Source organism: Flavobacterium branchiarum, assembly GCF_030409845.1.
Taxonomy (GTDB): Bacteria; Bacteroidota; Bacteroidia; order Flavobacteriales; family Flavobacteriaceae; genus Flavobacterium; species Flavobacterium branchiarum.
Map to the genome: position 1 here is coordinate 805,296 of NZ_JAUFQQ010000003.1, position 57,671 is coordinate 862,966.

Here is a 57,671-nt window from a genome sequence, read left to right on the forward strand (position 1 = left end):
AGATAGTTTAGGTCGAGAAATTAAGGTAGATAATTTTAGAACGCTTCGAGCAAATATCTATGAATTCAGACAATTTAAATCTTGTCAGGTAACAGCAAAGGTTGATTATGTCGACTTAAAAACGAATCAGCTAATGCAATCGTTTCCTATAACTAGCGATTTTATTTTTGATTATGTTTATGCAACCTACAAGGGAGATAAAAGTGCTTGCGAAGATAGTTATTTGTCTTATTTTAATAAACGTGCTGTGCCATTTCCTAATAATGAACAAATGGTTTATGATACTGGTGAAGATTTAAAAGCCAAGCTTAAAGATATCATTATCCGAAATAGATTTAGATGAATTAGTAAATCTACTATAAACAAAAACGACTGTATTTAATACAGTCGTTTTTGTTTTATGCAATGAATGAATTATTTTTTAGTATCTAAAACCTCTTCAAGTACATTGGCTTCTGTTCCGTTCGGAAAAGTTATTTTTAATTTTTGAGCAATAGTTGGAGCAATTTGTGTAATTACTTTTTTATTGTATGATTCTCCTTTTTTAATATGCCATCCGTAAAAAATTGCTGGTACATGTGTGTCGTAAGAATAAGGAGTTCCATGAGAAGTTCCTGTTCCAGCAAATTCGATATAACCAGGTTTGTCTAATATAATTAAATCACCATTTTGAGTAAAATCATATCCTTTTACAATGAAATTTAGATAGTAATCATTACCAGTAGCATTTGCAATTTCTTCTTCAGTATAGACTCTTTTTACGTAATCCTGAGCCATTAAATACTCTTTGAAAGCTTGTTTTACTTTTACTAAATCTAAAGCTTTCTTTTTGATTTTTTCTTTATTCAAGAATAAGTTAAAGCTTGAGTAGTTTAAAACTAAATCATCACCAAAAGTTTTTGTTGAAAATTCTTTTAAGTTTTTGCGTATGTCCTTAGGACTAATATTGTTTACGTTGTATTTATTGTCTTTAAGGTAATTTACATTCTCTGCCCCAGCATGATCTGCAGTTAAGAACAATAAGTAATTATCTTTACCAACAGTTTTATCAAGGTAAGTTAAAAAGTCTGCAATAGTTTGATCTAAACGTAAATAAGTATCTTGTAACTCCATAGATCGTGGTCCTAATAAATGCCCAACGTAATCTGTAGAAGAAAAACTAACTGTTAAGAAGTCAGTAATATCATCTTTTCCTAATTCTTCTTTTTCGATTGCTTTTTTAGCAAAATCAGCTAATAAGTCATTTCCAAAAGGAGTAGATCGGATAACTCCAGCATCATTTTTTTCATACATATCTTTTAAGTTGTATGGAAAAATAGGAGCTGCACTGTTGTATAATTTTCCTTCGTATGGGTTGTTGTCTGGTAAACTTTTGTTGTATGTAGCAAGTGGCTTATATAAATCCCAACCTTTGTTTATGTATGGTAAATAATTTTTTTCGCTATTAAATTCGGTAACCCAATCAGGTAATTTATTTCCGTAAAACGTACTAGAAACAAAAGATCCTGTTTTGCTATACCAAAAAGCCCAGTTTGCAAAGTGTCCTGCTGGTAAAATTGCTCCACGATCTTTAAGACTTACTCCAATTACTTTTCCTTGAAAATTGGTTGACATTCTTAGTTCGTCAGTGATAGTTGTACTTAATAAGTTTTTAGGAGACATTTCGCCTTCTTCTTTAGTACCATCACCTATTGTTGCTACATCTGCATCTTCAGTACAATACATTTGTCTTCCTAATTTTCGGCTAAACCATTCGTTACCTACAATTCCATGTGTTGCTGGAGTTGTTCCTGTATAAATAGAAGCATGACCAGGAGCGGTATAAGTAGGCATGTAGTTGTAATGCATGTTTTGGAAAGTGTATCCATTATTCATAAGCCTTTTGAAACCATTTGCTGTAAAATCATCAGAAAAGCGATATAGATATTCCATCTTCATCTGATCTACAACAATACCAACTACTAGTTTTGGGCGTTCTTGAGCATTTATTTGGGTAACGAACACAAATGCTAAAAATAAAATAAGTTTTTTCATTGTTTTTAAAGTCTAATTTTACACAAAAATACTGATTCGAATTCAGAAAAAATTCAAAATTGAGATTGAAAAGCAAAAATGATTTTACTTTAACATAACTGGCATAAAAAAAAATCCTAAGTGTTAGCTTAGGATTTTTTGTTTTTACCGAAGTTGAATTTTACTTTTTCAACTATTTGTATTTTTGGAGCAGATTTGCTATTGTTCTTTTTGAAAGGTTTTTTTGCAGGAGCTCCAGATTTATTAGATGGTGCTTGATCTCCTCTAGCTCTTTCTTCATCTTTTGATTTAGCTTTAAACTCAGGTCTTTCCTTTGTGCTACCTTTAGCGGGAATTTCTGCTTTGTGTTTTGCTAAAACATCATTAGGGTTTTTAGGATTTTCTTTTGTTCCTCTTAAATGAATTACCAATCCGTTTAAGAAGTTACGCAATACCTGATCTCCACATTCCATATAGTTTTCATGGTCTTCGGCTCTAAAAAAAGCACCCAACTCTGATTTTGAAATTCTAAAATCTACCAATTCTAATATTTCAACTATTTGGTCGTCACGGAGCATCAAGGCTACGCGTAGTTTTTTTAGGATATCGTTATTTGTCATCGTTTAATTTTTTACAAAGGTACGTTTTAAATGTAATTGAATCGTTACTTTCCTAATATTGAAATGGTGATTAATACAAGATTACTCCAGTTCCATTTCCTTCAGCATATTTTATCGCTCCATTTTGTATAATAACGCCACTTGCAATGTCTTTTTCTAATAGCAAAGGCCCATCCATGTCGACATAATCAAGCTCAGGTAAAAGGTGGGCGATAGCCGAAATTCCGACTGTAGATTCTGTCATGCAACCAATCATTGTTTTTAATCCCAATTGTTTTGCTTCCTGCAACATTCGACGTCCGGGAGTGATTCCGCCACATTTCATTAATTTTATGTTTACTCCATGAAAATGATTATGGCATTTAGCAATATCGCTTTCGATGATGCAACTTTCATCGGCAACAATTGGTAAAACCGAATGTTTAAAAACTTCACGATGTCCTTCCCAATCATCAGCTTTGAGAGGTTGTTCTAGAAATTCGACTCCAAGTTTTTTTAGTTCGATAGCATTCTTAATCGTTTCCTCAACGCTCCATCCACAATTGGCATCAATCCTAAAAACGGCATTACTATGTTTTCTTAATTCGGTTACAATAGCTATGTCTTCGGGAGTTCCAAGTTTTATTTTATAAATAGGCCAAGGTAATTCTTCCATTTTAGAAACCATTTTTTCTATAGAATCAATTCCGATGGTATAATTGGTTAATGGATTGTTCTGGATAGAATAATCCCATAGCTGATATAATTTTAAGCCTTTTTTTCTAGCATACCAATCGTTGTATGCATTGTCTAAAGCGCATAAAGCAAATTTATTGTCTTGTAATAATGGATTTATTTTTGACCAAAACTCTTCTGGAGTTTCATCTTCTATTGCTTCAATTATTGGACGAATTTTTTCGATATCATTTTCTAATATCGGAATGGTAATATTATAATAAGGATTAGATGTTGCTTCACCAAAACCCGAATACCCCTCTTTTTTTAATTCTACGATTACTGTTGGTTGAAAATCGATCGTTTTTCTTGAAATCCTAAAAGTATGTTTTAATTTTAAATTGTATGCTCTGATAATTAATTGCATAGCTGTCATTTTTGTATTTTAAGTTTAAAAGCAATATTTTAGCTAAAAATATGAATTTGATGAATACTAATGCCGAAAAAATAAGTTTACTTTTAGAACTAATATCTTTCTCAACTGTCGATGGTGAATTGCATAAGAGAGAGTATGATTTTTTGTCGTTGGTTGCTCAGGAATTAAATATTGACGAAGTGACTTTTAAAGATTTATTTCATCAGGAAATCCCTTCATTGGTTATTAAATCCGAATTCCAACGTATTCAGCAATTTTACAGATTGGCTTTAATTATGCATTGCGATGGTATATTGCATACTAGAGAAGCTGCAGCAATACAACAAATCGCTATCGATATGGGATTAAATCCTATAGCAACGAAGCGTATTCTTAATTTAATGAAGGATGCACCAAATGCAATGATTGATCCTGAGTTATTATTGAAAATTTTTCAGGAGCAACATAATTAAGGCAATTGTTCTTGTAGTTTTTTAATATCGTCACGCAATTTTGCTGCCTGAAGAAAGTCAAGCTCTTTTGCAGCTTTTTCCATTGATTTACGTTTTTCACGAATCAATTTTTCTAGTTCTGCTTTAGATAAATAAGCAGTTTCAGGTTCAGCTGCTTCGCTTAAAGTGTGACCTAATTCATATTCTACTAATGGATTTTTGACAAATGCACTTTCGATTTTTTTATTTAATGCCTGTGGAACTTGGTTGTGTTCGAGGTTAAAATTAATTTGTTTTGTACGGCGATAATTGGTTTCATCGATAGTTTTTTGCATGCTTGCCGTAATTTTATCAGCATACATAATTGCTTTTCCGTTGATGTTTCTCGCAGCACGACCAATGGTTTGTGTTAATGATCTATGACTACGTAAGAAACCTTCTTTATCAGCATCAAGAATTGCAACAAGTGAAACTTCGGGTAAATCCAAACCTTCACGGAGTAAATTTACTCCAATTAGGACATCAAAAATTCCTTTTCGTAAATCCTGCATAATTTCGATACGTTCTAGAGTATCTACATCTGAGTGAATGTAACGACATCGAATACTAACTTTGGTTAAGTATTTGGCTAATTCTTCAGCCATTCTTTTTGTTAAAGTAGTGACTAAAACACGTTCGTCTAATTCGCAACGGATTTGAATTTCTTCGATTAAATCATCAATCTGATTCAAACTTGGGCGTACTTCGATAATTGGATCTAATAACCCAGTTGGACGAATTACTTGCTCTACATACACACCGTCTGTTTTTTGTAATTCATAATCTGCTGGAGTAGCCGAAACATAAATTACTTGGTTTTGCATGGCTTCAAATTCTTCAAATTTTAAAGGACGATTGTCCATTGCAGCAGGTAAGCGGAAACCATATTCAACAAGATTCTCCTTACGACTTCTATCTCCTCCATACATGGCATGAACTTGTGATAGTGTAACGTGACTTTCATCTACTACCATTAAATAATCATCTGGAAAATAATCAAGCAAACAGAATGGTCTTGTTCCTGCTTCTCTTCCGTCTAGATAACGAGAATAGTTTTCGATACCTGAACAATACCCTAGCTCACGAATCATTTCTAAATCAAAATTGGTACGTTCTTCTAGCCGTTTTGCTTCTAGGTGTTTTCCTATTTCTTTAAAATAATCAACTTGTTTAACCAAGTCTTGTTGTATTTGCCAAATTGCTCCTTGTAATACATCTGGTGATGTTACAAACATATTGGCAGGGTAGATTGTAAGTTTGTTGAATTTCTCAATTACTTGAGACGTTTTTATATCAAAAGATTCTATTTCTTCTATTTCATCTCCAAAAAAGTGAATTCTATATCCATCATCTGCATAGCTAGGATATACCTCTACAGTGTCTCCTTTTATTCTGAAACTTCCGGGGATAAAATCGGCTTCGGTTCTTGAATATAAACTTTGTACAAGACTATGTAATAATTTGGTTCTCGAAATAACCTGATCTCTTTCTATTGCAATAACATTTTTTTGGAATTCTACTGGATTTCCGATACCATACAAACAAGAAACAGAAGCTACGACTAATATATCGCGTCGTCCTGAAAGTAGGGATGATGTTGTGCTTAAACGCATTTTCTCCAACTCTTCGTTTATAGATAAATCTTTCTCTATAAATACTCCAGTAACGGGCATAAAAGCTTCTGGCTGATAGTAATCATAGTAGGAAACGAAATATTCTACGGCGTTGTTTGGAAAAAACTGTTTGAATTCTGAATATAATTGTGCCGCCAATGTTTTGTTGTGTGCCAAAACCAAAGTTGGTCTTTGCACTTCTTGAATAACGTTGGCAACTGTAAATGTTTTTCCTGAACCTGTTACCCCAAGTAGCGTTTGGTATTTTTCGCCATCGATTATACCTTGGGTTAATTTTTCAATTGCTTGCGGTTGATCTCCTTTTGGACTGTAATCTGAGGCTACTTGAAAATTCATTTCTATATATTAGAATTGTTGGAATGTAAAGTTACAAAACAAAAATAGAAATTAGGATTCTTGTTTTTGATTTGAAAGTTGTGACAAGATTAAAATCGGTATAATTCTATCTAACTTAGTAATTAGAAGATGTATAAATATATCGCTCCGCTGTAGCTTTTGGAGCTATTTTGGAGCTAATATAATTTTATCTTGATTTATCGTTGAATTTTTTATGGAATAGTTTGCTAGCTTCTCTTTGTCAAAGTCTCAGGAATATTTTATCGAATTAATACTGAAAGTTATACAGAGAAAGCATATCAATGTTTCTATATGTTAGAAGCGATATTTTATTATAGAAATAATTTAAAGTTCGGTTTTAAAATTCCATTTAGCTTGTTGTGCTTCGGTAAGAAATGACCAAGCGACGATACGACTAGTTTTCTGACCTTGTGCCATATCTATTGTTTTTACAATTGAAGCATTTACTTTGTTCAATGTTTTGTAGATGCTAGATAGATTCTCTTTTTTAGAAACTAATGTAGTAAACCACAAACATTGCATTGGGTATTTGGCACTTTCATATATCATTTGTGTAACAAATCCTATTTCTCCACCATCGCACCATAATTCGGCATTATGGCCTCCAAAGTTTAAAACAGGAGCTGCTTTTCTATTGGCTTTTGGATCTAGACTTGTTGCTTTTCGAACGGCACTTTTATTTGCTTCTTCTGATGAAGAGTGAAATGGAGGATTGCAAATCGTAAATGTAAATCTGTCTTCTGGCGTAATTATATTTTTGAATATAAAACGAGACTCTGTTTGCTGTTGCAAACTGATAGCGTCAATTAGTTTAGGATTGGCTTCGATTATTTTACTGCAATTTTGGATTGCTCTTTCATCGATATCAGTTCCAACAAAACTCCAGCCATAAACTGCATTTCCTAATATTGGATAAATGCAATTGGCACCAATACCTATATCTAAACCTAAAACACCTTCACCTTCAGGAATTACTCCGTTATTTGTTGTTGCTAATAAATCGGCTAAGTAATGTATGTAATCTGCTCTTCCAGGAATTGGAGGGCAAAGAAAATTTTTAGGAATGTCCCAGTTTTGGATGTCGTAATAATGAATCAACAAGGCTTTATTAAGTGCCTTTACTGCTTCGGGATCACTAAAATCAATCGTTTCGATTCCGTGTTCGTTTATCCCCACGAATTTTTTTAATTCGGGATAATCCGTAATTAGTTGTTCAAAATCGTAGCGTGAACGATGTGGGTTTCTAGGATGTAGACTCGTTTTCTCGGCGTTATTTGTAGCTTTCATTATTCTTAATTTCCGTGCAAAGATAGTCATTACTTTTTTGTGAAAATCTTAGATCGATTGTTATTAAAATTAGGGTTTAATTTTCCCTTAATTAAATATTGATTTTTAATTAATTTGAAGGAACCATGAATAGTCTACTTAAATATCGAATTTTTGAAATTTTCTAATAGCACTGCCCCTTTTTCTTTATCATTATAAATAAGAAATACTGAGAAAACTTTCTTTTTGATGGATGTACCATAAACTTCGGTAATTAAATAAGACTTATCTGGGAAGATGTATTCGTGTTTGAGGTGGTTAAATTCGATGTTACTTATTTTTAATTTTTCATCTGATTTATTTACTTCTATTTTTACATTTTTCAGACTTACTTCGTACATGGCTTTTTGGAAGTCCATAAAAGCATTTGAATTGGTTTTAAAATCGTTATCATTGTAGGCTACAAAATAATTTAAGCTATCTATTTTTATAGCAATTAGTATTTTAGAATTTTCGTCAGTTTCTAATTTGTATCCTTTTTTTGTATTTTCTTTATTTTTTTCTTTTAACCAATTCTCACTTTCAATTAATTCACATTGTTCGGGTATTTCAATTTTCCAATTAAATTGACTGCTTTTGAAGGTTTTATTTTGACTGAATGAAAAATTGATAATAAATAATAATGTAATAAGTAGTTTAGTTTTCATGTATGTTTTAAAATAGAGAGGATACTTATAGTGTTGTAATGAAATTGTTTGGTTTAGCCCCGATTGAGCTGGTATCCTTTTTGGGCTTTTTTTGCCCAAAAAGATTGAGGCAAAAGCGGGAATTGGCTCCTGAAAAAAGAATTAATCAAAGCATTCCATTAGTAATAAATCGCCATCGGTATAAGTGATTTTTACGATTCCATCTTTAGAAACGGCATTGCTACTGCTGGTTCTATAGCCTATTGTGAGCGTGTCGTTGTGTAGAGGATATACTAAATTATCTGAAAAAACACCGTTTGCTACTCCAATTGGGATAAGTGATATTGGGGTGTTAGCAGTGTACCATTTTTCGAATTTATTTGGCAATAAAAATATTTTGGAATGATCGTCGAGGATTACAATCTTCAACAAATTTCGGTAGCGAACAATATTGGTTATGTTTGCAATGGTATGATCGGCTCTTTTTCCGGTTGCCCAAATTACATTTACTGCGGGTATTTTTCGTTCGATTAAATAATCGAATGCTTTTTCTAAATCAGTTTTGTCTTGATCTGGAGTATGTACAATTTCGATTGGATATTGTGTGGGTTTGTATATTTCGGGGTCAAATCCACGATCGAAATCACCTAATAAGACATCGACTTTTATGCCTAAATCGACTACGCGTTCCATGGCCGAATCCAATACGATTATCAAAGGAGACCATTCTAATAATTGTCCTAATAATTCAGGATTGCAGGCTGCTCCGTTTGCTATGATTAATGCAGGTTCTTGGTCGTCGCGTACGATATGATGTGATGACATTTATGGTTTAGATTTAAAATGTGCCGTAAATGTACGAAAGTAAAAAGTAACTATTTTTCTACTATTAAGGGATTAAGGAAATAAAGTTTTTTTAATCAAAGAATATTATGGTTGAAAGGATTTTATGCTAATTCCGTTCTGATGCCGAAACATAAGAACGGATTTTTTGAATCTTTGTGACTTATTGGTTTAGCTTTTTTAGTGGAATTACTTTGATGTTTTGAAAACAGTAGCGTCAACTTCAATCTGCATTCCGTCGATGGCTAATCTCGGAACAGGAATTAAGGTGCTGGCAGGAAATGGTTTGTTTTTCCAAACTTTGTTAATTTCTTCGTTCCAGATTTTTAGTTTTTCTTGATTATGGTCAACAATTAGAATCGTGATTTTCATAATATTCTCTGGCTTTAACTTGTAGCTGTCTAATACTGTCACAATATTTTTTAATGCTACTTGTGTTTGTTCTCTAAAATCGGGACTTAGTTTGTGCTCTTTTCCTAATCCGCCGCTTTGACCTGATATAAAAATAAGTTCGCCTGCTGTTTTTACAGATGAGGCATGGCTAAAACCATAAGGAGTAGGATCGAATAAGGCTTCTGGATTTTTAAAAGTTTGCGCTTTTGTATTAAATGCAAATAGAGAAAATAGGGAGAGAAGTAAATGTTTCATGTTTTTTTAAGTTTTGAATTTATGATTTTACAAAGGTCATTTAATTCTATTCCTTGCACATTTACATATGTTGAGAGTCAGTATTTTTTAAGTTTTGATATAAAAAAATGCTCTCACAACTGAGAGCATTTTCGGGGTATTAATTTTTTTGTTTTATCGGAATCCAGATTTCTTCTTCGGATGTTGGATCTTCATGTTTGTATTTTTCGCCCATTACTGCAAAATGAGGCCTGTTTTCTAATAGATATTCTGACTTAGGCAACCAATCGGCAAAAATATATTGATATGTTTTATGTCCGTTACTTGCTGGTCCCTTATGAATAAAAACGACATATAATCCACTTGGAATTGTAATCGTTTCCATATCGGCAGGAACTGAATGAAAATCGGTTACTTCTACGCCAGCCCACTTTTCGAATTCATTTTTAGGGTTGAAATTGACAAAATGGGATTCTGGATATACTTCAATAGAATGTAGTTTTAAACTGACATTGTTTTTTATTTCTTTTCGGTTTGGCATAAAACTTTGCCATAGTTCTTTTGTCCTATTAATAGAAAAAGAAGTTGTAATTCGTTTTCCAACGATTTTCTTTTCTGTTAATTTTTCTATTCTTGGTTCCATTCTAAATGTTACTGGATTATGTATTTTTTAGTTTCGATTTCTCCAAGAGAAAAATAACCTAAAGGATAGTCACTTACATTTGTTTTATTTATAACATTACCTCTTACAGTAGCAGGAGGAGATTGAAACGGTCCGCCACTATTATTACCAGCAATGCTTATTAAAATATTCATAAAGTTATAATAACTTTTTGAGATACCGATATGGCTTATTTCAACTTGGTCACCTGGTTTTAAATCATCGTTATTTGAGGAACTGAAAAATTCATTTCCGTTAAAGAATCTATCTTCAGCCGCCGAATAGTTTGTTAGTATTTTATTAGAATATGTATAGTGGTATAAATAATAATTAGGTTCATTAGCAGGATCATTAAAGTAGGCTTTTACTTCAATTTCATCTTTCATGATACCACCATCGTTTTTTTGTTCTATTCTAGTAATAGGCGCTACCGATTTTAAAGTTTCGGTTGCGGAATATGTGTTTCCTCCGCTAATAATAGTTAAAACGTAAGTTTCATTAATTACAGGTTCAAAATTGGTACAAACGTATTGTCCCGTTTTAGGAATTTCTAAAAAAGTATATACTTTGTTTGTACTATTTTGTATAAACACTGTCGCTCCAGAAACAACAGGAATTACGGGATTGTAATAATCTGTTGTTGTAGTTAATTTTATTTTTTGCTGATTTCCAGTTGTTCCTTTGGTCCAATTGATAACTGCTTCGACCACTAATTTAGGTGGGGCTGTTTTTAAATCAACATCTACAACTTCTTCACAACTTGTAATAAACAAGGTTGTTATAAAAAGGATTAATATATTTATTTTTTTCATCTGAATATATTTTTATTTTTCTCTGAGAGAAGTGAATTAAAATTTAAAATTATAGCTAACTGCAGGCACCATTCCGAATATAGAAGTTTTTACAGCTTCATTGTATCCTGTATCGGTATTTTGTCTAAAATTAATCGACGCAGCATTATGTCTGTTATAAAGATTGTAAATACTAAAAACCCATTCTCCTTTCCAATTTCTATCTTTATTTGATCTTGGTGTTAATGTTGCAGAAACATCTAAGTGATGATATGCAGGTAATCTATTTTCGTTACGTAAACCATAATTAGGAACCTGAACTAAGTATTCATAATAACTATTTGGATAGGATACTGGTTGCCCCGATTGTAAGGCGAAATTAGCACCAAATGACCATTTTTCGTTTAGTGCATACGAAGTTGTCACAGCTAAATTATGTAGTTTGTCGTACACGGAATTGTACCACTGTCCGTTGTTAATTCCTGTTTCTTCTGGAGTTCTTCCAGGAGTTTGTTGTTCTGATTTAGATAATGTATAAGAAACCCATCCAGTTAGTTTTCCAGTATTCTTCTTAAACATTAATTCGATACCATAAGAACGCATACGTCCATTTAAAAGTACTTGTTCGATAGCGTTATTTGCTATTAAATCGGCACCATCAATATAATCTAGTCGGTTTTTAATTTTCTTGTAGTAGGTTTCTGCTTCAAGAGAGTAATCTCCATCTTGGAAATTTCTGAAATAACCTAAAGCTACCTGATCTGCAAGTTGAGGTTTGATGAACTGGTCGCTTGGCATCCATACATCAAGCGGTGTAGGAGATGAGGTGTTTGATATTAATTGTAAGTACTGCGCCATTCTGTTATAACTAGCTTTAATGGCTTGGTCTTCGTTAATTTGATAGCCAATAGAAAAACGTGGTTCTAAATTTTTATAATCGGCGATAGATTTGTTTTTGCTGTAATATTGTGTTCCTACTGGAGTTGCTTTTTCATAGATTTGACGTACTGGGTCAAAAACAACAGGATTGTTTTTCTCATACAAGTTAACTGTTGAAGAGCCTAAACGAGAAAACATGCTAAAACGAAGTCCGTAAGAAAGGGTTAGTTTTTTAGCGATTTGATTTTCAGCCTCAATATAAATTGCAGGTTCAAATGCATATTTCTTATCTAATTGCTCTGGATTAATTCCAATTTTGCCATCTGTTGGTTTTATATTTCCGGGATTAAATTCATAATAAATTGCATTTACACCATAATTTAATTTGAACTTATCTGAAATATAATTCTTGAAATCATATTTGATATTGTAATTCTTAATTCCAGAATCCCATTTGAAACCTACTAAATCTAAATCAAGACCGTAATAATAATCACTATAAATTAAAGATAGATTTGTGAATAGTTTATCAGAAAATAAATGATTCCAACGCAAGTTTAAAGTTGTGTTTCCATAAGTATTTGCAAAGCTTTTGGCGATACTAAATACATCACGACCAAAATAACCAGATAGATATAAACTGTTATTGTCGTTTAGTTTATAACTGAATTTTGCATTTAAGTCATAAAAATAAACGGAATTGTCTTTCATATCATCGGTAAGTTTTAGGAATAAATGTCCGTATGAAGCTCTTCCTCCAATTAAAAACGATCCTTTGTCTTTTACTAATGGGCCTTCGGCTAGAAGTCGGCTAGAAATTAAACCGATTCCACCATTCATATGGAAATCTTTACTATTTCCATCTTTTTGATAAATATCCAAAACAGAAGAAGCTCTACCGCCGTAACGAGCAGGGATTCCACCTTTATATAGTTTTAAATCTTTGATGGCATCTGGATTAAATACAGAGAAGAAACCAAAAACATGTGAAGAGTTGAAAATAGTAGCTTCATCAAGAAGTATTAAATTCTGATCTGCACCACCACCACGAACATTAAATCCAGAAGCTCCTTCTCCAGCATTGGTAACACCTGGGAGTAATAAAATCGATTTTAATACATCGACTTCTCCCATAACAACTGGCATTTTTTTTATGGATGTTATAGAAAGTTTGTTTACACTCATTTCAGGTGTACGCGTATTGGCTCTTCCTCTATTGTCGGTTATGATTACTTCTTGAAGCTCTTCACCACCTTCCTTTAATGAGAAATTGATTTTAATGTTTTTTGTCAAAGAAATAGTTTGTTCAAAAGATTGGTATCCAACATAACTGATTTCTATCTGATATTCTCCCTTTGGGGCTGTAATAGAATAAAAACCATATTCGTTGGTTGTTGCGCCTATTTTTAATGATGGGATGTAAATATTGACACCAATTAAGGTTTCATTATTTTTTGAGTCTGAGATGGTACCACTGAGAGTGAATTTTTCTTGTGCTATAGAAGAAAAAGTAGCGAAAAATACAATAAGTAATAAACTAACTTTTTTTAAAATCATTGTTTAATTTTTGAATTACTTTATTAAGACGTTGTAAAGAGAAAAATATTACAAAACCAACGTTAAATATGCGTTAAAAAAAAGACAACCGTTTCTGGTTGTCTTTTTATATGCATTTGTAGTGATGTACTTAAATACATCGTTATGTATAATAGCTTAAGCTATTTTAGCCAAAATTGAATTAAATGTAGGGCTAGGACGCATTGCTTTGCTAGTTAATTCAGGATTTGGTTGGTAGTAACCACCAATATCTTGAGGTTTTCCTTGTGCTGCAATTAATTCTGCATTTATTTTAGCTTCATTCTCAGCAAACTCAGCAGCGATCGGAGTGAAGATTGCTTTTAATTCAGCATCTTTATCTTGAGCAGCCAAAGCTTGAGCCCAATAAAATGCTAAATAAAAGTGTGAACCACGATTATCGATTTGACCAATCTTACGAGCTGGAGATTTATCGTTTGCAAGGAATTTGTCATTTGCCTCATCTAGAGTTTCAGCTAGTACAATTGCTTTAGAGTTGTTTAAAGTTTGACCTAAATGCTCTAATGAAGCACCAAGAGCTAAAAATTCTCCTAAAGAATCCCAACGTAAATATCCTTCTTGAGTAAATTGCTCAACGTGTTTAGGAGCAGAACCTCCAGCACCAGTTTCAAACAATCCGCCACCATTCATTAAAGGAACAATAGAAAGCATCTTAGCAGAAGTTCCAACTTCAAGAATTGGGAATAAATCTGTTAGGTAATCACGTAATACGTTTCCAGTTACAGAAATAGTATCTAATCCTTTAATGATTCTTTCTAGAGTAAAGTTTGTAGCTTCGATTGGATTTAAAATACGAATATCTAAACCTGTAGTATCGTAATCTTTAAGGTACGTATTTACTTTTTCGATTAATTCTCTATCGTGTGCTCTGTTTTCGTCTAACCAGAAAACTGCTGGAGTATTAGATAAACGAGCTCTATTTACAGCTAGTTTTACCCAGTCTTGAATAGGAGCGTCTTTTGCCTGACACATTCTAAAGATATCTTTATCTTCAACAGCTTGTTCCATTAATACAGTTCCGTTAGTATCAACTACACGCACAACACCATTTCCTTTTATTTGGAAAGTTTTGTCATGAGATCCGTATTCTTCTGCTTTTTGAGCCATCAAACCTACGTTTGGTACACTTCCCATTGTAGTTGGGTCAAAAGCACCATGTTTTTTACAGAAATCGATTGTTGCAGTATAAACACCAGCATAAGAACGGTCTGGGATAATTGCAACTGTATCTTGTTGTTTTCCTTCTTTGTTATACATCTGTCCAGAAGTACGAATCATTGCAGGCATAGAAGCATCAACAATCACATCTGATGGAACGTGTAAGTTAGTAATCCCTTTGTCAGAGTTTACCATTGCAAGAGCTGGACCTTTAGCTATAGCTGCATCTAATGCTGCTTCAACTTCAGCTTGTTGAGGTGTTCCTGCAATTTTTGCATAAACATCACCCAATCCGTTTCTTGTATCAATATTTAATTCGCTAAATAAAGTAGCGTATTTTTCAAATACATCTTTAAAGTAAACTTCTACAATAGCTCCAAAAATAATTGGATCAGAAACTTTCATCATTGTAGCTTTCAAGTGAACTGAAAGTAATATGTTTTCTTTTTTTGCTTCTTCGATCGTTGTTTCAACAAAGCTTTTTAAAGCATTTAAGTTTAATACAGCACTATCGATAATCTCTCCTGCTTTTAGTGGAGTACTTTCTTTTAAAACAGTAGTAGTCCCATCTTCAGCAACAAATTCAATTTTTACATCAGTAGCATTAGGAACAGTAAGTGATTTTTCACTTCCGTAAAAGTCACCTTTAGACATTGATGCAACATGAGTTTTTGAGTCTGGTGACCAAGCTCCCATTGAGTGAGGATTTGCTTTTGCAAAATTCTTCACTGCTCTTGGTGCTCTACGATCAGAGTTTCCTTCACGTAAAACTGGGTTTACTGCAGAACCTAATACTTTAGAGTATTTAGCCTTAATTTCTTTTTCAGTATCGTTTTGTGGATCTTCAGGGAAATTAGGGATTTTATATCCGTGAGATTGCAATTCAGCAATAGCCGCTTTTAATTGTGGAACTGAAGCCGAGATGTTTGGTAACTTAATAATGTTTGCTTCCGGTTTAGTAGCAAGTTGTCCTAGCTCAGCCAAGGCGTCCCCTGTTTTTTGAGAATCGGTCAAGTACTCTGGGAAATTAGATAAAATTCGAGACACCAACGAAATGTCTCTAGTTTCAATAGTAATACCCGCTGTAGCAGTAAATTCTTGTACAATAGGCAAGAAAGAATAAGTCGCTAATAACGGCGCCTCATCTGTTAAGGTGTAAACAATTTTTGAATTCTGTGTCATTTTTTTTCTTTTTTAATATAATCGTATCGTCAAAAAAATGACGATGTAAAGGAATGGTCGGCTCAAAAATGAGCGAAGCAAATATAAGTAAAACAGTCCGAAAACGGTTGCGTTTTTTATAGAATTCCTTAAATTAACAGATTACTATTTTTAGTAGCAATAATTGACAAATCGATGGTTTTCAAGCCAAAGAATTACTGTTTTGATATTTTGTTTAGAACAAAAAAAATCCCGATTCATAAATAATGAATCGGGATCTTTATGGTAAAGAGATAAAAAATTATCTTCTTTTGTCTCTAATCTTAGCTTTTTTACCAGTAAGTTCTCTGAAGTAGAAAATTCTAGCTCTACGTACAGCTCCTCTTTTGTTAACTTCAACTTTTTGTAAAGCTGGTAAGTTAACTGGGAAGATACGCTCTACACCAACAGCACCAGACATTTTACGAATTGTAAAAGTCTCTGTGTTTCCAGAACCTCTTCTTTGAATAACAACTCCTTTGAAAAACTGAGTTCTTGTTTTTTCACCCTCTCTAATTTCGTAGAAAACTGTGATAGTATCTCCAGCTCCGAAAACTGGGAAATCTTTTTTTGCAACAAATTCGGTTTGAACGAATTTCATTAAATCTGCCATGATATCTTTAATTATGGTTTTGTGATAGAGCAACATACACGGATTTCGCCAGAGGTTGGTCTAATTTGGATGCAAAAGTACAACTTTAGTTTTAATTTGCAACTTTTTTTATTTTATGTGTAGCGTACATGCTCTCAATTTTTAATTAAGGGGTAGTAAACTACAAACTGAATATTGTGACTGTAACCGCAAACCGAGACTGTCCTTCGACTCCGCTCAGGATGACACTTAGACTGTAAACTGAATACCGAGACTGAACTCTGCGACTATTAACGACAAACTAAGATTGAATACTGTAAACTGCGACTGTAAACTGAATACCGAGACTGAACTCTGCGACTATTAACGACAAACTAAGACTGAATACTGTAAACTGCGACTGTAAACTGAATACCGAGACTGAACTCTGCGACTATTAACGACAAACTAAGACTGAATACTGTAAACTGCGACTGTAAACTGAATACCGAGACTGAACTCTGCGACTATTAACGATAAACTAAGACTGAATACTGTAAACTGCGACTGTAAACTGAATACCGAGACTGAACTCTGCGACTATGATAACCACAAACTAAGACTGAATACTGCGACTGTAAACTGAATACCGAGACTGAACTCTGCGACTATGATAACCACAAACTAAGACTGAATACTTCGACTGAATACTGAATACTAATTATCTTCAAGTAAATCAGGTCTTCTGTTTTTAGTATGTTCGTAAGCCATATCTTCTCTCCATTTGTCAATTTTAGCAAAGTGACCGCTGGTTAAAACATCAGGAACTTTCCATCCTTTGTAATCAGCAGGGCGAGTATATATAGGTCCAGATAATAAGTTATCTTGAAAACTATCAGTCAAAGCAGAAGTTTCGTCGCTTAAAACGCCAGGGATTAATCGAATTAAAGCATCTGATAACACCAAAGCGCCTAATTCACCACCAGATAAAACATAATCACCAATTGATATTTCTTTCGTAATAAAATGATCGCGAACTCGTTGGTCAACACCTTTGTAATGTCCGCACAAAATGATAATGTTTTCGTACATCGACATAGTGTTAGCCATTTTTTGGTTCAGCGTTTCACCATCAGGCGACATATATATAATCTCGTCGTAGGTTCTTTCACTTTTTAAATGAGTAATACAAGCATCAATAGGCTGAACAGTCATTACCATTCCGGCACCACCGCCAAAAGGATAGTCATCAACACTCTTCTGTTTGTTGGTTGTATAGTCACGTAAATTATGAAAATGAACTTCAACAATACCCTTGTCAATAGCACGTTTCATAATTGAAGCCTCAAATGGACTGCGTAATAACTCTGGTAAAACAGTAATAATATCTATGCGCATTTTTTTTATTCAAAAGGTTCTAGTCTGCAAAGATACAAAGTTTTTTTCGCGAAGCAGTGAATGATGGATTTTAGGTTTAAAGAGAAAAGAGAAAAGAGAAAAGAGAAAAGAGAAAAGAGAAAAGAGAAAAGAGAAAAGATGCAAGAAGAAACGAATCGAAAAAGATTTAGTAGAAACAAAAGCTTATTTATTAACTTGCATGCTAAAAGTAAAACAAACAACATGAAAAATCAAAAGCTATCTATCTTCCTATTTTTAACGATAATTTTAAACGTAAGTTGTCAATCAAAAAATAAAGAAGGTAAAATTGAAACTAAAAAAGAAGCTGAAAAAGAAACACAAATTGTAGTTTCTCAGTTTGGTGAAATTTTGGATAGCCTAAAAGTTAAAGGATCAATACTGATTTATGATGCAAATAAGAATACTTATTATTCTAATGATTTTGCTTGGGCAAAGAGAGGAAACCTTCCTGCATCAACATTTAAAATTCCAAATTCTATTATTGCATTAGAGACAGGAGTCGTAAAAAGTGATTCAACTATTTTTAAATGGGATGGAGAAAAAAGATGGATGAAAGCATGGGAGCAAGATTTAACACTCAAACAAGCATTTAAAGTTTCATGCGTGCCTTGTTATCAGGAAATCGCAAGGAAAGTGGGAGTGAAGCGAATGAAATCGTATCTGAAAAAACTCAATTACAATTCAATGGTTTTTGATACATTAACCTTAGATGATTTTTGGTTAAAAGGGAAATCAAGAATATCGCAAATGCAACAAGTTGATTTCTTAAAAAGATTGTATTTCTCAGAATTACCTATTTCAAAAAGAACCGAATCGATAATGAAAGATATTATGGAAGTTGAAAAAAAGGATGATTATGTTTTAAGAGGAAAAACAGGTTTGTCTATAGAAGATGAAAAACGTAATGGTTGGTTTGTAGGTTATCTGGAAAATAAAAATGGAGTTTACTTTTTTGCAACGAATATAGAACCAACAAAAGATATCAATCAAGATGAATTTATAGCAATGCGATTGAATGCGACTAAAGTAGCATTGAAGAATCTTCAAAAAATGTAATTTTCGTAACGCACTTCTTTACAAATAGTTATATTTTAAATAAGAAATTTATTATTTTAAATTGTTGTAATGTATTTTTATTAAATAAAATACTACTATTTTTGCCAAAGCCAAAAAACTAACTAATCAAAAAAATTCATTGAAAAAAGCTTTAAAAATTATTGGCAAAATCCTACTTGGATTTGTTGCCTTTATCTTGCTGTATGTTATTCTTGCTTATTCTATTTCAAGAATTACAGTTGAGAGAGAACCAAATACGAAAGAAGAAGTTACGATTTATATCATGACTAATGGAGTTCATACTGATATTGTAGTTCCTACTCGAAACGAATTTATGGATTGGAGCAAAATGGTAAAGTATGAAAATACAATATCTAAAGACACAACATATCAATATCTAGCAATGGGCTGGGGAGATAAAGGATTTTATTTAGAAACGCCAAACTGGTCAGATCTTAAAATTTCGACTGCGCTTAAAGCAGCTTCAGGATTGAGTAATACGGCAATACATGCAACCTATTTTTCGAACATAAAAGAAAATGAAAGCTGTAAAAAAATTGTAATCAGCAAAGAGCAATACAGTCGCTTGGTAGATTATATTAAAAGCAGTTTCAAGAAAGATGAAAAGGGACAATTTATACACATCAAAACAGACCAGAACTACGGTAAAAGAGATGCTTTTTATGAAGGAACTGGAAGTTACAGTTTACTTCATACTTGCAATACATGGGCAAATAATGCACTAAAAGTAAGTGGACAAAAGTGTTGTTTCTGGACACCTATAGATTCGGCAATCTTTTCAAAATACGAAACAAATTAATTAACCTATATAAAATTGAATTAAAAAATGGTACAAAAAACGTCGAATGCATTTGTTGCAGCATCTTGGATTGCTATGGGAGCAGGAATTATTGGTTATTTAGTAGGACTTGCAAGAGCTGAAATGTTATTAAATGAAAAAGGATATTACTTCACGGTTTTAATGTTCGGATTGTTTGCAGTAATATCATTGCAAAAAAGTGTAAGAGATAAATTAGAAGGATTTCCTGTAACGGATATTTATTATGGAATTTGTTGGTTTGGCACAATTCTGTCAATTGCTTTATTGACAGCTGGATTGTGGAATGCTACGATTTTGCCTAGTGAAAAAGGATTTTATGCTTTTGCATTTTTATTAGGGATTTTTGGTGCAATTGCAGTTCAAAAAAACACTAGAGATAATTTAGTTATTAAAGAATAAAAAAAATACATTTACAATAGCGGTTTCAAACGATTTGAGTCATAGACTTATTTTATAATCGTTTGAAACCGTTTTGCTTTTGCGAAAAACTTTAAATCTAAAAAAAAATCTTAGTTATGAGAAAAATTGGGCTTGTTGGAGGTATTAGTTGGGTTTCTACCATTGATTATTACCGTTTTATTAATGAAGGAATAAATGAAAAATTAGGAGGACTTAATTTTGCAGAATGCATCATTTATTCTTTAAATTTTGATGATTTTCAACGAAACAATACAGCCAATAATTGGGATGTAACATTCGAGCTAATAACAAATGCGTGTAAAAGCCTTGAGAAAAGTGGTGCCGAAGCAATTGTTTTATGTGCTAATACAGCACATGCAGTTGTAGAAAGAGTTGAGAAAGAAATTTCGCTGCCAATTATTCATGTTGCAACTGCTACGGCGACAGCAATAAATAAGATAGGATTAAAAAAGGTTGGTTTGTTGGGAACAAAATTCACCATGGAAATGGATTTTTATAAAGACAAACTTGCAGAATATAATATTGAGACAGTTGTACCTTTTCTTCAGGATGAACGAGATTATATTCAGAAGACATTAAAAGAAGAATTAGGAAGAGGAATTATCAATGAGCAAACCAAAAGAGCTTATATTATGGTGATTAATAAATTAATTGAAAACGGTGCCGAAGGAATTATTTTGGGTTGTACCGAAATTCCAATGCTTATAAGTCAGGATGATATTTCAGTTCCAGTTTTTGATACAACAAAAATTCATTCAGATGCAGCAGTGAAATTTGCGCTGTCATTAGATTAATGTTGAGGTAGTAACAGACAGAAAAGTTAGACTAAAATACAGAAGTTATGGAAAGTTTTGGAACAAGTGAAAAATTTCTTTTTAATGATGAAATTGAATGGGAAGTTGTTGGTGAAGGAATCAAGCGTAAAATAATGGCATATGATGACAGAGTAATGTTAGTTAATGTTCATTTTGAAAAAGGAGGTATTGGAGTGTTGCACGAACATTATCACTCACAGGTTACCTATGTGGCAAGCGGAAAATTTGAAGTGACAATTGATAACGAAACTAAAACGCTAAAAGCGGGAGATAGTTTTTATATTCCGCCACACGCCATACATGGAGTTGTTTGTCTAGAAAGCGGTTTACTAACAGATGTTTTCAGTCCTATTCGGGAAGACTTTATGAAAGGCTAATTAATCATCTAAAAATATGATTTCAAGAAGAAACTTTATAATCAATACAGGAATGGCTACGGCCACAGTTTGTTTAATTCCTTCATTTGCGTTTGCTTTAAATAAAAGGGCAATTGGATTACAGTTATATACTTTGCGGAATGAATTACCAAATGATGTAAAAGGAACTTTAGAGAAAGTGGCACAAGCTGGATATACAGCAGTTGAACTATATGGTTTCTCAATTAAAGATCAGTTTTGGGGATTGTCATCTGAAGAATTAAAAAAACTATTAGATGCAAATGGATTAAAAGCAGTAAGTGGACATTACAGTTTAGGAACTTTTTTCTATGACGGCAACACCACAGAACTTGAAGCGGCTATAAAAGCAGCAAAAGTTTTAAAAAGTGAATATATAACAGTTCCTTGGTTAGACGAAAGCTTAAGAAGAAGTGTTGACGATTATAAAAAAATAGCTTCATTGCTAAATAAGGCTGGAGGAATTTGTAAAAAAGCAGGTTTGAAATTAGCCTATCACAATCATGATTTTGAGTTTAAAAAATATGATAATATAACAGGTTATGAAATTCTACTAAAAGAGACGGATAGAAATTTAGTTTATTTTGAAATGGATTTATATTGGGTAGTATATTCTAAAATTAATCAGATAGAACTGTTTCGGCAAAATCCCGGCCGCTTTGCGATGTGGCATGTAAAAGATATGGATAAAAGCGATGCCACTTTAAATACAGAGATTGGTTCAGGAAGCATAGATTTTAAATCTATTTTTGAAGAAGCCAAGCTTTCAGGAATGAAGCACTTTTTCGTAGAACAAGAAACAAATTATATGCCGAATGAAATTGCGTCAATAAAAACGAGCTGTGAATTTATAGTAAAAGAGCTAATTTAGGCTTTTGAAGCATAGAAAGTTAAGGTTGGTAGAAGTCCTTTTGGGGAATTTTATGCTTTTTTTAAAGTTTTGTTAAAAATTAGAGTAGTATTTTTGCAAAATGAATTTATCCAAAACTAGTGTCATGTTTATGGCAGTTTGCACTGGACTTATAGTTGCAAACCTTTATTATTGTCAGCCTTTAATTGTTTTAATTGCCAATGAATTTAAGATTCCTGAAGCCGATGCAGGAACAATAACTTATCTTACCCAAGCAGGTTACGCTATTGGCCTCTTTTTTATGGTGCCACTTGGTGATAAAATTGAGCGTAAAAAACAAATTTTGATTACCACGCTTGCAACTGTTGTTGCTTTAGTTATTGCGGCAACTGCCCAAAGCTTTTTAGTTTTAGAAATTGCTTCCCTTCTTATCGGAATCACATCAATAGTTCCGCAGTTAATTTTGCCTTTGGCAGCTTCATTGAGTGATCCTGGTGAACGAGGTAAAGTAATAGGAACAATTATGAGCGGTTTGCTAGTTGGAATTTTATTATCGAGAACTTTAAGCGGAATTATAGGAGAGTTTATGGGGTGGAGATCAATGTTTTGGATCGCAGCAGGGATATGTTTACTTCTCTTTTTTGTTATGCAAAAACAATTTCCGTACAACAAACCAGTATTTCATGGTTCATACGGGCAATTACTACAATCACTTTTTACACTTATTAAGACACAACCTTTATTAAGAGAAGCAACTTTAATTAACGCATTTTGTTTTGCGCAATTTGGAGCTTTTTGGACAACAATGGTATTGTTATTATCCGATGCTCCTTTTCATTTTACTAGCTCAACAATTGGTCTTTTTGGTATAGTTGGTGCCACAGGGGCTTTAGCAGCTCCATTAGTTGGAAGGTTAGGAGATAAAGGAAATTCAAGAATTGCTGTAGGATACGGTTGTTTAATGATGTTAATTAGTTTTATTATTTTCTACTTTTCAGGAAGCAGCATAGTAGGGATCATTATCGGAATCGTTTGTATCGATATAGGAATTCAAGGAGTTCATATTTCAAACCAAACAAGAGTTTATTCATTGCTACCAGAAGCTAGAAATAGATTAAATACAGTATTTATGTCATTTAGCTTTCTAGGAACAGCGGCAGGTTCAGCTTATGGATTGTTTTTATGGAAATTAGGAGGCTGGCATGCGGTAACTATAGGATGTGCTGTTTTAGCATTATTGGCATTAACAGTTTATGGCTTAACATACAAATCTAAAAAATAGAAAGAATAAACGAATATCAAATTAATTCGTAAATTTGCAAATCAATAAAAAATAGAAACAATGGAAAACGGAATATACGCTAAATTCAATACCTCAAAAGGTGCGATTTTAGTAAAATTAGCTCACGATTTAACACCAGGAACCGTAGGGAATTTTGTAGCTCTTGCAGAAGGAAATATGGAAAATAAGGTAAAGCCACAAGGAACTAAATTTTATGATGGATTAACATTCCATAGAGTTATTCCAGATTTTATGATTCAAGGTGGTTGTCCTAAAGGAACAGGTACAGGAGATCCAGGATACAAATTTGATGATGAATTTCACCCAAGTTTAAAACACGATCGTCCAGGAGTTTTGGCAATGGCAAATTCTGGACCTGGGACTAATGGTTCTCAATTTTACATTACTCACGTTCCTACTTCTTGGTTAGACGGGAAACATACTGTTTTTGGTCACGTTGTAGAAGGTCAAGATATTGTTGATTCAATTGCTCAAGGTGATGAATTAACTAATGTTGAAATCGTAAGAGTAGGTGAAGAAGCTGAAAAATGGAATGCTATCGAAGCTTTTATTACTTTTAAAGGAGCTCGTAATAAGCGTGATGCTGCTATGAAAGCTGAGGCTGAAGCTGCAATGGAAAAATTGGCTGCTGGTTTTGCAAAAACAGATAGCGGTTTACGTTACCAATTTATCCAAAAAGGGGATGGTAAACAAGCAGAAAACGGTAAAACTGTAGCTGTTCACTACGAAGGTTCATTAGAGAATGGTAAAGTATTTGATTCTTCTTACCCAAGAAAAAAACCAATCGAGTTTAGACTAGGTCAAGGTCAAGTTATCGAAGGTTGGGATGAAGGAATTGCTTTATTGAAAGTTGGAGACAAAGCACGTTTCGTAATTCCATCTCATTTAGGATACGGCCCATCTGGAGCAGGTGGAGTTATTCCACCAAACGCAACTTTAATTTTCGACGTTGAATTAATGGACGTTAAGTAATAAAAAATACATAAAATTATATTTTATAACATTGGAATCCCAAAGCGAGAGTTTTGGGATTTTTTTTATATTTACTCCAAAAAAACTAAAAATGAAATCAAGAATTTTAACTGTAGCAGTCTTAGTTGTTATTGTGTTTTCGTGTGCTACGAAAAAAGAAGCTCCTAAAGTTGTAGATGTTGTTGAACCCGTAAAATCTGTAGAATCAATTCCTGTAGTCGCTTCAGGGCAGAGTCTTTATGATAAAAATTGTGGTGGTTGTCATAAGCTATACAAGCCTACTGCGTTTTCAAAAGAAGATTGGAAACCTATCTTAGTACGTATGCAAAAGAAAGCGCATCTTGACGATGTAGATATGGCTTTGATTTCAGATTATATTTCTTCTCAATTGTAAAAAAAAGATATATTATAATCCATATTATTAACTATTCAGTGAGTAACTGGGTAGTTTTTTTATTTTAAATAAGACATAAAAAAACACCTTCACGAATGAGGTGTTTAAAAATTATTGATTGCTTACAGGTAGCGCGTTAGATACAGTAATTATTTTCAAAGTTTTTATTCCAGCAGGTAATTCCCAATCAACTTCGTCATTTTCTTTAAAGCCAATTATAGCAACACTTAAAGGTGCTAGGATAGAAATTCTTCCTTCTTTTACGTCAGCATTTGAAGGTAAAACAATTTGAATTTTCATTTGTTTGTTTGCTTTAACATCTTCGATGGTAACGTGTGAATTGATTCTTATTATCGAATTGTCTAGCGTGTCTCCTTTGCTAACAATAGCTCTGTCTAATTCTTGAGCAAGTTGACCAGCTTCTTTAGAGTTTGTTGAGTTTTTACTCTTTAAGATCAATTCTCTTAAGAGTTGATAATCTGTTGTACAGAAAGTAGGTATTGGTTTCATATCTATTGTGTGTGTTTATTTGAATAAGATTTTATTTTAGGCAATCTCAAAAGCCTAGTATTTGTTTTAAATTGAAATACAGATTTATTTATATTGTAAATGCGAAATTTGAGAAACTCTAAAATGAGAAGTAAATTGTATGCTTTAATACAAAGAGGAATCTTTGTAAGTAAAACAAATAATTAAATTTTAAAGTGTAATCCTCCGCCTGAAAGAAAAAATTGAAATAGACGGAGGCCTAATTAACGAAGGCCTTGGTGTGCGAATTTAATACAACGACACGTGGTTTTCTTGTAAAAGAAAACAACAACGTAATAACCGTCAATTGTATAATGCTCAACATGAGGATGATTTATTATGATTTACAAAGTTAATCAAAGTTTTTTAATCAATAGACTTTATTTCCATTTAATATTGCAACCCATACTTGGTTTCTGAGGATTCTTGATATTTCGGTTGTAAATTAAGGAGTCTATAGCATTTCTTAAGTCGCTTCCGCTAAGGGTAATTCCATTGCCAGGTCTTGAATCGTCAAGTTGTCCTCGATAAAATAATTTGTCTTGATTATCAAATAAGAAAAAATCAGGAGTGCACGCAGCATCGTAAGCTTTGGCTACTTCTTGACTCTCATCATATAAATAAGGGAAGTCCATTTTATGGGTAAATGCAAACTCTGTCATTAATTCGGGACTATCTTCAGGATATTTTGTTACATCATTACTAGAAATTGCAACAACTCCTATTCCCTGTACGCGATAATCGTTGGCAATCATGACAATTTCTTCTATTACATGTAATACATAGGGACAATGATTGCATATAAACATAACAAGAGTTCCTTTTGTACCTTTTATATCGTCATAAGAATATTCAAAATTAGAATTAGTGTCCTTTAATTTAAATTTCGGAGCCAAAGTACCTAGTGGTAACATGTTTGAAAGAGTCTTTGCCATTTTTTATAAGTAAATTGATTATTCAAATTTAACTTTAAAAATCTGCAAAAGAGGGTATAAGTGCAAAAAAATATCCAAAGAAGCTTTTAGGGAAATGGATTCAGCTCTTTGGATATTTATTAGTGATTTATGAATTTATAAAATTTAGTAAATCGGCATTCAGTCTGTCTCTTTCTGTGTAAAATAAACCATGAGGTTCCCCTTCATAAACGATATAAGTATTGTCTTTAATTATCTGAGCGGCTTTTTTAGAGGTAAGTTCAATAGGAACTATTCTGTCGGCATCTCCATGAATAATTAAGGTTGGTACATTTACTGCGTTCAGTTCATCTCTAAAATCTGTTGTAGAAAATGATTCAGCGCATTTTAATGTAGCCCTTGGTGAGGCAACTGCGCATAGGGAGTTATAATATTCCATCAACGAATTGCTTAATGGTCGGTTTATGATGGTTACTCCAAAGAAAGTTTTTCCAAAAGTGTTTATAAATTCAATTCTGTCTTCTTTAATTGCATTTGCAGTAGCATCATTCTTTTCTTTAGGATGTCCATCAGGATTATCTTCCGTTTTTAGTAAAAAAGGAATAATTGAAGAAATTAGAGCAGCTTTTGTTACGCCTTTTCCACCATGACGGCTAAAATAGCGAACTACTTCGCCACCACCCATCGAAAATCCTACTAGTGTAGCATCTTCTAGTTCCAGTTGCTCGATAATTTGTTTAAGATCATCAGTTAGGCTGTCATAATCGTATCCATCCCAAGGTTGTGATGATTTACCAAATCCACGGCGATCATAGGCAATTACTCTAAAATTATTTTGAACTAAAAAATCGATTTGGTATTCCCACATTTCATTAGAAAGTGGCCAACCATGAATAAGAATAACGGGTTTTCCTTGACCGTAATCTTTTACATATAGTTTTACATTCGGTGCTGTTTCTATATATTTGTCTGTAGATGGCTGTGTGATATCAAACTTGGAGTCCCTAAGAGATTGATTAGTATTGTTTTGAATCTTTTCCATTTTTATAATTTTATAATTTACTTCTGTAAAAGTACCAGCTAAGAGAAAAACATGTGTTATAGAATTAATCGTAATACTTATAATATTAAAGGGTTGTAAATAAATAATTTAATAAAATAAAGAAATGGATTTAACTTGGTCAGAATTTGAAAGAGTAGAAATGAGAGTGGGAACAATTACACAAGTAGATGATTTTCCAGAGGCACGTAAACCAGCTTTTCAACTTACGATTGATTTCGGAAAGGAAATTGGAGTTCGTAAATCATCAGCACAAATTACTAAACGTTATACAAAAGAAGAGCTAAAAGACAGACAGGTTGTTGGTGTAGTTAATTTTCCTAGAAAACAAATAGGGAAATTTATGAGCGAATGTCTCGTAATTGGAGCAGTAGGGGATGAGGGCGATGTTGTTTTATTGGCACCCGATTTTAAAATAGAAAATGGGTTAAGAATAGGGTGATCACTATTTTAGTTGAGGAGTAAATCTGAAATTACAAAAAGCGTCAATGCACTTAGTATTATTAAAAATGCAGGAAGTATTATGTTTAGAATAGCTTTTCCAATTGATATTTTCTGCGCTACTGACACTCCAATAGCAAAAAGAACCATTGTCCAGATCACCAGAATCAACTCAATGAAATAAAAAAGATAATAGATTATTTCGTCAAATTGTCCATTAAAATAGTTGTCAGGGGATTGAAAAACTGCGTTTCCATAAATTGAAATTCGTACTAAAAGTAATATAAGTGAAATAATTGAGGGTGTCAAAGCATAGGCAATAACTCTTAAAATTGATCGTGTGTCTCCTTTTGCATTAAACCATTTTCCTGTCAAACTTATTGTGGTGGCATACAGATAATTAATTATCCATCCGCATGTTGTACCTATTAGTATGCTGAAAATAATGACTCCCCAGATAGAGAAATCATCTCCCATGTTTTTAGATATTGCTTTGTCAAATGCTTGAACGATTCCCGAAAGGATTAAAAGTAGAATTACATGTTTATCATATTTGTAGTTATCAATGAATTTGAAGGATTCTTTTGGAGATAACCATATCTTTAATAATATGTTTTTAGGTGTAATTAATTCTTCTGGTTGGTTTTTGTTGTTTTCAATCATTTTTTTACATTTTAATTTTCTGAATTAATTGCTCTAATATTAATTGACCTTCTTCCCAGTATTTTAGATCGGAATCGGAATTGATGTGCCCTTGTAGGCCAACGTTAACAAAATCACTTCCCCACATTTTAGCAAAATATTCTTTTCTTTCAAAAGAAGCGTAAGGATCATTTTCGCTCGCTACAACTATTGAAGGAAACGGTAAGTTGACAAGTGGCATTGGCGAAAAGTTCCTGATACATTCAGGAGTGTGTTGGGGTGAGTCTACATCGGCAGGTGCTACTAATAAAGCTCCAATAATATTTTTATTAATATTGGATGTTGACCAATGCAATACTAAAGAAACGGCTAAACTATGGGCTATTAAAATAGTTGGTTTATCTAGTTTAGAGATTTCTTCATTTAGTCTTTTAATCCATTCTTCGCGAATAGGTTCGTCCCAATTGTCTTGAACCAAACGAATGGAATTCTTAAATTTTTCATGCCAATATGTTTGCCAGTGTTTATCACCTGAATTTCCTAAACCAGGTAGTATTAGTAAATTTGCTTCCATTATTGGTTTTCTTTTGAGAATTTAAAGATATAAAAAAAGTCCAAAAATTGACTACATTTTGGACTTTCTACTTCTTGATAGAGAATTGATTAGATATCGTCAAAATCAATATCTGTGAAACTAGATCTGTGTGATAATACAGGCTCTTCTTTGTCTGAACTGTATTCTTTCTTGAAATCTTTCTGATGTCTTTCAGAGATTACTTCCTCTCCTTTGTGGTTTAAAACATAAGATGTCATTTCTCCTAAAATTTCAGCAAAAGCACTAAAGTCTTCTTTGTACAAGTAAATTTTATGTTTCTTAAAATGGAATGAACCATCTTCTTCTGTGAATTTCTTGCTTTCGGTAATCGTGATGTAGTAATCGTCTGCTTTTGTAGCTCTTACATCAAAGAAATAGGTTCTTCTTCCTGCTCGTAGTACTTTAGAAAAAATCTCTTCTTTTTCTAACATGTCATTTTCTCTCATAATCCGTTCTATCGATTTTTTTATTTAATAGCAATCAAAAATCATAAAAATTTATTTATTATACAACAATTAAAGTGATTCTTTTTCGGAAAGTTGTTTTAAATATAGTGCTGAATAATACCCTTCTTGATTTATCAATTGATTATGAGAACCTTGTTGGATGATTTTTCCTTCTTCAAGTATAATGATTCGATCTGCGTTTTTAGCTGATGATACACGGTGGCTAACAATGATGGTGGTTTTGTCTTTACAAATTTCAAATAAGTTATTCAAAATTGTTTCCTCAGTCTCTGTGTCTACAGCAGATAAGCAGTCATCAAAAAGTAAAATAGCAGGGTTTTTAATTATGGCTCTGGCGATAGAAACACGTTGTTTTTGCCCACCAGAAAGAGTGATTCCTCTTTCTCCTAAGACAGTGTCGTACTGTTTGTTGAAGCTAATAATGTTGTCGTGAACAACAGCATTTTTTGCGGCCTCGATTACTTCTTCGTCAGTTGCATTTTGGTTGCCAAACTTAATATTGTTTTTAATACTGTCAGAAAATAAAAATGCATCTTGTGGTACAATACCAATACTGTTACGTAAATCATTGAGGTTTACTTTGCTTATTTCGATCCCATCTATGGTAATTTGTCCTTGAGATGCATCATATAAGCGTGTGATTAATGATAGTATAGTTGATTTTCCAGAACCAGTTTTGCCTAGAATAGCCAAAGTTTCTCCTTTTTTTACTGTAAAAGTTACATTCTCAAGAGCTGTTATATTGGTATCTTCGTAAGTATAAGTCACATTTTCAAAAGAAATTGTTCCTTCTATAGTAGAGTGGTTTGGATTGTTGTTTTTTATTTCAGGTTCAATTTTCAAGAACTCATTAAGTCTTTTTTGAGATGCTTCGGCTTCTTGTACCATTGATGAAACCCAGCCAAGAGAAGCAACTGGCCACGTAAGCATATTTACATATAGAATAAATTCGGCTATTGTTCCAAGACTTTTAATACTTCCGTTAATGTACATTACACCTCCAAAATAAATTACTACAAGATTACTTATTCCGATTAAGGCAATCATTAAAGGGCCAAATAAAGATTGCACTTTGGCAAGATTCAAGCTTTTGCTTTTGCTTTCGTTTGCTAGATCAATCATGTTATTCTGATGTTGATTCTCTAATGAATTGGCTTTAATAACTCGGATTCCTGAAAAAATCTCTTGAGTAAAGCTTGATACTTTAGATAAATATTGCTGAAAAACGGTACTTCGTTTATTTATTTCGGTGCTTAATTTAAAAATGCAGAAGGATAATATTGGTAATGGTAATATGGTGTATAAAGTTAAAAGTGGCGAAACGCTATACATATATATGATTACTATTGTAAAACGAATAAAGGTGTTAATTGTGTACATTACCGCTGGACCTACATACATACGAACCTTAGAAACGTCTTCGCTTATACGGTTCATTAAATCACCGGTACGATTTTGTTTGTAAAAATTTTGAGATAACCTTTCATACTGCTGAAAAACCTCATTCTTTAAGTCAAATTCAATGTGACGAGACATTACGATTAAGGTTTGGCGCATTAAGAAGGTTAGGAATCCAGCAACTATAGTTGTGGCGATAATTAGTAAAACATTGTGTATTAGTCCTTCTCTGTAAAATGATAAAACGGCCTCTGATGCTTTCTGTGATTCTGGGAGTTTATCAAACGTTTCAATAGCACTTAATGACTTACTGATCAGTTTAGGAGTAAATAGCGAGAATATTTGTGCGATTATTGTTATGAAAACCCCTAAGGAAAAGCTGTATTTATATTTAATAAAATATTTGTTTAAATAACGTAATTCTTTCATTTTTTTAAGATATTCTGTGTTGAAATGATTTTGTTTTATTGGAAAGCATCTATTTTAGATAATTTTCAATGTGTTTGTTAAAGAGCGTTCAATTGTTGGATTGCTATTTTTTAATTAAAAAAATGCTGTATGTATATTTTTTGTATAAATTTGAAATGTCTTTTTGACAAATTCATAATTTTAACTAACAAAAATTATTTGCTATGAATGCAGCTTTTGCAACAGGTAAGGAACTTCAAAAAATGGATCCCGTTTTTGGTCAACTATCGTTTGATGATCACGAACAAATTGTATTTTGTAATGACAAAGATACAGGTTTAAAAGCAATTATTGGTATTCATAATTCAGTTATGGGGCCTGCTTTAGGAGGGACAAGAATGTTTAATTATGCAAACGAATGGGAGGCGCTAAACGATGTTTTACGACTTTCTAGAGGTATGACATATAAATCTGCTATCACAGGATTGAATATTGGTGGAGGTAAAGCCGTTATTATTGGAGATGCTAAAACACAAAAAACACCTGAATTGATGCGTAAGTTTGGAGAGTTTGTAAATTCTTTAAGCGGAAGATATATTACTGCTGAAGATGTTGGAATGGAAACTAAAGATATGGACATTGTAAGAGATGTTACTCCTTATGTTACTGGGATTTCTGAAGAAAGAGGTGGTTCTGGTAATCCATCTCCAGTTACTGCTTACGGTGTGTTTTTAGGAATGAAGGCAGCTGTGAAACAACAATTTGGATCAGATAATTTAGAGGGTAAAAAAGTATTAGTACAAGGAATTGGTCACGTAGGTGAAGCTTTGGTTGAGTATTTAACTAAAGAAGGTGCAATCGTTACTATTACAGATATCAACGAAGAAAAGTTATTTGAAGTTGCTAAAAAATATGGTGCTACTATTTTTGCAGGCGATGATATCTACAGTGCAGATGTTGATGTTTATGCTCCATGTGCAATGGGAGCAACATTAAATGATGTGACTGTAAATAAAATAAAAGCTAAGGTTATTGCTGGTGCAGCTAATAATCAATTGGCAAATGAAAATGTTCATGGTGCTATATTACAAGAAAGAGGGATTTTATATGCTCCAGATTTCTTAATTAATGCAGGTGGAATCATAAATGTTTATGCAGAATTAGAGCATTATGATAAAGCTGAAATCATGCGTAAAACAGAAAATATCTACAATACAACGCTTGAAATTTTTGATTTTGCTATTAAGAATGGTATGACTACACATCAGGCAGCCTTAACGATTGCTCAAAATCGTATCGATTTAAGAAAAATCGAGAATAGTAAAAAGTAAAAAACGAGCTTAATTTTTGTCTCAGTTTCTATCTCGGCTCTTAAGTGTTCATTGAGATTGGAAACTGAGACTTTTTTTATGCATAAAAGGCAATGTTTATTAGCTTGAAATTATTCTTAAATTAACTAAGTATTAATTTCATTATAAGATATGAAATTCTTATTTTTGCAAATTAATTTTTAAATGTTCTTACAAGGTGGTAAATAGAAGACACATACGCGTTAAAGTAATGCAATCCATTTATGCAATGCATCAAAACGGTTCTGATAATCTTGAAAAAGAAGAGAAATTTCTTTTTTATAGTATTGATAATATTCAGGATTTATATCTTGTAATGGTTTCTTCGTTAATCGAAATTTGTAAAAAAGAGACAATCTTTTTACACCTATCAAGCAAAAAACATCTTGCAACTGCTGAAGAGCGTAATCCAAACGAAAAATTTATTAAGAATGCCATTTTTCAAATCCTAGCTGAGAACAATTCTCTTAGTATAGCTTTAGAAAATCGTAAAATCACTAATTGGTCATTAAATGATGATTATATTATATTGCTTCTTAATGATATTAAGGCAAGTAGCCTGTATGCGAAATACATGAGTAATTCAGTAAACACGTTTGAAGAAGATAAACAGTTTATTGTTGATTTATTTACAGAAGTAATCGTTCCTAATGAAAAATTATACGAGTATTTAGAAGATGATAAGCTTACTTGGGTAGATGATATTCCTGTGGTAAATACACATATTATCAAGCAATTAAAGAATATTACAGATGGAGAAGACGATAATTTTAGAGTTCCTAAATTGTATAAAGACAATGAGGATAGAGATTTTGTAAAAGACTTGTTTAGAAAAACAGTTTTAAACGAATCTGAATTTGCTAAAGAATATGTAGATAAAACTCCAAACTGGGATAGTGATCGTATTGCTGAAATAGATACTATTATCTTAAAAATGGCAATTTGTGAATTTTTAAAATTCCCATCGATTCCTGTAAAAGTAACTCTTAATGAATATTTAGAAATTGCAAAAGAGTATTCTACGCCAAAAAGTAGTATTTTTATCAACGGGATTTTAGATAATCTTGTAAAAGAACTGGAGGCTAGCAAAAAGTTAATTAAAGCTGGTCGTGGTTTAATGTAATAATTATTAAATAAAAACAGAATTTAAATTATGGAACAATTAACTCAATTTGCACCGTTTCTATTAATGTTTGTAGTGATCTATTTCTTTATGATTAGACCGCAACAAAAACGTGCGAAAAATGAAAAAGAATTTGAAAGTAGCCTAAAAGTAGGTGATAAAATTATAACAAAAAGTGGTCTTCACGGAAAAGTTTCAGAGCTTGCAGAAACAACTGTAGTTATCGAAACAATGTCTGGAAAGTTAAAGATGGAGCGTTCTGCAATTTCTATGGAAATGAGCGCAGCTTTAGCTAAGAAATAGTATACTTTTAGTAATCTATTAAAGTCCCAATCCGAAATTTCGGATTGGGATTTTTTTTTGTCTGCAATTTAAGACTGCTTTCTTCTGGTCTTAGTAGTTGTTTCTTTTTAATAGTTGTAGTATTGCTCTTGAGGTTAATTCTATGCTTTGTGTAGCTGTGCAGTTTTCTAGTTCTTTTATTTGTTGCTATGGTGTTATGGTGTTTTCTTGCGACTATAGTTTTTGAGTTTTTTTGGCCAGATTATTTCTTTTAAACAAGTTTTTATTATTGTAGGTTTATACTTTTTATTTGTTTTTTCTTTGTAAGAACTTAGTTGTTTTTTAGAATGTTTCTGAATTGTGCTTTTTGAGTGTGGTTTGTTTTTGGGTATCGTTTGCTTTTTGTATTTTCGCTCGAAATGACAAATACCCTATTTTTTTATGGGGTATATGTTTTTGTTTTTTGTTTTTTATTGGTTTTTTGTTCTTTTTTATGGGGGGTGTGTTTTGATTGTTTTTAATTTTCATTGATTTTTGTTGTTTTTTCTATTGTTGATTTTTTTTAAAACATAGTTCTAAAATGTCAAATAATGATAATTAGGTATCGTAATTTTTGTAATCCGTAATTCTTCCTAAAACAGGTCAAAAAAATAAATTTTATAAGATTATCTAATGTAAAAGTTGATAAATTCGCCTTAGAAACATGTTTTACTAAGGCTATTTATTGGTATAAATCAGCACTGCAGTTCTTTGATATTATATTAGAATATAAATGGCATTCATGAAAAAAATAACCAAACCAATTAATAACTGAAACCAAATTATTAACCAAAATCATTTAAAACATGAAAAGAGTATTGCATATTTTAGCTTTAATGTTAACAAGTTCTTTTGCTTTTGCCCAAGATGATAAAGAAACGACTAATCCCGCGACAGTATTTGGAGGGTCGGCAGACCTTTATTATAAATATGATTTTTCTAAACAACAAAACGGTTTAACTAGTTTTACAAATTCACAGGATTCATTCGAATTAGGGATGGCTTCTATTGAGGCTTCGCACAAGTTTGGAAAAGCTTCTGTCTTTGTAGATTTAGGATTTGGAACAAGAGTGACTGAGTTTTCTTATAATGAGTATGAAGATAATAGTAAGGCTTCTTTTTTGATAAAACAATTGTTTCTTAAGTATGATTTATCCGATAGTTTTTCTATAACAGCAGGTAGTTTTGGAACACATATGGGATATGAATTATTGGATGCTGTCGATAATAAAAATTATAGTACATCATATGCATTTTCGTACGGGCCTTTTTTTAATACAGGAGTTAAGGTACAATACACAACAGAAGAATTTAGTTTTATGTTAGGTGTTACTAATCCAACCGATTTTAAATCAGCGATGGACGCTGGTTCTAGTCAAAAGACTTATGTCGGGCAATTTGGATATATTACCGATAAAGGAAGTGCTTATTTGAATTTTACATCAGGAAGTACAAATCCAACTCCAGGAGCTACAGTTGTGCCAACGGGGGAAAATAAAACGCAATTTGATATTGTGGGAACAAAGGCGGTTAATGATATTTTTTCTTTAGGGTTTAATGCAGCGTACGCTAAAACGACAAATGATTATGATAGTAATCTTGATGGAGAATGGTTTTCAGTAGTAGGGTATGCTTATTATAAGTTTAAAGAAAATCTTGGATTAGCGTACAGGATGGAATATTTTAATGCAAAAGATGCTGCACTGAGTTTAGGAACAGTTGCTGGTTCAAATGTTTTTGCAAATACCGTATCACTTAATTATAAAGTTGGAAATATGACGATAATTCCAGAGATAAGATTGGATAGTGCTTCTGCAGATGTTTTTCTTGATAGTAATTCTGCCCCAACTGGAAAGATGGCCTTTGCATTAGTTGCTGCTACCTATTCTTTTTAAGATATTAAGATTGATATTTTTTTTTTTTTTTTTTGAACTGTCAAAACATTAGTGTGTTTTGGCAGTTTTTTATTTACAGTTTGTTATAAAGATAAAACACGCTTTAGAATTGACTAAAGCGTGTTTTTATCTAGTATGAATTATGTCTTTTTATTGTTTTTTGTAAATAGAATAAATCGTATTTATTGTTTTTCTGTCTAATACATTATCAACTTCTGTTTGGATATAATGTAGTTTAAAAGCTGTTATTGCGGCTGTAAGATTTTTAGTATTGTAGCCAATAATTCGCAAAGCAGGCTCAATTCTAAAATCGAATGGAGCTTCTTCCAGTATCTCATCTTGCCAGATTCCAAATCCTAGTCCAGCTAGCGTTTTCCAAGGAAACAACTTACTTGGGTCTTGTTTTCTTCCTGGAGCAATATCGGCATGACCTAATATATTTTGTGTTGGTACATTATATTCCTTTTTTAACCTTGTCAAAAGAGCAATTAAACTATTCATTTGTGTTTCCGAGAAAGGTTCAACTCCGTTATTGTCAAGCTCAATACCTAGTGAAGAGGAGTTGAGGTCGGTATTTTTTCCCCATGTAGCATTACCAGCATGCCACGCACGTAAATAATCATTTAACATTTGGACCACTTTACCATCTCTCGAGATAATGTAATGAGCACTTACTTGTGTTTTTGTTTTAGTAAATGTATTTACAGTTTGTTGTAAAGAATCCTGAGCTGTATGATGGATAATAATAAAGTTAGGTTTACGTAAATTAAAGTTTACGGTACCTATCCATTGTGTATTAATTCCATTTTGTAGCGAAGTAGATCCAGTTTGCGAAAGGGAGTCCTTGTAAATATGTAACTGATTTGCATATGACGTATCTATGCTTATAGTTGCAATAGGAGGAGGTATAGGTTGTGCATCTTTGCTTGTGATTTTATTTTCAAGAGATTTAAGTTGCTGATCGTATACCTTTTCACTCGATTTATATGGATTTGTAGAGCAAGATGTAATTGCAATCGCTATAGTTAAACAGTAAAAATACTTTCTCATACTTTAAAAATTGTTTTATGTTTTGTTCTAACAATTACTATTCTTTTTCCTTATCCTTATCCTTATCCTTGTTCTTTTCCTTTTCTTTTTTCTTTTTCTTTGCTTTTTTAGAACTACTTTGATCTTTTAGTTGTTCCATATAAAGGGTGTATTTTTCCCTTTGATCTTTGCTTAGAAATTCGGACACTCTTTTATCTGTAGCGTCAGAGAGCGCTTGAATTTGTTTTATTTTTTCGTCTTGATTACTGCTTTCATTTTTCAAAAGTATGCCTTGTTCTTTTATACTTTCGATAAGAACATTCGATACTGCAATTTCCTGAAGCGCATCAAGATTTAGTTCAGGCTTCATTGTTTCCATTATTTTAGCAACGGTTACTTCAACAGGGATCTCTTTTGGTTTAGAAGTATTGGCAGATGGTCCCATGCCACCCATGCCTTGACTCATTCCACCGTTCATTCCTCCTCCGTAGCCACCACGGCCACCATATCCATTACCGTAGCCATTTCCATATCCATTTCCGTATTGAGCAGAAATAGGGTTAGCGAAAAATAAAATAAATGCAAATAGTATTGCAGCTTGAATTGTTTTCATGTTTTATATTTTTAAAATCAAAAAATCAAAAAAATGTATTGTAAATTTAAACAGGTTCACCGTATAAATCAAATTCTGTAGCTTCTATTATTTTAATATTAACAAATTCTCCAGTTTTTACATAATGTTTAGAGGCATCGATTAGCACTTCGTTATCAACATCTGGGCTGTCAAATTCTGTTCTTCCAACAAAATGAGCACCTTCTTTTCTGTCTATAATACATTTAAAAGTTTGTCCAACTTTCTCTTGGTTTAAATCCCATGAAATCTGAGATTGTAATTCCATGATTTCGTTAGCACGATCTTGCTTTACTTCGTCTGGAACATCGTCTTCTAGTAAATAAGCATGTGTGTTTTCTTCATGCGAATAAGCGAAGCATCCCATTCTGTCGAATTTCATTTCCTGAACAAAGTCTTTAAGGATATTGAAATCTTCTTGAGTTTCCCCTGGGTATCCAACGATTAAAGTAGTTCTGATAGCCATTCCAGGAACAGCTTTACGGAAATCTTTTAGTAATTGAGTTGTTTTTTCTTGAGTTGTACCACGACGCATAGATTTTAAAACTGAATCAGAAATGTGTTGCAACGGTATATCAATATAGTTACAGATCTTAGGCTCACGTTTCATAACTTCTAGTACATCCATTGGGAAACCAGATGGGAAAGCGTAATGTAAACGAATCCATTCAATACCTTCTACTTTTACTAGTGCTTCAAGTAATTCAGCTAAATTTCTTTTCTTATATATATCAAGACCGTAATAAGTTAAATCTTGAGCAATCAAAATTAATTCTTTTACACCATTTTTGGCTAATCCTTCCGTTTCTTTAACCAATTTTTCAATGGTTTGAGAGACGTGTTTTCCACGCATAAGAGGAATCGCGCAAAAGCTACAAGGTCTGTCGCAACCTTCTGCGATTTTTAAATAAGCGTAATTTTTTGGAGTAGTTGTTAAACGCTCTCCTAATAATTCATGTTTATAATCGGCACCCAATGCTTTTAATAATTGAGGTAACTCAGTAGTTCCGAAAAACTGATCTACATTTGGGATTTCTTTTTCTAAATCAGGTCTATAACGTTCAGATAAGCATCCTGTAACGAAAACTTTATCGACTAGTCCTTTTTCTTTTTTGTCTGCGTACTCTAAAATCATGTTTACTGACTCCGCTTTAGCGTTATCAATAAAGCCACAAGTATTTATAACAATAATATTGCCTTCTTCGGCAGCAGGAGCTTCATGTGTTACTTCTTTTCCGTTAGCGCGAAGTTGACCCATAAGTACTTCACTATCATATACATTTTTCGAACACCCAAGAGTGATTACGTTGATTTTATTCTTTTTTAAAGACTTGGTTCTCATACTTTTATAAATTGGAGTGCAAAATTACATTTTTTATTCCTAGAAACACCATGATTCCTTGTTTTTTCTGAAGTTGGTGTTGTTGGATTTAAGTATTTTTTGGTAGTTTTCGGGCTCTTATTTTTATTTCCTCTTTTTCTATTCATATTATGAACGTAAAAAGATGTTGCTTTCGTCAGGGCAAAAAAAATCCGTCTTGATAAAGATCAGACGGATTTTATACGTGTGCCGATAGTCTGTTATAATTCAAATAACATTGTTAATGAAACATTGTTGAATTTCGAATTGATTTTAGCAGTGTCTATAAGTCCTTGATTAAAGAATGCTTGTTGCGAGTCTCTTTTTGCGTAAGAGTAGGCTAAGTCTACTTTAGTTGCTCCGAAATTATATCCTAAACCTCCAGAATAGCTGTTTAAGTCACCAATTGTAGTGCCATTTTTGTACGGGCTTTGTTCGTATCTGTAACCTGCTCTTAAGCTAAGCAGTTTGATTTTGTATTCAGCTCCAACTCGTACTTCGCTACTGCTAGTTAATTCATTGCTCATTGTTTTATTTACGCTTCTAAAAATGATATCGTTAGTAGGTTTGAATTTAGTGTTCCCGTAATCTTTTATTGCATAATCAACGCTTAATAATCCAGTTTTTCCAAAAATATATGCGAAACTGGCAGTCCATTTTCCAGGAGTTTGCAGTTTGTATGATTCATAAACATTGATAATTAGCGGATCAACTATATTAGAAGGAAGTTCGCCTGTGTTATTACTGCTTACGGTTACTAATTTTTGAGTGGTTTCATCGTAAAGTTTGTACCATGTATTAGATTCGTATGCAAGTCCTAGTCTTACTTGATCGGTTACTTTTGCGATAGCACCTATTTGAAAAGAAAATCCATTTCCGTAAGTGTATAGTTGGTTGTCAAAACGTAATCTGTTTATTTGATAAGATGAACTGTTATTATTGATGTTATCTTCATAAAAACTTGTGTTTCTTGTATAGTCTGCAAAATGAGAGTTCAGGTTTATACCAATGAATAATTTGTCTTTATATGAAGTTGCTGCATTAAAAGAAAGTTTTCCGTTGTAACCGTTGGTATGAATTTCGTTTTCTTGGTAATAATTCCCTCCATCAGGAACAAGTGTTCTGTATGCGGTGTTTGGATCATTTTCGTCAATGCGTCTGATTATAGCTCCTTCATTTCCTAACATTGCTTGTTGAGCGGCATAACCCGTTAATCCTGGGTATTCTTTGACTGGGAAATAGCTACCGAGAAAACGGTATAGGTTTCTTATGGATTCTCCATCTTGTTTAATAACATATTCTTGTGGTACTGGTTTGCCATTATTACCTTCATTAGCGTAGCTTAAAAAATATTTATCTACAGAATTTGTTGGATTTACGCCTGAAGAAAAAATATTATTATTATAGTTGTTAGTGTTTTCGTAATTAACAGCTATAGATAGTTTTTTCCAGTTGCTACTAGGACGCGTGTCTTTAAAAACCATAACACCACCAGCCTGATTTAAGATGAATGAATTTTCGCTATCCTTGGTTTTTGTTCCGAAATAATTAGAGTTATTCTTAGTGTTATAATTGCTTAAAGTTACCCCAAATTGATTGTTTGCAAATATTGCAGAACCAGCTGGGTTAATGTTTAAAGAAGATAAGTCTCCGCCAAGTGCTCCAAAGGCACCTCCCATAGCACGAAAACGAGCAGTTCCGTTTAAATTGTCTTGAGAATAGCGCATTGCGTCAGATATATCTTGCGCATGTGCAGCACTTATAGATAGTCCAGTAAGTACTAGGAATATATACTTTTTCATAATTCAGGTAAATTTTAGTTCATTTATGGAAGAAGTGGGTTATCTTCTTCCGCCACTAGAAGATCTTGTGCCACCGCCACCGCCAGAACTTCTTGCTCCGCCACCGCCATCGTATGAACGACCTGATGAACTTGGAGTGTAAGATCTTGATGGAGTATTGTTAGAGCTTGGGCTGTATGTTCTGCTTGGTGAGCTACTATTGTTGTCTCTACGAGTTGGTGTATAGCTGTTGTTTTGTGAACCTGAAGCTGCATTTCTACGAGTCGGGTTGTATGTGCTATTAGAAGATTGGTCTCTTCTTGTGTAATTACTGTTGTTATTTCTTGTTGAGTTATACGAATCGTTTCTTCTGTAGTCAGTATAGTTTGTATTACTGCTTCCTCTTCTGTTAGTGAAAGTTGAGTTCTGGCTATCGTATCTTCTGTTTGTATAGTTGGTGTTGTTACTGCTTCTTCTATTTACAGAGTAATCTGAATTTCTGTTAGAGTAACTTCTATTTGAGTAATTATTTCTATTTATGCTATTGTTGTAAATAGCTCCTCTTCGGCCGGCATTGTATGAATAGTCGTAGCTGTTGCGGTAGCCATAGTAGGGTCTATGTCCATAATAGGGTCTGTATCCATAGTAAGGGTAGTATGAAGGGTAGCTCCATCCAAATCCTCCACCATAATAAGGATAGCCCCATCCGTTATATCCGTATCCGAAGCCACCGTAATAAGGGTAGCCAAATCCTAGGCCAAATGATAATCCCCAAGTGTTAGGATATATGTTTACAGATACATCTTGTACATTGCTTCCCCAAGCTGGGTAGCTTATACTTGAGCTTGTTATGCTGTCGTCTATTCCATTGTATGAACTATAGTTATCAACATTTGTGAAGATTTCTGTAGGTTCATCATTGTTTTGTAGGGAACTAAAATACTCTTTGTATTGATTATTAGTACCTGTTGTAGTAACTCTTTCAGTGTAATTATTTGAAGAAGCTCCGTATATTCCGTCATTGTCGTAATAAGAGCTATTTTGATAAGAACCACACGAAGTTACTAGCAAACACAGTACACCTATAGTTGAGAAAAGGGCTGTGTTTTTTTTGAAAAAAATATTAGTTTTCATATCTGTGGGTTTTTTATTGTTGGACAATACAAAAATAGTTAGTTTTGTGGAACTATTTAGTTAAAATAAGTTAAACAAAATTTGTGCCAAACTATTCAATATGAGTAAGAACCTTACTACAAGATCAGAAGATTATTCGAAATGGTATAACGAGCTGGTTGTAAAAGCGGATTTAGCCGAGAATTCAGGAGTTAGAGGATGTATGGTTATTAAGCCGTACGGATATGCTATTTGGGAAAAAATGCAAGCTGAATTAGATCGAAAATTTAAAGAAACAGGACATCAGAATGCTTATTTCCCGTTATTCGTTCCTAAGAGCATGTTTGAAGCAGAAGAGAAAAATGCTGAAGGATTTGCGAAAGAATGTGCTATTGTTACGCATTATAGATTAAAGAATGATCCGGATAAACCCGGAAAATTAATGGTTGACCCTAATGCTAAGTTAGAGGAAGAATTAATTGTTCGTCCAACAAGTGAAGCTATTATATGGTCTACTTATAAAGGTTGGGTGCAATCATACCGTGATTTGCCTTTATTGATTAATCAGTGGGCGAATGTTGTTCGTTGGGAAATGAGAACTCGACTATTTTTAAGAACGGCAGAATTTTTATGGCAAGAAGGGCATACTGCTCATGCTACAAGAAGTGAAGCTATCGAAGAGTCTGAGAAAATGATGAATGTATATGCGGAATTCGCTGAGGGTTTTATGGCAATTCCTGTTGTGAAAGGACTTAAAACAGAGTCAGAGCGATTTGCAGGTGCAGAAGAAACCTATTGTATTGAAGCGTTGATGCAGGACGGAAAAGCATTGCAAGCAGGAACGTCACATTTCTTAGGGCAGAATTTTGCTAAAGCATTTGATGTGAAGTTTGCTAATGCCGAAGGAAAGCAAGAATATGTTTGGGGAACTTCTTGGGGAGTATCTACTCGACTAATGGGGGCTTTGGTGATGACGCACTCAGATGATAAAGGATTGGTTTTGCCTCCAAACTTGGCTCCTATACAAGTGGTGATTGTTCCTATTCATAAAACAGATGAGCAATTGGCAGAGATTTCAGTTGTGGTAAATGAATTGGTTTCTCAATTGAGAAAGCTTAATGTTGCTGTGAAATATGATGATAGAACAACGCAGAAGCCAGGGTTTAAATTTAATGAATACGAATTGAAAGGAGTGCCAATTAGAATTGCGGTAGGTCCTAAGGATTTAGAAAACGGAACTTTTGAGGTTGCAAGAAGAGATACTTTGACAAAAGAAATAGTTTCGAAAGATGGAATTGTGACTTATGTGAATGATTTATTAGCGCAAATTCAAGTTGATTTATTTAATAAAGCATTAGATTATCGTAATTCGCATATTACTGAAGTAAGTAATTTTGAAGAATTTAAAGATGTCTTGGAGAATAAAGGTGGTTTTGTATCAGCACATTGGGATGGAACTATAGCTACGGAAGAGAAAATTAAAGACTTGGTAAAGGCGACTATTAGATGTATTCCATTGGATGGTGTAGAGGAGGCGGGAAGCTGTGTGTTTACTGGTAATCCTTCTTCTAGAAGAGTGCTTTTTGCTAAGGCATATTAAAAAAAATAATTTTTTTTGCATTAGCTATTGTGGAACTCAAAAATAGATGTATCTTTGCATCCGCATTAGGGAAGCAGGCCCGTTCGTCTATCGGTTAGGACGCATGGTTTTCATCCATGTAAGAGCGGTTCGATTCCGCTACGGGCTACTACTTTTTTTGCGTGTTAAAAGTTATTTGAAGATTGAAGAATAAAATGGCCCGTTCGTCTATCGGTTAGGACGCATGGTTTTCATCCATGTAAGAGCGGTTCGATTCCGCTACGGGCTACAAAATTCAATTTTCATTAGCATTGAAAAAAAAACTTAGAAGAATACGGTCCGTTCGTCTAGGGGTTAGGACTTCAGGATTTCGTCCTGGTAACAGGGGTTCGATTCCCTTACGGACTACAAGAATTAGTTGTGAATAAGTTTTGTAGAATAGGAGCTGGTGTCTCGGTTTTTATTTTATTAGTTAAAGCTAAAGTGATTGTTTTACAATTGTGGGAGGCTTTTCTTTTTTAACTAGTATTTATAATTATTATATCTAAAAATTAAGAAAAATGGCAAATCATAAGTCAGCATTAAAAAGAATAAGAAGTAACGAAAAAAGAAGAGTTCTTAACAGATACCAACACAAGACTACTCGTAACGCTATAAAAGCATTAAGAATAGCTACTGATAAGCAAGATGCTACTTCAAAATTATCAAGTGTAATTTCTATGATTGATAAATTAGCTAAGAAAAATATCATTCATGATAACAAAGCTTCTAATTTAAAATCTAAATTAACTAAATTGGTTGCTAAATTGTAATTTACAATTTGCTAAAAATATATAAAAGTTCTCTTTCAGAGGACTTTTTTTATGCCCTAAAAAAAAGCTCCTTAATAATTTAAGGAGCTTTTTTTTGTTTCTAGGTACTCATTTTGTTTTTTATGTATTCTAGCATTTGTGTTGTTACTGGTTTTGAAAGGAAGTCGAGGATCATTGGGTAGGTTTTTGCTTTCTCTAAGTCATCAGGGTCAATTGTAGAGGAGAGTATGATTACGTTTGTACTATTGAAGTCGGAGTAGTTTGGTGTTGAAAAAAGATCTAAGAATTCCCAGCCTCCCATTACGGGCATGTTTAGATCTAAGAAAATAAGGCTTGGTTTTTTATTATTGAGGTCTGCAGGTGTAGTGTTTTTAAGAGTGTTGAAGTATGATAAGGCTTCTTCTCCGTTTTGAGCTGTAATTAGTTCTTTGGAAAATTCAGCTTTTGTGATTACTTTTTTGCATAACATTAGTGCTATGGGGTCGTCGTCTATGCATAAAATTTGATCAAACATTTTATTTGTTTTTAAATATTAGAGTAAATGAGGTTCCTTTGTTAACCTCGCTGTCTATACTAATTGTTCCTCCCATTGTTTCTACTTGGGATTTTACTAAGTATAATCCAAGTCCTTTACTGTCTGGGTAGTTGTGAAATCTTTGGTAAAGCCCGAAAACTTTATCTCTGTTTCGCTCTAGGTCGATTCCAATTCCGTTGTCTTTAAAAGTTAGTGTGATGTTGTCTTCGGTTTGATTGGCTGAAATAGTGATTTTTAATTTGCGATCTTCTGATCTGTATTTAATGGAGTTGGTTAATAGGTTTAGTAATATGCTTTCTATGTATGCTTTGTTGATGTTTAATACTGCTACTTTTTCAAAATTTAGTTTTATTATTGGTTTGTGTAGTTCGATCTGGAAACTTAGTTGATTGAATACATTTTCGAAAACTTCATTTAGTAGAACTTCTTCTTTTTGGATTGATGGGTTGTCTTTGATTATGATAACTTTTACTAAGTCGTTGATTGTTTCGTTTAGTAAGTGTGTTGATTTATTGAAACCGTTAAGTATTTCCTTTAGTTCTTCGTTCTCAATAGGGATGTCTTCTATGAGGTTTAGCAATCCTGTTAGGTTAGATAGGGGAGATCTAAGATTGTGTGATGTTATATAGGAGAATTGTTTTAGATCTTTATTGTTTTGAGTTAGTTCTCTAATAAGGTGTTCTTTTTCTTTTTCAAGTTTTTTCTCTTCTGTAATGTCTCTTTGGATTGATATCCAGTGTGATACTTTGTTTTCAGAATTGAAGATGGGTATCATAGAGTAGCGAACCCAGTATTCTTCTTTGCTTTTTGTATAGCTAATAGTTTCTATTAGACATTCTTCTTCATTTTTTATGGCTTTAATTAGTTTTCTAAGTTCGCGAGAATCTGATTTTGGGCCTTTGAATATATTAGGGGATTTTCCTATTATTTCTTCAGATTGGTAACCAGACATTTTTGAAAAAGAAGGGTTTACGTATACGATTTGAGGGATTTTTCCATCACTGTAATCGGCTTCTGTGATTAAGATGGAGTCTCGAGATTGGGTAATTACGGTTTCGAGTAATTTTAGTCGCTGTTCTTCTTCTTTTTGTTTAGTTATATCTTGTATAGCACCAATCATTCTTATTGCTCTTCCGTTTTCGTCTTTTAAGAGGAAACTACGGTGAAGTATGTATTTATAGGTAGCATCGGCACATCTAAATCGGTATTGATCTTGCCATTTTTCTGTTTTTTGTTCTATAAATGAATATAGTTTTACTGACATTTTGATGCTGTCTTCGGGGTGAATTTTGTCAAACCACCATTTCGAGCTGTTGTCAATTTCTTCTTGTTTGTATCCAAAAACATTTTCAATTCCTTTGTTCCAGGTAATGCTGTCTTCTTGAATTTTCCAGTCCCAAATTGTGTCGCTAGTTGCCTTTGCTACTATGTTATATTTTTCGTTTGATTCTTTAATTTCGTCATTGTATTTTTTTAGTTTTTCTAATACAGAGATGTTTCTAGTGTCGTTTTTTGATAGTACATATCGGTACAAAAGACCAGTTAAAATAATGAATACTAGGTCTTTTACGAAGCTGAAGTAATAGTATTGGGTATTTGAAATATTGTTAAGTAGGTATTTATGGCAAAGTATTGCCAGAAATAAGGAAATGACAAAGTAAATTAATGTAATTTGATTGGTTTTGTTTTTCATTACTCAAATATAATTAATAATTACCAAATTATTAAACATCGATTATAAGATATTTAAAACACTTGATTTTAATGTAGTTTTTAGGTGTAATCAGTTAACAATATGTAAACTATTGTTTAAAAATAATGTTTTTATAAAAATAAAGTGTACCTTTGCACCCATTAAAAATCTCAGATGGAATCTATTAGAAATATTGCAATTATTGCCCACGTCGATCACGGTAAAACCACTTTGGTTGATAAAATTATGTATCACTGTCAGTTATTTCGTGACAACGAAAACACAGGTGATTTAATACTTGATAATAATGATTTAGAACGCGAGAGAGGTATTACTATTACTTCTAAGAACGTTTCAGTTCAATATAAAGGAACTAAAATCAATATTATTGACACTCCTGGTCACGCCGATTTTGGTGGTGAAGTAGAACGTGTACTAAACATGGCCGATGGTGTATGTTTGCTAGTAGATGCTTTTGAAGGACCAATGCCACAAACTCGTTTTGTATTACAAAAAGCTATCGACTTAGGCTTGAAGCCTTGTGTTGTTATCAATAAAGTTGATAAAGAAAACTGTACTCCAGAAGAAGTACATGAAAAAGTTTTTGACTTAATGTTTGAATTAGGTGCTACAGAAGAGCAATTGGATTTTCCAACTGTTTATGGTTCAGCTAAAAATAACTGGATGTCTGATGATTTTAGAAATCAAACAGAAAACATAGAGCCTTTACTTGATATGGTAATTGCTAATGTTCCTGCTCCTAAAGTTTCTGAAGGAACTCCACAAATGTTAATTACATCTTTAGATTTCTCTGCATTTACAGGTCGTATCGCTATTGGTCGTCTTGAAAGAGGAGTTTTAAAAGAAGGTATGCCAATATCTTTAGTAAAAAGAGACGGTACTGTAACAAAATCAAGAATTAAAGAACTACATACTTTTGAAGGTCTTGGACGTAAAAAAGTAGAACAAGTTATTGCAGGTGATATTTGTGCTATAGTTGGAGTTGATGGTTTTGAAATTGGTGACACTATTGCCGATAACGAAAATCCAGAAGGTTTAGCTTCTATCGCTATTGATGAACCTACAATGAGTATGTTGTTTACAATTAATGACTCTCCTTTCTTTGGTAAAGAGGGTAAATTTGTAACTTCTCGTCACATTAGAGAAAGATTAACAAAAGAATTAGAGAAAAACTTAGCTATGAAGTTAGGTGAAACTGATTCTGCTGATAAATTCATGGTTTTTGGTCGTGGAGTACTTCACTTATCTGTTCTTATTGAAACAATGAGAAGAGAAGGATATGAGTTACAAATTGGTCAACCACAAGTTATCATCAAAGAAGTTGATGGTAAAAAATGTGAGCCAATTGAGGAATTAACAATCGACTTACCAGAAAATCTTTCAGGTAGAGCGGTTGAATTCGTTACACTTCGTAAAGGAGAAATGTTGAGTATGGAAACTAAAGGTGAACGTATGATCATTAAATTCAATATTCCATCTCGTGGAATTATTGGATTGCGTAACCAATTGCTTACTGCAACTGCTGGTGAGGCTATTATGGCACACCGTTTTATTGGATATGAGCCTTACAAAGGTGAAATTTCTGGACGTAACAAAGGTTCATTAATTTCTATGGAAAAAGGTAAAGCTATTCCTTATTCTATCGATAAATTACAAGATCGTGGTAAGTTCTTCGTTGAACCAAATACTGAAATTTACGAAGGTCAGGTAATTGGAGAAAACTCTCGTGCTGATGATATGTGTGTAAACGTAACCAAAGAGAAAAAACAATCTAACGTTCGTTCTTCTGGAAATGATGAAAAAGCGAGAATTATTCCTCCAATCATTTTCTCTTTAGAAGAAGCTTTAGAGTACATTCAAAAAGATGAATATGTAGAGGTTACTCCGAAATCTATTCGTTTGAGAAAAATCTATTTGACAGAAACTGATAGAAAAAGATTTAAAATCTAATCAGATATAGTATACTAAAAAAGCCATTCACTTTGTGAATGGCTTTTTTTATGCCTTATGTTTTTTGAATGAAGTATGAGTTTGAAAGTTAAAAGCTCTTCCTGATAATTAATTGTTTATCTTTTTAGACTAAAGTGGCCTTTGACTTCTTTTCCATCTTGAAATATCAAAGTAAACCAATAATCATCTGCGGGAAGTTCACGACCTATAAAAGTTCCGTCCCATCCTATATTTGTAGTATTCATTTGTTTAAGTAATTTTCCGTAGCGATCGAATATTGAGATAGAGTAATCTGGCATTTGATCAAGATTTTTGACTTTCCAAGTATCATTATATCCATCTCCGTTAGGGGTAAAGAATCTTGGGTAATCAAGAACATAAAATAGTGAGGATAATGTTGTTCCGCAACCATTTTTATCTCTAACAGATGCTTTGTAAATTCCAGGAAGTATACCTTTAAATAATGGATTGTCTTGATAGTTTACTCCATCCAATGAAAATTCATAATTTCCAATCCCAGTATATTCTACTAAAACTGAATTCTCATTTGACGAAAAATCTTTTATTTTTGTGCCAGTAATTATAGCTACATCTGAGGCAACTACATTGAAAATTTTGGTTTTCTCGCAACCATTTATATCTGAAACTTTAATTGAATAAGTACCTATGCTATTTACAGTAGTTGTGTTTAGAGTAGATCCGTTACTCCAATTATAACTTTCGAATCCAATTGCAACGGATAAATCAATTGTTGAATTTTTGCATAAAAATACCGTTTCAGTATTAAAATTTGGAGGATCAAATACATTGATTATTAATTCTATTGGGGTAATAGCGTAACAGTCGGGACCATTAATGATGCGAGCATAAATGGTTTGATTGAAAGCATTTGTATTTTTGAAATTATTGGCTACAGGGTTAGTTTCGGTAATTGCATCATTTTCATTTAGATAATAATTTACTAGTAAGTCTGATGGTAACCCATTCAAAAGTTGTGGAGTAACTTCGGTATTCAAATTGAATTCATAAAATCCATCTGTATCTTCGTCACAAACAGCAATAGGGTTTTGTGTGAGGATGGTATTGTTTGCTATTTTTAATTCAAGGGTTGCATAGTTTGCACAGCCATATTTGTTTTCAACTCTTGCATGGATTGTTTCTGTAGGAGTGCTGTTGATATATTTTTTTGGGTCAATAATTGGATTTAATTTTGCTTTAGCATCTGTTAATGATTTATAATAGATGATGCTTAAATCTGGATTATTGTTTTTTATTATTGCATCAACTTTGGTTAGATTAAACGTAGTACTATTATCGGAGTCAATATCACATTGAATTAATGTGGTATTTGTTACAATAATTTCTGGCGCATATTCAATTTTTATTTCATCAGAAGCAGTGCAGGAAGAAGGTGTCATCAAAACGTTTACTTTGTATGTTCCAGCTTCTTTAACCGTATATGTTGGTTCTGTTTCTGCATCGTTTTTAATTCCGTCTTTGTACCATTCATATACGTAATTCGACCCTGGAGGGGAATATAGCTTTGTGTCTAGTGTTAATTCGTCTCCATGGCATAACGGATTGTTGGTATTTGCTTCTCGGTCTTCTCCTAAATTTATTTCTGAAGAAAAGCTTCCTGCTTCAAAGAAAATAGCCGAATCGTAATAAACAGGTCCATCATCGGCTATAACTAATTTTATGTGGTATATTTTGCCTGCAACTACATTGGTTTCGGATTTCATTACAACGGTTTGGCCAGTGTAGTTTATTGCGCCTGTTCCTGCCACGTTTGTTCCGTTAAAGTAAATTTCATTTACGGCCTCGCAACCCGGGAGTATGTTACCTTTGTTGTCAAGAATAGGTTCGATTTTTGGACGAACAGTCATAGATGAAACAGGTGTATTCGTGTTTGGCAACACAGCTAAATTTCTATAGGGCTCTGTGCTATTTTTTTCTTTTATGAGAAAAGCAAACCCATCTGAATAGCTGCATGGATATACATTTTGGTATTCGTTAGAAGCAAAAATATAATTGAAACTTATTAGATTTGTCAATGGTGAAAAATCAAATTCTAAAATGGTTGCATTTATAGAATGGATACCTAAAATTTGATCTAAATCAGGATCGCCTAACCAAGATTCACTTCCACCACCACCGTCATCTTTTATTACGGGTCCAATCGAATTGCGACTGCTTCCTGTACTAAGTACTACACCTTCTTTAAATGGAAAATTACTCGTTCCAGCATTAAAATAAGCAAAGCTATTTCTTCCAGAAGTATATTCGTCTCCTTTTGCAATAGGGTTTGCTACAGTAGCGCAGGAGCTATTGGCCAGTACTTTTTCAATTAAAAATTGAGCATTTTTTGTGTCATCAACAATTATAGATTGTGCATTGGTTTTTGTGCCAAGACAAATGAGGAGAATTAGCGATATGATTATTTTTGATTCCTTCATTATTGACTAAAAATGAGTAAGAACAAATATACTATAGATCTCGGTTTTTTAGTAATTTATAAGAGAAGAAAATGAATAGAAATGTCCAAATTAAAACAATTACAACTGAAGTGTAATCAACTGCATAGTTTTTTGTGTTTTCAACTCCTATTTGCATTCCAATATTTTTTATTACGGATAATCTTGAAAATGGTTCAATAATTAAGTTTGACATGGCTTCAAGAGGAAGTAATCGAATGAAATAATCTGCAATTTTGCTTTCAGGGAAAATGACAAAAACAAGAACGGTTTTTATGATACCTTCAAGGATACTCCAAACAAGTAGGAATCCCAATGCGAATGCGGAGCGTTTGACTAATATCCCTAAGAATAGACAGAATGAAAAGAATCCGATTAGTTTTATAAAAAAAGCAAAAAGATATTCCATCCCCGAAAAAATTATATCAATTTCTGTGTAAGAAGAAAAACTCAATCCTAATAGTAAGCTCATTATAAACACAAACACAGTAGAGCATAAAGCAAATAAGATTACGGTGTAGAACTTCGATAATACAAACTCTTTTTTACTTAAACCATCAATTAGGTTTTGTTTTAAAGTGCCATAACTATATTCATTTGCCATCATAGAGACAATTACAATTGCTAGGAAAAATTTTAACCAAGCGGCTATGTAGGTATTGAAATGCCAAATAAAAGGAAAATTAAAAATCCCCATTTCGGCTAAATGAAATTTAAAAGCACCTAAGTCAAATTTTATAGAGGCAATTAAAGCGATAAAAGTAAGTAGGATAAAATAGGCTAATGTTAATGCTCGGCTGGCTTTATTTTTCCAAATTTTTTGTAGTTCTATAGAGAGTAGTCTGTTCATGGTTATTAGTTTTTTATAGAAGCGTTATTGGTTAGCTCAAGAAATTGTTCTTCTAAACTATTTTTACGTTTTACTAAATGGTTTAAGGTGATGTTTTGAGAAAATAAAAAGCGGTTTAAATCTGTAGCACTTAAATCGTTTTTTAAATACACTAATACCATTTCTTTGTTTTTTACAACGCGTTCTACTGCAGGGTGAGTCTCAGTTACTGAAATTAATTTTTCAGTGTCATCGGCTTGTATTTCGAAGAAGCCTTCATTTGCAGACATGCCTCCAACAGGGCCAGAATATAAAATTTCACCTTTCCTTAAAACCACTACATCGGTGCATACTTTTTCGACTTCATCTAATAAATGAGAGGCTAGTAATATGGTTGTTCCTTGTGAGGCTATTTTTTTTATGATATCACGAATCTGATGAATTCCTTGAGGATCTAATCCGTTTGTAGGTTCATCAAGAATTAATATCTCGGGATCGTTTAGTAAGGCAGATGCAATGGCTAAACGCTGTTTCATCCCTAAAGAAAAAGTACTAAACTTGCTTTTTCTTCGTTCATCTAAGCCTACTAATTCTAATTTTTCATTTATCTTAGAATAACCAATGTTTTTGATTTTACAAACTAGTTGCAGGTTTTCTTCGGCAGTCATGTAGGGGTAAAAGTTAGGTCGCTCGATAATAGCGCCTACTTTTTTTAATGCATCGTGTGTTTCTATTTTTCCTCCAAACCAACTGTATTGTCCAGAAGTTTTGTTTACTACATTTAAAACGATTCCTAATGTTGTTGATTTCCCGCTTCCATTAGGACCTAGAATTCCATAAACGCGACCTTTTTGTATTTCGAAAGAAATATCTTTCAGAGCTTGAACCCGCCCATATCTTTTGCTTAGGTTCTGTATTGTAAGTATTGTTTCCAAATTAATTAGTAGTTTTAGTTTTTAGTAAGACGTGTCAGTTTGGTTTTTGTTACCGATTGGTTTATATTTAGTATAAATTTGTATCAAATATATTCAAAATGAGTGAACCTTTAATGTTTTTCAAAAAGCCATCGTATCCATTAACGAATCCACTTTTAGATTATTTGGAACGTTACGAACGAATCTCTAAAGTTTCGGTTTTTTATGATGATTTATTGCGGTTTTCGGGTGCTATAAATGTATATGATAAAAATGATAAAGACACTTTATGGATCCGAGTTTATTATAGCGAGTTTGAAAGAAATGAAATTGATTTGAATCTAAAAAAAATCTATTCCCTTTTGCATTCTGATGGTAACTCTGATATTATTCAATATTTAAATGTTGATGCAATTGATTATTGTACGTTTGGAAATTCTAAGCCTTTTAGAATTAAAGTTAGAAATATTTTGAATGACAATTATGTCCATTTTTATATTAAAAAGGCCGATGCTTCCCGAATTTATGGTTTGGAATTAGAGGAAATTTTATCTCCAGATAAAATTAACTTTCTGGTGTATAAGGATACTTTAATCGAAGAACATATAATTGGTATTCCGGGAGATATTTTTATGAGTACATTACTTAAGAACTGTACTGAAATGGAAAAGTCTCAGATTGCTAAAGAATTTGTAAAGTTTAATGAACGCTGTATGATTAGGCTTTTGGGAGATATGCGTGCGTATAATTATGTAATTGTTCCGATTCATGATTTTGATCAAGTAGTATATAAGATTCGACCAATCGATTTTGATCAGCAGTGTTATGAAGGGAATTTTAAAGTATACCGTCCGCAGTTTTTTAAAGAAAATTACCCAATGATTGAACTGGTTAAGGATAAGCTAGAAGACCGATCAATTGTGCAATATAAAGATGAGGAGCGTGCTATTTTAGCAAAACGAATTCACTCTGCTGATAACAGAATTAAAAAGTTATTGCTTATTATGAGTGAAGACTCTATTTCGCCAGAAGCAAATTTAAATCAACTAAAAATGGAATTATACCGTTATACTAATGATTTGAATTTTAAAAATGCTAGATCAATGGGGCATGTTATGTCGGCTGCATTTGGTTTTATTACTAGAAATTTCAAAAACACTAATCTAATATAGACTCTTAAAATTATTATATGAAAAATTATATCGCTCTTGTTGTTGCATTTATTTTGTTGGCTTGCCAGCAAGATTCTAGTGTGTTGAAAACGTTATATCCATTACCAAAAAAACTAAAAGAGGTTTCTGGAATTACTTATTTTCCAGAAACAAATATCCTTTGGGCATTGGAGGATAGTGGTAATGCTAATAAAATTTATGGGTTAAACACCCAAGGCAAAATTGCTAAAACAATTACTATTACAAACGCTACGAATATTGATTGGGAAGATATTACTAAAGACAAAGCGGGCAATTTATACATTGGTGATTTTGGAAACAATGATAATATCCGTAAAGATTTATGTATTTATAAAATAGATAAATCAGCTTTAGGACATGAAAATGCTGTTTCTAGTTATAAAATTTCGTTTGCATATCCTGAGCAAAAAGATTTTCCCCCAAAGAAAACCCAACTATTTTATGATGTTGAGGGATTCTTTGAGTTTAAAAATAATTTCTATTTATTTACAAAAAACAGAAGTAAGAATTTTGATGGTACTGCATCTATTTATAAAATCCCTAATGCTGCAGGGACTCAAAAAGCTACTTTAATAGGAACTTTTAAGACATGTAGTAATTACAATCATTGTGCAATTACTAGTGCTGCAATTAGTCCAGATATGAAAAAAGTGGTTGCTTTATGTCATGATAAATTAATAGTTTTTCAAGGTTTTAAAGGCGACAATTTTCATAAAGGGACGCAAACGGAAATTGATTTAGATCACTTTTCTCAAAAAGAAGCTGTTGTTTTTAAAGACAATAAGACATTGTTAATAGTTGATGAAAAAGCCAAAAAAATTGGTGGTAATGTATATGAATTTAGTTTTAAAAAATAATTAAAAACCAAATCCTATACCAAACGCAATTCTAGCTTCTTCGTCAACACTTTTAAAGTAAGTAAGTCTAGCAGTGATTACATCTAATCCGTTGAGCCATAAACCGCCTCCAACGGATTGATGCCATTTGTTTGAGTTTTCTCCTGTAACCCAAACACGACCATAATCAAATCCACCTAGAATTCCGTATGACATCGGTAAGATACTTTTTCTTATTTTTCCTAAATTCCAACGGACATCACTACTTTGATAGAACGATTGATTACCTAGAAAACGTTGATTTCTATATCCTCTTAAATCGTAGTCACCACCCAAAGTTGCTCCTTGAAAAAAGTCGAAATTATTATTGAACAATATTTTTGACTTGATTATGGTTGCAAAAACAAGTTTACCATTTGAATCAATTTTATGATTGAAATTAATTTTACTTTCTAATGATGGAAAATTTTGTTTGTTATCATCTAAATTGATTTTCCAATTTCCTGCTATCGAAAATCCAAATCCCATTGATGGGAATGACGGAAGATCGTAATTCTCATAGCTGTATTTTACTGTTGCTCCTGCGTATTGCTGACTTTTAAATACATCAGGATTGGCAACTCCTGGCATATTTATGTATCTGCCTGAAGTTTCTTCGATTCTAATTTTCTCAAAAGACGTAGCGAAATTTATTTCACTTCCATATTTGCCTACTTTCTTAATAGATGGGGCTACTTTTATAGCACGCATACGAACACGGTTGTAATTCATTCCTAAATCTTCATCGTTGTTCACTGTCTCATTACCATAGCCAAAATAGTTTATCGTAAAATTTGGGCTGGTTAAGATTGATTGTACATCAAAATCCCATTTGCCTAAAACTTTAGGAAAATGTCCGTCGTAAATAAGTTCATACCCATCGGTTGCAAAAAAGTAATTGGCTTTTAAGATGTGTTTTTGAGTATATGGATTTTGGTTGAATTTGTTTACAGTGTAATTGGCAATGAAACCTAATTTTACTCCATCGTCTGGATTAAAACCACCATAAGGTAGGCCTGAGAAAGCATTATATTTTGGTTTTTCATAGTCATATAGATTTTTTTCGTAATCATCAGTAAGTGTTGTTTTGGTTCTAGAATCTATATCGTAAGTATTCTTTTTTGATTTAAAATCGTTAATCTTTACTCTTTTTCCGTTAGAAACTAAGTAGGTATCATTGTTTTGACCACCAATCAAACGAATGTTTATTCGAGAATTAAAATCACCTTTAACTTCAAAAACATCATCGTCATCCAGTCCATAAACCCAAATGTTTTTGGTTTTACCAGCTGAGAAATTTTTTGTGTAAATTAATTCTTCACCGCTTTTTTTAATGCGATATACTTCAACGTCAAGTTTGTTTTTTGCTTTATGTGTAATTATAAATTTATCCTTTTTATCTGTTCCAACTATTAAAACTGTCTTTTGTAGTACTCTATAATATTCGGTAGCATATTTTTGGAGCTCTTTTTTTCGTAGTTTTAATTTACGTTTGATATCTTCAATAGTTCCATCTTGTACTTCTTTTGGTAAATTATTAAAAGAAGCATCAATAGCGGCATCAGTTAGATTGTCTTGTATAAATTTGGCTTGTTCTAGCCAATCATTTTCATGAGCTGTTTTTAAGAAAGCAATATCTTGAGGATATGGCTCACGATTGAACCATTTTACATTTCTAATGTCATCTTTAAACGATTGCATATGACGTAGTGCTGGCATTTGCATTAAAAGAGAAAGTAATGCGCCATCGTACTTCGTAAAAGCCTGATCTCTATCTCTAGGTATTGGTTTGTATACAATTTTGTCTCCTACATGATATTCTCCCCAACGCCATTGATCACTATGCCTATCCCAATCTCCAATAAGCATATCAAATAAGCGTGCTTTTATATATTCTTTTTCGTCAATGGTATATTTTTCATCTTTATGAAGGTTTTTCATCACATCATCTGTACTGATAATATCCAATGGTTTTCCGAAACTTTTTAAACTTATCTGGCTACTAGATGGACGCTCTTCTACCATGTACAATTCGTCACCAAAATTATAATTATAGCCTTTAAGAGTTTCTTGCTTAGGAATATAATACAAAATGGGGTTGGTATGAGATAGTTCTATTTTATCTGCTAGATTACCTACAGCAAATGGTGCGTATGGATGTGAAGTTGTATAAAAATCAAATAAAAAATTTTCTGCATACGTATTGTCAAATTGATCTTCTACGAACTGATTTTTAAAAGCGACTGATTGAAGAAAACGAGATGCACTTTTTTTTAATGCACGCATGACATATTCTTTTCCGTTTTTGTCTACAATTCGTAATGATTTAGATTGATGGCCACCACCTTCTCGTTTTGGAGTGACACCTCCGAAAAGTGTGTCTAAAGAAAGCGTTTTGGCTTCAATTGGCATGCTGTAATATTTTCTGTAATGTTTTCCAAATAAAAAGTTATGAATAACACTTTTCTTGGTCATATTACTTGAATAAATGGATGCCTTTGTGGTTGGGTTAAACTTAGTTGGTAAGTTTTCATGATAGACAGTATCTTTTACTGTGATTATGTTTTGATCAAATAACAGTTTTTCTTTTTTATTTTCATTACCATAAAAAGCAAGTCTTGTGTCTCCATTTTTATAAAGTGTTAATGAAGCGTATCCATTACCTCCATATGAAAAATCATTTGGATATACAGCTCTTGCAGCCTCAGATTTTGAGCCTGCGCCACTTATGATTTGTTTAATATTACTTTTATTTATGTATTGTAAGTTATGATCGTGACCTGAAATAACGATGACATTGTCTTGACTTTGTAA

Annotated in this window: 53 protein-coding genes and 3 tRNA genes (2 of these 56 cut by a window edge); 24 read left to right on the forward strand and 32 right to left on the reverse strand. The window is 32.8% G+C overall.

The annotated features are described in order from the left end of the window. Positions 1-343: the 3' end of a hypothetical protein gene (locus tag QWY99_RS04150; protein ID WP_290261845.1), read on the forward strand. 842 nt of this gene lie to the left of the window's left edge; the window shows 343 of its 1,185 coding nt (coding positions 843-1,185); its start codon lies beyond the left edge, outside the window; it ends in the stop codon at positions 341-343. 71 nt (positions 344-414) lie between these two features. Here QWY99_RS04150 and pafA read toward each other — a convergent pair whose 3' ends face one another. The 3 genes from pafA to QWY99_RS04165 all read right to left on the reverse strand — a co-directional run bounded on the left by pafA (position 415) and on the right by QWY99_RS04165 (position 3,714). Continuing rightward, positions 415-2,034, reverse strand: coding sequence for an alkaline phosphatase PafA (gene pafA, locus QWY99_RS04155; RefSeq protein ID WP_290261848.1), 1,620 nt, complete (start codon positions 2,032-2,034; stop codon positions 415-417). Positions 2,035-2,162: 128 nt separating this feature from the next. Further along, the gene (locus tag QWY99_RS04160; protein WP_290261851.1) at positions 2,163-2,633 is read right to left on the reverse strand and encodes a DUF1456 family protein; all 471 of its coding nucleotides are present in this window, start codon (positions 2,631-2,633) and stop codon (positions 2,163-2,165) included. A 70-nt stretch (positions 2,634-2,703) separates the two neighbouring features. Further along, entirely contained in the window at positions 2,704-3,714 is a 1,011-nt protein-coding gene (locus tag QWY99_RS04165) for a dipeptide epimerase (protein ID WP_290261853.1), read from the reverse strand. Between the two features lie 59 nt (positions 3,715-3,773). On the opposite strand from QWY99_RS04165, the gene QWY99_RS04170 reads away from it, so the two are divergent. Further along, positions 3,774-4,175: an excinuclease ABC subunit B gene (locus QWY99_RS04170; RefSeq protein ID WP_290261856.1), complete on the forward strand. Its 402-nt coding sequence runs from the start codon at positions 3,774-3,776 to the stop codon at positions 4,173-4,175. On the opposite strand, the gene uvrB is transcribed toward QWY99_RS04170, so the two are convergent. The 11 genes from uvrB to trmD form a co-directional block, all read right to left on the reverse strand. Beyond that, positions 4,172-6,163, reverse strand: coding sequence for an excinuclease ABC subunit UvrB (gene uvrB, locus QWY99_RS04175; protein WP_290261859.1), 1,992 nt, complete (start codon positions 6,161-6,163; stop codon positions 4,172-4,174). The genes QWY99_RS04170 and uvrB overlap by 4 nt on opposite strands. Positions 6,164-6,508: 345 nt before the next feature. Next, positions 6,509-7,471 carry a 23S rRNA (adenine(1618)-N(6))-methyltransferase RlmF gene (rlmF, locus tag QWY99_RS04180; RefSeq protein WP_290261861.1) on the reverse strand — a complete coding sequence of 321 codons (963 nt, stop codon included), beginning with the start codon at positions 7,469-7,471 and terminating at the stop codon, positions 6,509-6,511. Positions 7,472-7,605: 134 nt separating this feature from the next. Next, entirely contained in the window at positions 7,606-8,157 is a 552-nt protein-coding gene (locus QWY99_RS04185) for a hypothetical protein (RefSeq protein WP_290261864.1), read from the reverse strand. Positions 8,158-8,298: 141 nt separating this feature from the next. Beyond that, a complete protein-coding gene (locus QWY99_RS04190) occupies positions 8,299-8,961 on the reverse strand; it encodes a thiamine diphosphokinase (protein ID WP_290261866.1) in 663 nt (220 codons plus the stop codon). Positions 8,962-9,168: 207 nt separating this feature from the next. Further along, entirely contained in the window at positions 9,169-9,627 is a 459-nt protein-coding gene (locus QWY99_RS04195) for a RidA family protein (RefSeq protein WP_290261869.1), read from the reverse strand. A 139-nt stretch (positions 9,628-9,766) separates the two neighbouring features. Next, complete coding sequence (locus QWY99_RS04200; RefSeq protein WP_290261872.1) at positions 9,767-10,249, reverse strand: GyrI-like domain-containing protein; 483 nt, start codon at positions 10,247-10,249, stop codon at positions 9,767-9,769. A gap of 8 nt (positions 10,250-10,257) precedes the next feature. Next, positions 10,258-11,079, reverse strand: a complete 822-nt coding sequence (locus tag QWY99_RS04205) for a DUF4249 domain-containing protein (protein ID WP_290261874.1) — start codon at positions 11,077-11,079, stop codon at positions 10,258-10,260. Between the two features lie 36 nt (positions 11,080-11,115). Then, positions 11,116-13,494 (reverse strand): TonB-dependent receptor, encoded by a 2,379-nt coding sequence (locus tag QWY99_RS04210; protein ID WP_290261876.1) that lies wholly within the window; start codon positions 13,492-13,494, stop codon positions 11,116-11,118. 156 nt (positions 13,495-13,650) lie between these two features. Then, positions 13,651-15,873, reverse strand: a complete 2,223-nt coding sequence (locus tag QWY99_RS04215; RefSeq protein WP_290261878.1) for an NADP-dependent isocitrate dehydrogenase — start codon at positions 15,871-15,873, stop codon at positions 13,651-13,653. 280 nt (positions 15,874-16,153) lie between these two features. Then, complete coding sequence (rplS, locus tag QWY99_RS04220; RefSeq protein WP_290261881.1) at positions 16,154-16,504, reverse strand: 50S ribosomal protein L19; 351 nt, start codon at positions 16,502-16,504, stop codon at positions 16,154-16,156. 675 nt (positions 16,505-17,179) lie between these two features. Next, the gene (trmD, locus tag QWY99_RS04225; protein WP_290261883.1) at positions 17,180-17,860 is read right to left on the reverse strand and encodes a tRNA (guanosine(37)-N1)-methyltransferase TrmD; all 681 of its coding nucleotides are present in this window, start codon (positions 17,858-17,860) and stop codon (positions 17,180-17,182) included. A 222-nt stretch (positions 17,861-18,082) separates the two neighbouring features. On the opposite strand from trmD, the gene blaOXA reads away from it, so the two are divergent. The 9 genes from blaOXA to QWY99_RS04270 all read left to right on the forward strand — a co-directional run bounded on the left by blaOXA (position 18,083) and on the right by QWY99_RS04270 (position 24,927). After that, positions 18,083-18,937 carry a class D beta-lactamase gene (gene blaOXA / locus QWY99_RS04230; protein ID WP_290261885.1) on the forward strand — a complete coding sequence of 285 codons (855 nt, stop codon included), beginning with the start codon at positions 18,083-18,085 and terminating at the stop codon, positions 18,935-18,937. Between the two features lie 139 nt (positions 18,938-19,076). After that, positions 19,077-19,757 carry a TIGR02117 family protein gene (locus tag QWY99_RS04235; RefSeq protein ID WP_290261887.1) on the forward strand — a complete coding sequence of 227 codons (681 nt, stop codon included), beginning with the start codon at positions 19,077-19,079 and terminating at the stop codon, positions 19,755-19,757. A gap of 27 nt (positions 19,758-19,784) precedes the next feature. Next, positions 19,785-20,177: an inner membrane protein YiaA gene (yiaA, locus tag QWY99_RS04240; RefSeq protein WP_290261889.1), complete on the forward strand. Its 393-nt coding sequence runs from the start codon at positions 19,785-19,787 to the stop codon at positions 20,175-20,177. A 116-nt stretch (positions 20,178-20,293) separates the two neighbouring features. Continuing rightward, on the forward strand, positions 20,294-20,992 hold the full coding sequence (locus tag QWY99_RS04245) for an aspartate/glutamate racemase family protein (RefSeq protein ID WP_290261891.1): 699 nt from the start codon (positions 20,294-20,296) through the stop codon (positions 20,990-20,992). 47 nt (positions 20,993-21,039) lie between these two features. Then, entirely contained in the window at positions 21,040-21,390 is a 351-nt protein-coding gene (locus QWY99_RS04250) for a cupin domain-containing protein (protein WP_290261893.1), read from the forward strand. Positions 21,391-21,406: 16 nt separating this feature from the next. Continuing rightward, positions 21,407-22,279 carry a sugar phosphate isomerase/epimerase family protein gene (locus QWY99_RS04255; protein ID WP_290261894.1) on the forward strand — a complete coding sequence of 291 codons (873 nt, stop codon included), beginning with the start codon at positions 21,407-21,409 and terminating at the stop codon, positions 22,277-22,279. A gap of 130 nt (positions 22,280-22,409) precedes the next feature. Then, positions 22,410-23,540 (forward strand): MFS transporter, encoded by a 1,131-nt coding sequence (locus QWY99_RS04260; protein WP_290261896.1) that lies wholly within the window; start codon positions 22,410-22,412, stop codon positions 23,538-23,540. A 60-nt stretch (positions 23,541-23,600) separates the two neighbouring features. Then, a complete protein-coding gene (locus QWY99_RS04265) occupies positions 23,601-24,533 on the forward strand; it encodes a peptidylprolyl isomerase (protein WP_290261898.1) in 933 nt (310 codons plus the stop codon). 91 nt (positions 24,534-24,624) lie between these two features. Continuing rightward, entirely contained in the window at positions 24,625-24,927 is a 303-nt protein-coding gene (locus tag QWY99_RS04270) for a cytochrome c (RefSeq protein ID WP_290261899.1), read from the forward strand. Positions 24,928-25,038: 111 nt separating this feature from the next. Here the strand turns inward: QWY99_RS04270 and QWY99_RS04275 are convergent, their stop codons facing one another. The 3 genes from QWY99_RS04275 to QWY99_RS04285 all read right to left on the reverse strand — a co-directional run bounded on the left by QWY99_RS04275 (position 25,039) and on the right by QWY99_RS04285 (position 27,411). Beyond that, positions 25,039-25,437, reverse strand: coding sequence for a GreA/GreB family elongation factor (locus QWY99_RS04275; RefSeq protein WP_290261902.1), 399 nt, complete (start codon positions 25,435-25,437; stop codon positions 25,039-25,041). 398 nt (positions 25,438-25,835) lie between these two features. Next, the gene (locus QWY99_RS04280) at positions 25,836-26,390 is read right to left on the reverse strand and encodes a thioredoxin family protein (RefSeq protein WP_290261904.1); all 555 of its coding nucleotides are present in this window, start codon (positions 26,388-26,390) and stop codon (positions 25,836-25,838) included. A 127-nt stretch (positions 26,391-26,517) separates the two neighbouring features. Beyond that, a complete protein-coding gene (locus QWY99_RS04285; RefSeq protein WP_290261907.1) occupies positions 26,518-27,411 on the reverse strand; it encodes an alpha/beta fold hydrolase in 894 nt (297 codons plus the stop codon). 124 nt (positions 27,412-27,535) lie between these two features. Between QWY99_RS04285 and QWY99_RS04290 the strand changes: the two genes are divergently transcribed. Further along, positions 27,536-27,871 carry a tRNA-binding protein gene (locus QWY99_RS04290; protein WP_290261909.1) on the forward strand — a complete coding sequence of 112 codons (336 nt, stop codon included), beginning with the start codon at positions 27,536-27,538 and terminating at the stop codon, positions 27,869-27,871. Positions 27,872-27,879: 8 nt separating this feature from the next. Here QWY99_RS04290 and QWY99_RS04295 read toward each other — a convergent pair whose 3' ends face one another. From QWY99_RS04295 to QWY99_RS04310, 4 genes are all read right to left on the reverse strand, one after another. Continuing rightward, positions 27,880-28,533, reverse strand: a complete 654-nt coding sequence (locus QWY99_RS04295; protein ID WP_290261912.1) for a Yip1 family protein — start codon at positions 28,531-28,533, stop codon at positions 27,880-27,882. Positions 28,534-28,537: 4 nt separating this feature from the next. Continuing rightward, positions 28,538-29,086, reverse strand: a complete 549-nt coding sequence (locus tag QWY99_RS04300) for an RBBP9/YdeN family alpha/beta hydrolase (protein WP_290261914.1) — start codon at positions 29,084-29,086, stop codon at positions 28,538-28,540. Between the two features lie 89 nt (positions 29,087-29,175). Then, positions 29,176-29,553, reverse strand: a complete 378-nt coding sequence (locus tag QWY99_RS04305; protein WP_129539461.1) for a PUR family DNA/RNA-binding protein — start codon at positions 29,551-29,553, stop codon at positions 29,176-29,178. Between the two features lie 69 nt (positions 29,554-29,622). Continuing rightward, the gene (locus QWY99_RS04310) at positions 29,623-31,401 is read right to left on the reverse strand and encodes an ABC transporter ATP-binding protein (RefSeq protein WP_290261916.1); all 1,779 of its coding nucleotides are present in this window, start codon (positions 31,399-31,401) and stop codon (positions 29,623-29,625) included. A gap of 203 nt (positions 31,402-31,604) precedes the next feature. Here QWY99_RS04310 and QWY99_RS04315 point away from each other — a divergent pair, with 203 nt between their 5' ends. The 4 genes from QWY99_RS04315 (at position 31,605) to QWY99_RS04330 (ending at position 36,068) form a co-directional block, all read left to right on the forward strand. Next, on the forward strand, positions 31,605-32,711 hold the full coding sequence (locus QWY99_RS04315; protein ID WP_290261918.1) for a Glu/Leu/Phe/Val family dehydrogenase: 1,107 nt from the start codon (positions 31,605-31,607) through the stop codon (positions 32,709-32,711). A gap of 229 nt (positions 32,712-32,940) precedes the next feature. Next, positions 32,941-33,852, forward strand: coding sequence for a transcription antitermination factor NusB (gene nusB / locus QWY99_RS04320; protein ID WP_290261920.1), 912 nt, complete (start codon positions 32,941-32,943; stop codon positions 33,850-33,852). Positions 33,853-33,882: 30 nt separating this feature from the next. Continuing rightward, the gene (gene yajC, locus QWY99_RS04325; protein WP_039115484.1) at positions 33,883-34,155 is read left to right on the forward strand and encodes a preprotein translocase subunit YajC; all 273 of its coding nucleotides are present in this window, start codon (positions 33,883-33,885) and stop codon (positions 34,153-34,155) included. Between the two features lie 824 nt (positions 34,156-34,979). Next, positions 34,980-36,068, forward strand: coding sequence for an outer membrane beta-barrel protein (locus QWY99_RS04330; protein ID WP_290261930.1), 1,089 nt, complete (start codon positions 34,980-34,982; stop codon positions 36,066-36,068). Between the two features lie 150 nt (positions 36,069-36,218). Here QWY99_RS04330 and QWY99_RS04335 read toward each other — a convergent pair whose 3' ends face one another. The 5 genes from QWY99_RS04335 to QWY99_RS04355 all read right to left on the reverse strand — a co-directional run bounded on the left by QWY99_RS04335 (position 36,219) and on the right by QWY99_RS04355 (position 42,003). After that, positions 36,219-37,118, reverse strand: a complete 900-nt coding sequence (locus tag QWY99_RS04335; protein WP_290261933.1) for an N-acetylmuramoyl-L-alanine amidase — start codon at positions 37,116-37,118, stop codon at positions 36,219-36,221. Positions 37,119-37,155: 37 nt separating this feature from the next. Further along, positions 37,156-37,710: a hypothetical protein gene (locus QWY99_RS04340; protein ID WP_290261937.1), complete on the reverse strand. Its 555-nt coding sequence runs from the start codon at positions 37,708-37,710 to the stop codon at positions 37,156-37,158. Positions 37,711-37,756: 46 nt separating this feature from the next. Further along, on the reverse strand, positions 37,757-39,070 hold the full coding sequence (rimO, locus tag QWY99_RS04345) for a 30S ribosomal protein S12 methylthiotransferase RimO (RefSeq protein ID WP_290261941.1): 1,314 nt from the start codon (positions 39,068-39,070) through the stop codon (positions 37,757-37,759). A 239-nt stretch (positions 39,071-39,309) separates the two neighbouring features. Continuing rightward, positions 39,310-40,890 (reverse strand): OmpP1/FadL family transporter, encoded by a 1,581-nt coding sequence (locus QWY99_RS04350; protein WP_290261943.1) that lies wholly within the window; start codon positions 40,888-40,890, stop codon positions 39,310-39,312. Positions 40,891-40,929: 39 nt separating this feature from the next. Next, entirely contained in the window at positions 40,930-42,003 is a 1,074-nt protein-coding gene (locus QWY99_RS04355; protein WP_290261947.1) for a hypothetical protein, read from the reverse strand. A 100-nt stretch (positions 42,004-42,103) separates the two neighbouring features. Here QWY99_RS04355 and proS point away from each other — a divergent pair, with 100 nt between their 5' ends. The 5 genes from proS to rpsT all read left to right on the forward strand — a co-directional run bounded on the left by proS (position 42,104) and on the right by rpsT (position 44,373). Further along, the gene (gene proS, locus QWY99_RS04360; RefSeq protein WP_290261950.1) at positions 42,104-43,582 is read left to right on the forward strand and encodes a proline--tRNA ligase; all 1,479 of its coding nucleotides are present in this window, start codon (positions 42,104-42,106) and stop codon (positions 43,580-43,582) included. A gap of 76 nt (positions 43,583-43,658) precedes the next feature. Next, positions 43,659-43,730: transfer RNA gene (locus QWY99_RS04365), tRNA-Glu, on the forward strand. 48 nt (positions 43,731-43,778) lie between these two features. Next, positions 43,779-43,850: transfer RNA gene (locus QWY99_RS04370), tRNA-Glu, on the forward strand. Positions 43,851-43,897: 47 nt separating this feature from the next. Next, positions 43,898-43,969: transfer RNA gene (locus QWY99_RS04375), tRNA-Glu, on the forward strand. A gap of 152 nt (positions 43,970-44,121) precedes the next feature. Beyond that, positions 44,122-44,373, forward strand: a complete 252-nt coding sequence (gene rpsT / locus QWY99_RS04380; protein ID WP_290261953.1) for a 30S ribosomal protein S20 — start codon at positions 44,122-44,124, stop codon at positions 44,371-44,373. A gap of 100 nt (positions 44,374-44,473) precedes the next feature. Here the strand turns inward: rpsT and QWY99_RS04385 are convergent, their stop codons facing one another. Then, positions 44,474-44,887 carry a response regulator gene (locus tag QWY99_RS04385; protein ID WP_290261955.1) on the reverse strand — a complete coding sequence of 138 codons (414 nt, stop codon included), beginning with the start codon at positions 44,885-44,887 and terminating at the stop codon, positions 44,474-44,476. Position 44,888: 1 nt separating this feature from the next. Next, positions 44,889-46,601, reverse strand: coding sequence for a PAS domain-containing sensor histidine kinase (locus QWY99_RS04390; RefSeq protein ID WP_290261958.1), 1,713 nt, complete (start codon positions 46,599-46,601; stop codon positions 44,889-44,891). Positions 46,602-46,775: 174 nt separating this feature from the next. Here QWY99_RS04390 and typA point away from each other — a divergent pair, with 174 nt between their 5' ends. Continuing rightward, positions 46,776-48,572 (forward strand): translational GTPase TypA, encoded by a 1,797-nt coding sequence (gene typA, locus QWY99_RS04395; RefSeq protein WP_290261962.1) that lies wholly within the window; start codon positions 46,776-46,778, stop codon positions 48,570-48,572. A gap of 116 nt (positions 48,573-48,688) precedes the next feature. Here the strand turns inward: typA and QWY99_RS04400 are convergent, their stop codons facing one another. From QWY99_RS04400 to QWY99_RS04410, 3 genes are read right to left on the reverse strand one after another with little or no spacing between them, the layout of a single operon-like run. After that, positions 48,689-51,028, reverse strand: a complete 2,340-nt coding sequence (locus tag QWY99_RS04400; RefSeq protein WP_290261965.1) for a T9SS type B sorting domain-containing protein — start codon at positions 51,026-51,028, stop codon at positions 48,689-48,691. A 31-nt stretch (positions 51,029-51,059) separates the two neighbouring features. Further along, positions 51,060-51,896 carry an ABC transporter permease gene (locus QWY99_RS04405; RefSeq protein ID WP_290261967.1) on the reverse strand — a complete coding sequence of 279 codons (837 nt, stop codon included), beginning with the start codon at positions 51,894-51,896 and terminating at the stop codon, positions 51,060-51,062. 5 nt (positions 51,897-51,901) lie between these two features. Further along, positions 51,902-52,810: an ABC transporter ATP-binding protein gene (locus QWY99_RS04410; protein ID WP_290261969.1), complete on the reverse strand. Its 909-nt coding sequence runs from the start codon at positions 52,808-52,810 to the stop codon at positions 51,902-51,904. Between the two features lie 98 nt (positions 52,811-52,908). Between QWY99_RS04410 and QWY99_RS04415 the strand changes: the two genes are divergently transcribed. Both QWY99_RS04415 and QWY99_RS04420 read left to right on the forward strand, forming a co-directional pair. Beyond that, positions 52,909-53,961 carry a hypothetical protein gene (locus QWY99_RS04415; protein ID WP_290261971.1) on the forward strand — a complete coding sequence of 351 codons (1,053 nt, stop codon included), beginning with the start codon at positions 52,909-52,911 and terminating at the stop codon, positions 53,959-53,961. A 17-nt stretch (positions 53,962-53,978) separates the two neighbouring features. Beyond that, positions 53,979-54,839: an SdiA-regulated domain-containing protein gene (locus QWY99_RS04420; RefSeq protein ID WP_290261975.1), complete on the forward strand. Its 861-nt coding sequence runs from the start codon at positions 53,979-53,981 to the stop codon at positions 54,837-54,839. Here the strand turns inward: QWY99_RS04420 and QWY99_RS04425 are convergent, their stop codons facing one another. Beyond that, positions 54,840-57,671, reverse strand: the 3' portion of a protein-coding gene (locus QWY99_RS04425) for a metallophosphoesterase (protein ID WP_290261978.1). 903 nt of this gene lie beyond the right edge of the window; the window shows 2,832 of its 3,735 coding nt (coding positions 904-3,735); its start codon lies off the right edge, out of view; the stop codon is at positions 54,840-54,842.

Coding starts and splice junctions, on each gene's coding strand:
- pafA (WP_290261848.1), bottom strand. CDS start 2,034: ATGAAAAAACTTATTTTATTTTTAGCATTTGTGTTCGTTACCCAAATA.
- QWY99_RS04160 (WP_290261851.1), bottom strand. CDS start 2,633: ATGACAAATAACGATATCCTAAAAAAACTACGCGTAGCCTTGATGCTC.
- QWY99_RS04165 (WP_290261853.1), bottom strand. CDS start 3,714: ATGCAATTAATTATCAGAGCATACAATTTAAAATTAAAACATACTTTT.
- QWY99_RS04170 (WP_290261856.1), top strand. CDS start 3,774: ATGAATACTAATGCCGAAAAAATAAGTTTACTTTTAGAACTAATATCT.
- uvrB (WP_290261859.1), bottom strand. CDS start 6,163: ATGAATTTTCAAGTAGCCTCAGATTACAGTCCAAAAGGAGATCAACCG.
- rlmF (WP_290261861.1), bottom strand. CDS start 7,471: ATGAAAGCTACAAATAACGCCGAGAAAACGAGTCTACATCCTAGAAAC.
- QWY99_RS04185 (WP_290261864.1), bottom strand. CDS start 8,157: ATGAAAACTAAACTACTTATTACATTATTATTTATTATCAATTTTTCA.
- QWY99_RS04190 (WP_290261866.1), bottom strand. CDS start 8,961: ATGTCATCACATCATATCGTACGCGACGACCAAGAACCTGCATTAATC.
- QWY99_RS04195 (WP_290261869.1), bottom strand. CDS start 9,627: ATGAAACATTTACTTCTCTCCCTATTTTCTCTATTTGCATTTAATACA.
- QWY99_RS04200 (WP_290261872.1), bottom strand. CDS start 10,249: ATGGAACCAAGAATAGAAAAATTAACAGAAAAGAAAATCGTTGGAAAA.
- QWY99_RS04205 (WP_290261874.1), bottom strand. CDS start 11,079: ATGAAAAAAATAAATATATTAATCCTTTTTATAACAACCTTGTTTATT.
- QWY99_RS04210 (WP_290261876.1), bottom strand. CDS start 13,494: ATGATTTTAAAAAAAGTTAGTTTATTACTTATTGTATTTTTCGCTACT.
- QWY99_RS04215 (WP_290261878.1), bottom strand. CDS start 15,873: ATGACACAGAATTCAAAAATTGTTTACACCTTAACAGATGAGGCGCCG.
- rplS (WP_290261881.1), bottom strand. CDS start 16,504: ATGGCAGATTTAATGAAATTCGTTCAAACCGAATTTGTTGCAAAAAAA.
- trmD (WP_290261883.1), bottom strand. CDS start 17,860: ATGCGCATAGATATTATTACTGTTTTACCAGAGTTATTACGCAGTCCA.
- blaOXA (WP_290261885.1), top strand. CDS start 18,083: ATGAAAAATCAAAAGCTATCTATCTTCCTATTTTTAACGATAATTTTA.
- yiaA (WP_290261889.1), top strand. CDS start 19,785: ATGGTACAAAAAACGTCGAATGCATTTGTTGCAGCATCTTGGATTGCT.
- QWY99_RS04245 (WP_290261891.1), top strand. CDS start 20,294: ATGAGAAAAATTGGGCTTGTTGGAGGTATTAGTTGGGTTTCTACCATT.
- QWY99_RS04250 (WP_290261893.1), top strand. CDS start 21,040: ATGGAAAGTTTTGGAACAAGTGAAAAATTTCTTTTTAATGATGAAATT.
- QWY99_RS04255 (WP_290261894.1), top strand. CDS start 21,407: ATGATTTCAAGAAGAAACTTTATAATCAATACAGGAATGGCTACGGCC.
- QWY99_RS04260 (WP_290261896.1), top strand. CDS start 22,410: ATGGCAGTTTGCACTGGACTTATAGTTGCAAACCTTTATTATTGTCAG.
- QWY99_RS04265 (WP_290261898.1), top strand. CDS start 23,601: ATGGAAAACGGAATATACGCTAAATTCAATACCTCAAAAGGTGCGATT.
- QWY99_RS04270 (WP_290261899.1), top strand. CDS start 24,625: ATGAAATCAAGAATTTTAACTGTAGCAGTCTTAGTTGTTATTGTGTTT.
- QWY99_RS04275 (WP_290261902.1), bottom strand. CDS start 25,437: ATGAAACCAATACCTACTTTCTGTACAACAGATTATCAACTCTTAAGA.
- QWY99_RS04280 (WP_290261904.1), bottom strand. CDS start 26,390: ATGGCAAAGACTCTTTCAAACATGTTACCACTAGGTACTTTGGCTCCG.
- QWY99_RS04285 (WP_290261907.1), bottom strand. CDS start 27,411: ATGGAAAAGATTCAAAACAATACTAATCAATCTCTTAGGGACTCCAAG.
- QWY99_RS04290 (WP_290261909.1), top strand. CDS start 27,536: ATGGATTTAACTTGGTCAGAATTTGAAAGAGTAGAAATGAGAGTGGGA.
- QWY99_RS04295 (WP_290261912.1), bottom strand. CDS start 28,533: ATGATTGAAAACAACAAAAACCAACCAGAAGAATTAATTACACCTAAA.
- QWY99_RS04300 (WP_290261914.1), bottom strand. CDS start 29,086: ATGGAAGCAAATTTACTAATACTACCTGGTTTAGGAAATTCAGGTGAT.
- QWY99_RS04305 (WP_129539461.1), bottom strand. CDS start 29,553: ATGAGAGAAAATGACATGTTAGAAAAAGAAGAGATTTTTTCTAAAGTA.
- QWY99_RS04310 (WP_290261916.1), bottom strand. CDS start 31,401: ATGAAAGAATTACGTTATTTAAACAAATATTTTATTAAATATAAATAC.
- QWY99_RS04315 (WP_290261918.1), top strand. CDS start 31,605: ATGAATGCAGCTTTTGCAACAGGTAAGGAACTTCAAAAAATGGATCCC.
- nusB (WP_290261920.1), top strand. CDS start 32,941: ATGCAATCCATTTATGCAATGCATCAAAACGGTTCTGATAATCTTGAA.
- yajC (WP_039115484.1), top strand. CDS start 33,883: ATGGAACAATTAACTCAATTTGCACCGTTTCTATTAATGTTTGTAGTG.
- QWY99_RS04330 (WP_290261930.1), top strand. CDS start 34,980: ATGAAAAGAGTATTGCATATTTTAGCTTTAATGTTAACAAGTTCTTTT.
- QWY99_RS04335 (WP_290261933.1), bottom strand. CDS start 37,118: ATGAGAAAGTATTTTTACTGTTTAACTATAGCGATTGCAATTACATCT.
- QWY99_RS04340 (WP_290261937.1), bottom strand. CDS start 37,710: ATGAAAACAATTCAAGCTGCAATACTATTTGCATTTATTTTATTTTTC.
- rimO (WP_290261941.1), bottom strand. CDS start 39,070: ATGAGAACCAAGTCTTTAAAAAAGAATAAAATCAACGTAATCACTCTT.
- QWY99_RS04350 (WP_290261943.1), bottom strand. CDS start 40,890: ATGAAAAAGTATATATTCCTAGTACTTACTGGACTATCTATAAGTGCT.
- QWY99_RS04355 (WP_290261947.1), bottom strand. CDS start 42,003: ATGAAAACTAATATTTTTTTCAAAAAAAACACAGCCCTTTTCTCAACT.
- proS (WP_290261950.1), top strand. CDS start 42,104: ATGAGTAAGAACCTTACTACAAGATCAGAAGATTATTCGAAATGGTAT.
- rpsT (WP_290261953.1), top strand. CDS start 44,122: ATGGCAAATCATAAGTCAGCATTAAAAAGAATAAGAAGTAACGAAAAA.
- QWY99_RS04385 (WP_290261955.1), bottom strand. CDS start 44,887: ATGTTTGATCAAATTTTATGCATAGACGACGACCCCATAGCACTAATG.
- QWY99_RS04390 (WP_290261958.1), bottom strand. CDS start 46,601: ATGAAAAACAAAACCAATCAAATTACATTAATTTACTTTGTCATTTCC.
- typA (WP_290261962.1), top strand. CDS start 46,776: ATGGAATCTATTAGAAATATTGCAATTATTGCCCACGTCGATCACGGT.
- QWY99_RS04400 (WP_290261965.1), bottom strand. CDS start 51,028: ATGAAGGAATCAAAAATAATCATATCGCTAATTCTCCTCATTTGTCTT.
- QWY99_RS04405 (WP_290261967.1), bottom strand. CDS start 51,896: ATGAACAGACTACTCTCTATAGAACTACAAAAAATTTGGAAAAATAAA.
- QWY99_RS04415 (WP_290261971.1), top strand. CDS start 52,909: ATGAGTGAACCTTTAATGTTTTTCAAAAAGCCATCGTATCCATTAACG.
- QWY99_RS04420 (WP_290261975.1), top strand. CDS start 53,979: ATGAAAAATTATATCGCTCTTGTTGTTGCATTTATTTTGTTGGCTTGC.